This is a genomic window from Bradyrhizobium sp. UFLA05-108 (assembly GCF_059803455.1).
Genome location: NZ_JBANAZ010000010.1, coordinates 111,555 through 167,873, shown reverse-complemented (window position 1 = coordinate 167,873; position 56,319 = coordinate 111,555). Strand labels below are relative to the sequence as shown.

The 56,319-nt window shown below is 63.7% G+C and carries 50 protein-coding genes, 1 tRNA gene and 1 pseudogene (1 of these 52 cut by a window edge); 32 read left to right on the top strand and 20 right to left on the bottom strand.

What is annotated here, in order from left to right:
* Positions 1–40: 40 nt before the first annotated feature.
* Both SO140_RS10520 and SO140_RS10515 read right to left on the bottom strand, forming a co-directional pair.
* Entirely contained in the window at positions 41–283 is a 243-nt protein-coding gene (locus SO140_RS10520) for a GCG_CRPN prefix-to-repeats domain-containing protein (protein ID WP_449378001.1), read from the bottom strand.
* Positions 284–598: 315 nt separating this feature from the next.
* Positions 599–1,297, bottom strand: coding sequence for an ArsR/SmtB family transcription factor (locus tag SO140_RS10515; protein WP_449378002.1), 699 nt, complete (start codon positions 1,295–1,297; stop codon positions 599–601).
* Between the two features lie 259 nt (positions 1,298–1,556).
* Here SO140_RS10515 and SO140_RS10510 point away from each other — a divergent pair, with 259 nt between their 5' ends.
* The 3 genes from SO140_RS10510 to SO140_RS10500 all read left to right on the top strand — a co-directional run bounded on the left by SO140_RS10510 (position 1,557) and on the right by SO140_RS10500 (position 3,136).
* Positions 1,557–1,865: an NIPSNAP family protein gene (locus SO140_RS10510; RefSeq protein WP_449378003.1), complete on the top strand. Its 309-nt coding sequence runs from the start codon at positions 1,557–1,559 to the stop codon at positions 1,863–1,865.
* A 28-nt stretch (positions 1,866–1,893) separates the two neighbouring features.
* Entirely contained in the window at positions 1,894–2,244 is a 351-nt protein-coding gene (locus SO140_RS10505; protein ID WP_449378004.1) for an antibiotic biosynthesis monooxygenase family protein, read from the top strand.
* Between the two features lie 82 nt (positions 2,245–2,326).
* The gene (locus SO140_RS10500) at positions 2,327–3,136 is read left to right on the top strand and encodes an isocitrate lyase/PEP mutase family protein (RefSeq protein WP_449378005.1); all 810 of its coding nucleotides are present in this window, start codon (positions 2,327–2,329) and stop codon (positions 3,134–3,136) included.
* Between the two features lie 56 nt (positions 3,137–3,192).
* On the opposite strand, the gene SO140_RS10495 is transcribed toward SO140_RS10500, so the two are convergent.
* On the bottom strand, positions 3,193–3,591 hold the full coding sequence (locus SO140_RS10495; protein WP_449378006.1) for a hypothetical protein: 399 nt from the start codon (positions 3,589–3,591) through the stop codon (positions 3,193–3,195).
* A gap of 185 nt (positions 3,592–3,776) precedes the next feature.
* Between SO140_RS10495 and SO140_RS10490 the strand changes: the two genes are divergently transcribed.
* Complete coding sequence (locus SO140_RS10490; protein ID WP_449378007.1) at positions 3,777–4,418, top strand: trimeric intracellular cation channel family protein; 642 nt, start codon at positions 3,777–3,779, stop codon at positions 4,416–4,418.
* A 196-nt stretch (positions 4,419–4,614) separates the two neighbouring features.
* Here the strand turns inward: SO140_RS10490 and SO140_RS10485 are convergent, their stop codons facing one another.
* Positions 4,615–5,832: a cytochrome c gene (locus SO140_RS10485; RefSeq protein ID WP_449378008.1), complete on the bottom strand. Its 1,218-nt coding sequence runs from the start codon at positions 5,830–5,832 to the stop codon at positions 4,615–4,617.
* 266 nt (positions 5,833–6,098) lie between these two features.
* On the opposite strand from SO140_RS10485, the gene SO140_RS10480 reads away from it, so the two are divergent.
* The 9 genes and pseudogenes from SO140_RS10480 to SO140_RS10440 all read left to right on the top strand — a co-directional run bounded on the left by SO140_RS10480 (position 6,099) and on the right by SO140_RS10440 (position 19,320).
* The gene (locus tag SO140_RS10480; RefSeq protein WP_449378009.1) at positions 6,099–9,590 is read left to right on the top strand and encodes an indolepyruvate ferredoxin oxidoreductase family protein; all 3,492 of its coding nucleotides are present in this window, start codon (positions 6,099–6,101) and stop codon (positions 9,588–9,590) included.
* 514 nt (positions 9,591–10,104) lie between these two features.
* On the top strand, positions 10,105–11,262 hold the full coding sequence (locus SO140_RS10475) for a thiolase family protein (RefSeq protein WP_449378010.1): 1,158 nt from the start codon (positions 10,105–10,107) through the stop codon (positions 11,260–11,262).
* Entirely contained in the window at positions 11,262–11,651 is a 390-nt protein-coding gene (locus tag SO140_RS10470) for a Zn-ribbon domain-containing OB-fold protein (protein WP_449378011.1), read from the top strand. Before SO140_RS10475 ends, SO140_RS10470 begins: the two co-directional genes overlap by 1 nt.
* 148 nt (positions 11,652–11,799) lie before the next feature.
* Positions 11,800–12,660, top strand: a complete 861-nt coding sequence (locus tag SO140_RS10465; RefSeq protein WP_449378012.1) for a MaoC family dehydratase — start codon at positions 11,800–11,802, stop codon at positions 12,658–12,660.
* Positions 12,661–12,787: 127 nt separating this feature from the next.
* Positions 12,788–13,666, top strand: coding sequence for an SDR family oxidoreductase (locus tag SO140_RS10460; protein WP_449378013.1), 879 nt, complete (start codon positions 12,788–12,790; stop codon positions 13,664–13,666).
* A gap of 128 nt (positions 13,667–13,794) precedes the next feature.
* Positions 13,795–14,748: a dihydrodipicolinate synthase family protein gene (locus SO140_RS10455; protein ID WP_449378014.1), complete on the top strand. Its 954-nt coding sequence runs from the start codon at positions 13,795–13,797 to the stop codon at positions 14,746–14,748.
* A 4-nt stretch (positions 14,749–14,752) separates the two neighbouring features.
* Positions 14,753–15,550 carry an NUDIX hydrolase gene (locus SO140_RS10450; protein ID WP_449378015.1) on the top strand — a complete coding sequence of 266 codons (798 nt, stop codon included), beginning with the start codon at positions 14,753–14,755 and terminating at the stop codon, positions 15,548–15,550.
* A gap of 75 nt (positions 15,551–15,625) precedes the next feature.
* A pseudogene (locus SO140_RS10445) lies at positions 15,626–16,542 on the top strand (DMT family transporter).
* A gap of 90 nt (positions 16,543–16,632) precedes the next feature.
* Entirely contained in the window at positions 16,633–19,320 is a 2,688-nt protein-coding gene (locus tag SO140_RS10440) for a PAS domain S-box protein (RefSeq protein ID WP_449378017.1), read from the top strand.
* A 7-nt stretch (positions 19,321–19,327) separates the two neighbouring features.
* On the opposite strand, the gene SO140_RS10435 is transcribed toward SO140_RS10440, so the two are convergent.
* Positions 19,328–19,678, bottom strand: a complete 351-nt coding sequence (locus tag SO140_RS10435) for a GrlR family regulatory protein (protein WP_449378018.1) — start codon at positions 19,676–19,678, stop codon at positions 19,328–19,330.
* A gap of 248 nt (positions 19,679–19,926) precedes the next feature.
* On the opposite strand from SO140_RS10435, the gene SO140_RS10430 reads away from it, so the two are divergent.
* Complete coding sequence (locus SO140_RS10430) at positions 19,927–20,442, top strand: hypothetical protein (RefSeq protein WP_449378019.1); 516 nt, start codon at positions 19,927–19,929, stop codon at positions 20,440–20,442.
* Between the two features lie 69 nt (positions 20,443–20,511).
* Here the strand turns inward: SO140_RS10430 and SO140_RS10425 are convergent, their stop codons facing one another.
* Positions 20,512–20,895: a VOC family protein gene (locus tag SO140_RS10425; protein WP_449378020.1), complete on the bottom strand. Its 384-nt coding sequence runs from the start codon at positions 20,893–20,895 to the stop codon at positions 20,512–20,514.
* A 183-nt stretch (positions 20,896–21,078) separates the two neighbouring features.
* Here SO140_RS10425 and SO140_RS10420 point away from each other — a divergent pair, with 183 nt between their 5' ends.
* The 3 genes from SO140_RS10420 to SO140_RS10410 all read left to right on the top strand — a co-directional run bounded on the left by SO140_RS10420 (position 21,079) and on the right by SO140_RS10410 (position 22,490).
* Positions 21,079–21,624 (top strand): hypothetical protein, encoded by a 546-nt coding sequence (locus tag SO140_RS10420; protein ID WP_474799768.1) that lies wholly within the window; start codon positions 21,079–21,081, stop codon positions 21,622–21,624.
* Between the two features lie 163 nt (positions 21,625–21,787).
* The gene (locus tag SO140_RS10415) at positions 21,788–22,279 is read left to right on the top strand and encodes a hypothetical protein (RefSeq protein WP_449378022.1); all 492 of its coding nucleotides are present in this window, start codon (positions 21,788–21,790) and stop codon (positions 22,277–22,279) included.
* A gap of 134 nt (positions 22,280–22,413) precedes the next feature.
* A tRNA-Arg gene (locus tag SO140_RS10410) sits at positions 22,414–22,490 on the top strand.
* Between the two features lie 88 nt (positions 22,491–22,578).
* On the opposite strand, the gene SO140_RS10405 is transcribed toward SO140_RS10410, so the two are convergent.
* On the bottom strand, positions 22,579–23,451 hold the full coding sequence (locus SO140_RS10405) for a PhzF family phenazine biosynthesis protein (protein ID WP_449378023.1): 873 nt from the start codon (positions 23,449–23,451) through the stop codon (positions 22,579–22,581).
* 118 nt (positions 23,452–23,569) lie between these two features.
* Here SO140_RS10405 and SO140_RS10400 point away from each other — a divergent pair, with 118 nt between their 5' ends.
* Positions 23,570–24,460, top strand: coding sequence for a LysR substrate-binding domain-containing protein (locus SO140_RS10400; protein ID WP_449378024.1), 891 nt, complete (start codon positions 23,570–23,572; stop codon positions 24,458–24,460).
* Positions 24,461–24,555: 95 nt separating this feature from the next.
* Here the strand turns inward: SO140_RS10400 and SO140_RS10395 are convergent, their stop codons facing one another.
* The 6 genes from SO140_RS10395 to SO140_RS10370 form a co-directional block, all read right to left on the bottom strand.
* Positions 24,556–25,923: an FGGY-family carbohydrate kinase gene (locus SO140_RS10395; protein WP_449378025.1), complete on the bottom strand. Its 1,368-nt coding sequence runs from the start codon at positions 25,921–25,923 to the stop codon at positions 24,556–24,558.
* A gap of 117 nt (positions 25,924–26,040) precedes the next feature.
* The gene (locus SO140_RS10390) at positions 26,041–27,156 is read right to left on the bottom strand and encodes an autoinducer 2 ABC transporter substrate-binding protein (protein WP_449378026.1); all 1,116 of its coding nucleotides are present in this window, start codon (positions 27,154–27,156) and stop codon (positions 26,041–26,043) included.
* 50 nt (positions 27,157–27,206) lie between these two features.
* The gene (locus SO140_RS10385; RefSeq protein ID WP_449378027.1) at positions 27,207–28,199 is read right to left on the bottom strand and encodes an ABC transporter permease; all 993 of its coding nucleotides are present in this window, start codon (positions 28,197–28,199) and stop codon (positions 27,207–27,209) included.
* Complete coding sequence (locus tag SO140_RS10380) at positions 28,196–29,182, bottom strand: ABC transporter permease (RefSeq protein WP_449378028.1); 987 nt, start codon at positions 29,180–29,182, stop codon at positions 28,196–28,198. Before SO140_RS10380 ends, SO140_RS10385 begins: the two co-directional genes overlap by 4 nt.
* Positions 29,179–30,720, bottom strand: a complete 1,542-nt coding sequence (locus SO140_RS10375; protein ID WP_498542601.1) for a sugar ABC transporter ATP-binding protein — start codon at positions 30,718–30,720, stop codon at positions 29,179–29,181. The genes SO140_RS10380 and SO140_RS10375 overlap by 4 nt, the downstream gene beginning before the upstream one ends.
* Positions 30,721–30,722: 2 nt before the next feature.
* On the bottom strand, positions 30,723–31,535 hold the full coding sequence (locus tag SO140_RS10370) for a DeoR/GlpR family DNA-binding transcription regulator (RefSeq protein ID WP_449378030.1): 813 nt from the start codon (positions 31,533–31,535) through the stop codon (positions 30,723–30,725).
* Positions 31,536–31,719: 184 nt separating this feature from the next.
* Here SO140_RS10370 and SO140_RS10365 point away from each other — a divergent pair, with 184 nt between their 5' ends.
* Together SO140_RS10365 and rhaI are read left to right on the top strand one after the other, a co-directional pair.
* A complete protein-coding gene (locus tag SO140_RS10365) occupies positions 31,720–33,816 on the top strand; it encodes a bifunctional rhamnulose-1-phosphate aldolase/short-chain dehydrogenase (protein ID WP_449378031.1) in 2,097 nt (698 codons plus the stop codon).
* Entirely contained in the window at positions 33,813–35,111 is a 1,299-nt protein-coding gene (rhaI, locus tag SO140_RS10360; protein ID WP_449378032.1) for an L-rhamnose catabolism isomerase, read from the top strand. The genes SO140_RS10365 and rhaI overlap by 4 nt, the downstream gene beginning before the upstream one ends.
* A 122-nt stretch (positions 35,112–35,233) precedes the next feature.
* Here the strand turns inward: rhaI and SO140_RS10355 are convergent, their stop codons facing one another.
* Positions 35,234–36,007 (bottom strand): 3-ketoacyl-ACP reductase, encoded by a 774-nt coding sequence (locus tag SO140_RS10355; protein ID WP_449378033.1) that lies wholly within the window; start codon positions 36,005–36,007, stop codon positions 35,234–35,236.
* A gap of 179 nt (positions 36,008–36,186) precedes the next feature.
* On the opposite strand from SO140_RS10355, the gene SO140_RS10350 reads away from it, so the two are divergent.
* From SO140_RS10350 to SO140_RS10305, 10 genes are all read left to right on the top strand, one after another.
* Positions 36,187–37,233, top strand: a complete 1,047-nt coding sequence (locus SO140_RS10350) for a LacI family DNA-binding transcriptional regulator (RefSeq protein WP_449378034.1) — start codon at positions 36,187–36,189, stop codon at positions 37,231–37,233.
* A gap of 5 nt (positions 37,234–37,238) precedes the next feature.
* On the top strand, positions 37,239–38,234 hold the full coding sequence (locus SO140_RS10345) for a Gfo/Idh/MocA family protein (protein ID WP_449378129.1): 996 nt from the start codon (positions 37,239–37,241) through the stop codon (positions 38,232–38,234).
* Positions 38,235–38,242: 8 nt separating this feature from the next.
* Positions 38,243–39,832 (top strand): acyl CoA:acetate/3-ketoacid CoA transferase, encoded by a 1,590-nt coding sequence (locus SO140_RS10340; protein WP_449378035.1) that lies wholly within the window; start codon positions 38,243–38,245, stop codon positions 39,830–39,832.
* Positions 39,829–40,602, top strand: coding sequence for an enoyl-CoA hydratase/isomerase family protein (locus SO140_RS10335; RefSeq protein WP_449378036.1), 774 nt, complete (start codon positions 39,829–39,831; stop codon positions 40,600–40,602). The genes SO140_RS10340 and SO140_RS10335 overlap by 4 nt, the downstream gene beginning before the upstream one ends.
* 152 nt (positions 40,603–40,754) lie before the next feature.
* Positions 40,755–42,020, top strand: coding sequence for an ABC transporter substrate-binding protein (locus SO140_RS10330; protein ID WP_449378037.1), 1,266 nt, complete (start codon positions 40,755–40,757; stop codon positions 42,018–42,020).
* A 141-nt stretch (positions 42,021–42,161) separates the two neighbouring features.
* A complete protein-coding gene (locus SO140_RS10325) occupies positions 42,162–43,109 on the top strand; it encodes a carbohydrate ABC transporter permease (RefSeq protein WP_449378130.1) in 948 nt (315 codons plus the stop codon).
* Positions 43,106–44,053 (top strand): carbohydrate ABC transporter permease, encoded by a 948-nt coding sequence (locus tag SO140_RS10320; protein ID WP_449378038.1) that lies wholly within the window; start codon positions 43,106–43,108, stop codon positions 44,051–44,053. Before SO140_RS10325 ends, SO140_RS10320 begins: the two co-directional genes overlap by 4 nt.
* A 4-nt stretch (positions 44,054–44,057) precedes the next feature.
* Positions 44,058–45,170 carry an ABC transporter ATP-binding protein gene (locus SO140_RS10315; RefSeq protein ID WP_449378039.1) on the top strand — a complete coding sequence of 371 codons (1,113 nt, stop codon included), beginning with the start codon at positions 44,058–44,060 and terminating at the stop codon, positions 45,168–45,170.
* Between the two features lie 20 nt (positions 45,171–45,190).
* Positions 45,191–46,738 carry an FAD-dependent oxidoreductase gene (locus SO140_RS10310; protein WP_449378040.1) on the top strand — a complete coding sequence of 516 codons (1,548 nt, stop codon included), beginning with the start codon at positions 45,191–45,193 and terminating at the stop codon, positions 46,736–46,738.
* Positions 46,735–48,402, top strand: coding sequence for a GMC family oxidoreductase (locus tag SO140_RS10305; protein ID WP_449378041.1), 1,668 nt, complete (start codon positions 46,735–46,737; stop codon positions 48,400–48,402). The genes SO140_RS10310 and SO140_RS10305 overlap by 4 nt, the downstream gene beginning before the upstream one ends.
* A gap of 65 nt (positions 48,403–48,467) precedes the next feature.
* Here SO140_RS10305 and SO140_RS10300 read toward each other — a convergent pair whose 3' ends face one another.
* From SO140_RS10300 to SO140_RS10275, 6 genes are all read right to left on the bottom strand, one after another.
* The gene (locus tag SO140_RS10300) at positions 48,468–49,697 is read right to left on the bottom strand and encodes a Zn-dependent hydrolase (RefSeq protein ID WP_449378042.1); all 1,230 of its coding nucleotides are present in this window, start codon (positions 49,695–49,697) and stop codon (positions 48,468–48,470) included.
* On the bottom strand, positions 49,690–50,475 hold the full coding sequence (locus tag SO140_RS10295) for an ABC transporter ATP-binding protein (RefSeq protein ID WP_449378043.1): 786 nt from the start codon (positions 50,473–50,475) through the stop codon (positions 49,690–49,692). The genes SO140_RS10300 and SO140_RS10295 overlap by 8 nt, the downstream gene beginning before the upstream one ends.
* Positions 50,472–51,245 (bottom strand): ABC transporter permease, encoded by a 774-nt coding sequence (locus SO140_RS10290; RefSeq protein WP_027525944.1) that lies wholly within the window; start codon positions 51,243–51,245, stop codon positions 50,472–50,474. Before SO140_RS10290 ends, SO140_RS10295 begins: the two co-directional genes overlap by 4 nt.
* 80 nt (positions 51,246–51,325) lie before the next feature.
* Entirely contained in the window at positions 51,326–52,270 is a 945-nt protein-coding gene (locus SO140_RS10285; protein ID WP_449378044.1) for an ABC transporter substrate-binding protein, read from the bottom strand.
* An 80-nt stretch (positions 52,271–52,350) separates the two neighbouring features.
* Positions 52,351–53,082, bottom strand: coding sequence for a histidine utilization transcriptional repressor HutC (gene hutC / locus SO140_RS10280; RefSeq protein ID WP_449378045.1), 732 nt, complete (start codon positions 53,080–53,082; stop codon positions 52,351–52,353).
* Positions 53,079–54,437, bottom strand: coding sequence for a formimidoylglutamate deiminase (locus SO140_RS10275; RefSeq protein ID WP_449378046.1), 1,359 nt, complete (start codon positions 54,435–54,437; stop codon positions 53,079–53,081). The genes hutC and SO140_RS10275 overlap by 4 nt, the downstream gene beginning before the upstream one ends.
* Positions 54,438–54,521: 84 nt before the next feature.
* Here SO140_RS10275 and hutI point away from each other — a divergent pair, with 84 nt between their 5' ends.
* Entirely contained in the window at positions 54,522–55,736 is a 1,215-nt protein-coding gene (hutI, locus tag SO140_RS10270; RefSeq protein WP_449378047.1) for an imidazolonepropionase, read from the top strand.
* A protein-coding gene (gene hutH, locus SO140_RS10265; RefSeq protein WP_449378048.1) for a histidine ammonia-lyase crosses the window boundary here: on the top strand, positions 55,733–56,319 show its 5' portion. The gene runs 988 nt beyond the window's last position; only the first 587 of its 1,575 coding nucleotides appear in the window; it begins with the start codon at positions 55,733–55,735; the stop codon falls past the right edge of the window. The genes hutI and hutH overlap by 4 nt, the downstream gene beginning before the upstream one ends.

Below are 56,319 nucleotides of genomic sequence, written 5' to 3'. Positions count from 1 at the left end.
GCGGTGGAACGCGCGGCCATGCTGTTACGCCAAAATCAGATCAGACCGGGCGGCAGCGGCCGGCCCACCAGCGGAAGCCCCACGGACAGACGCGCGGACGGGCGACGACGACCGGAGCGACGACGACAGGTGCGGGTGCTACCATGACCGTACGGCCCATCGGGCGGCAGCCGCCATAGGGGCCGCGATACCAGCCGGGCCCGCAACCGCCAGCGGCGCTGGCTGCTTCGCTGAAACCGACGACAACGCCGGCGAGCATAATGGCGGCAAGAAGATACTTCATTTGAGCTCCCTTTTTCGGTCCTTGGGTCACGCGCTTGCGGCGCACAATGAATCAAAAGGTACGATTCGGCATGTTAAATTTTGGCGACATGCCGAAGCGGCGCGATCCAAATTGGCAATCATGACCTGAATGCGGCATGAACGACGCCGTTCATGCTGCTTGAAGCGACAGGGTAGGGCCAAAGCGTGATGAGTGGGGTGAATCGTCATCGCGCATTGGCTTATTGTTTGAGCATAATCTCCGCGCAAGCGCGTACCGCGCTGGTCGCGCGGGGACGGTCACACGCCATTGTGTGAGTTCACGCGATTTGCGTGATTACTCGTGCCCGTTGCCGAACAGCGCGGCAAACTGCTTCTCGCCGGTGCGGGTGAAATTCACCACGCGGCTGCCGGGCGTGGCATCGCGAGCCGCCCATTTCAATTCGGTGAAGCGCTTCATCATGGCCGCGCCGAGCGTGCCGGCGAGATGATGCCGCCGCTCGCTCCAGTCGAGGCACGCCTTGCAGACCGGCCGGCGCGGATGGGTGAGCATGTCGGGCGAGATCTGCAAATGCTTTGCGAGGAAGCGCTCGCCCTCGACCGTGAGCTCGATGTCCTGCTTCTTCTGCTTCACCAGGCGCCGCTCGCGTAAGGAGTCGAGCATCTGCACGCCGAGGTCGCCGGCGAGATGGTCGTAGCAGATGCGCGCCCGCCGCAGCGCCGGATCCTTCGGCCCGGTGCGCACGCGCATGTGGCCGGCGCGGGCGGCAAGTCCCGCAAGTCCCTCGAGCACGCCAGCGACGTCGGGGTCGGTGAGGCGGTAGTAGCGGTGCCGGCCCTGCTTCTCCGGCTCGATCAGGCCGCCGGCCTCGAGCTTTGAAAGATGTGAGCTCGCGGTCTGCGGCGTGATCCCGGCCTCCTGCGCGAGCTCGCTTGCGGTGAGCGCGCGGCCGTTCATCAGCGCGGTGAGCATGTTGGCGCGGGCGGGGTCGCCGACGAGCGAAGCGACCATGGCAATGTCAGGTCCTGCTTTCATGCTTCGATGATAACCGAAGCATTGGTGTGCGGCAAGGGCGTAGGCTGTGGCCAGCTCGTTATTGCGAGCGAAGAGTGACGGACAAATCGGAAAGCCGATCCTCACCCTGAGGAGCGCGCCCTTGCGCGCGTCTCGAAGGGCGAGGCCACCGGCCGGGCCTTCATCCTTCGAGACGCGCGTTCCGCGCTCCTCAGGATGAGGGCCGGCACGGTTGATTGCGTCGCGATGCTCGCAATGACGGAAAAAAGGAGAACCCACCGTGTCCATCACCGTCTTCATCCGCTACCAGCTCGATCCCTTCAAGCGCGCGCAGTTCGAGGATTATTCGAAACGCTGGCTCACCATCATCCCGAAATGCGGTGGCGATCTCATTGGCTATTTCATGCCGCACGAGGGAACCAACAACATCGCCTTTGCGCTGATCTCCTTCGAAAGCTTAGGCGCCTACGAGGCCTATCGCGCGCGGCTGCGCCAGGACGCCGAGGGGTTGGCGAACTTCCACTTCGCCGAGGAGAACAGGTTTATTCTCGCGGAGGAGCGGACGTTCCTGCGCAAGGTGGTATTGTAGGCGCAAACCAAGACGAAGGAGGCGCCCCATGATCGCCGTGATCTTCGAGGTCTGGCCGAAGCCGGAGCACCGGCAGCATTATTTCGATCTCGCGGCCGATCTGAAGCCGATCCTCCAGACCATCGATGGCTTCATTTCGGTCGAGCGCTTCGAGAGCCTGACCGAGAAGGGCAAGGTGCTGTCGGTTTCGTTCTGGCGCGATGAGGCGGCCGTGGAGGCCTGGCGCAAGACGATGGAGCATCGTCGCGCGCAAGCCAAGGGCCGCGGAAGCTTCTTTGCCGATTATCGCCTGCGGATTGCCAGCGTCGTCCGCGACTACGGCATGCAGAATCGCGACGAGGCGCCGAAGGACAGCCGCGCCGTGCACGATGCGCACTAGCGCTGCACTGGGGCTGCCGGGCGCACACTAGCGCTGCCCCGGATGGGTGCCTATGTCTGCGCGGCCAACAAGGGAGAGAAACATGCACGTTACGACCGCGGACAAGCGCGCGACATTCAGGAGGATGCACGAGAGCGGCTGCTTCATCCTGCCCAACCCGTTCGACGTCGGCAGCGCCAAGGCCCTGCAACATCTCGGCTTCAAGGCGATCGCCTCATCGAGCGCCGGCTTTGCCTGGACGATCGGGCGCGCCGACAACCGCGTCACCGTCGACGATGTCTGTCAGCATCTGGCAGCATTGTGCTCGGCCATCGACATCCCCGTGAATGCGGATTTCGAGGGCGGCTTCGCGGTCGAGCCGGACAAGGTCGCGGAAAATGTTGAACGCGGCGTGCGGACCGGTGTTGCCGGGCTGTCGATCGAGGATTCCACCGGCGACAAGGACAAGCCGCTCTATGATCGCGCGCTCGCAGTCGAGCGCATCAAGGCGGCGCGCAAGGCGGTCGGTGACAGCGGCGCGCTGCTGGTCGGTCGCTGCGAGGCTTATCTGTGGGGCGTGAGCGACCTCAAGCTCGTCATCGACCGGCTCACGGCCTACGCCGATGCCGGTGCTGATTGCCTCTATGCGCCCGGACTGAAGACGCGCGAGGATATTTCGGCCGTGGTGAAGGCGGTCCATCCTAGGCCGTTCAATCTCCTGATCGGCGCCTCCGGCCTGTCCCTGCAAGAGGCCGCCGATCTCGGCGTGCGCCGGATCAGCGTCGGCGGCTCGCTCGCTCGCGTCGCCTGGGGCGGCTTCATGCGCGCGGCGAAAGAGATGGCGGAGAAGGGCACGTTTGCCGAGCTCGGGAGCGGCTATCCCGGCGGCGAGCTGAACAAGATGTTCGGCTGATACATGACAAAAACGGCGGGACGTTAGCGTCCCGCCGTTTTTGTATTTCTGCAGCGTTACTGCGCCTTGCCGGCGTCAGACGGTGCGGTCGGAGCCGGGGCTGGCGGAGCCGGTTGGCTCGGTGCCGCACCCGTGGTCACGCCGGGCGCAGTGTTGCTCTTCGGCGTCACGTCGCGCATGCCCGGAGGCGCGGCCGGATTTGCAGGTGTCGTCTGTGCGGTCTTCGCCGGCGGTTCGGTCGAGGCCTGGTTCACGCTGGTATTGTTCAAGCCGTAGAACACTGCGCCGAGCACCACCGCGATTGCGACCGCAAACAGCGCGATCTTGCCGCTGGAGGCGGGGCCTTCGCCAAGCTCGGGGTCCGCCTGGAGGTCGGCGTCTCGTCGCGCGGCGCGAAGATACTCATCCTCACCGATGGGACGATAGGGGTCATTCGGAAAACGGTCATCGGCCATCGCTTGATCTCCTCGAATGGACTGACCAGACAACCCGGGGATGCGAATTTCGGTTCCGGGGGATCTCATGCTTTCGTCGCATGTTGCCGCGCGCGCTGGAATCGGGAACCTGTTCATTCCGGATGAAACTTGTTCATCCTGGAACCTTCGACGTAAGTTCCGCTCTCGAAACGGGATGACATCCGATGTGGAGCCTGCCACCCAGCGACAGCGTGCTGCATATCCTTTCCCTCGTCGCGGTCGCGGCGCAGGGGATGACGGCTGCGCTTGCCGCGGGTCGGCGCAGCATGGACTGGCTCGGCGTCTGCTTCCTCGGCTGCATCACGGCGCTTGGCGGCGGTACGCTGCGCGATCTCTTCCTCGGCCACTATCCGCTCGGCTGGGTGCAAAACCCCGTCTATCTCGCGCTCAGCGGCGGCGCGGCCTTCATTACGATTCTGTTCGCGCACTTCGTGCATCGGCTCAAGCTGGCCTTCATCGTGCTCGACGCGATCGGCCTTGTGGTCTTCACCATGACGGGCTGCGACGTCGCCTGGCAGATGGATGCCTCGCTGCCCATCGTGATCGTCTCCGGCATGGTGACGGGCTGTGCCGGCGGCGTCTTGCGCGATGTCCTCTGCAACGACGTGCCGCTCTTGTTTCGTTCCGAGCTTTACGCCAGCGTCTCGGTGGTGACGGGCCTGTTCTACGCCACCGCGTTCGGGCTGAAGATCAACGACGAGCTCTGGACCATTCTCACCTTCGTGCTCGGCATCAGCTTCCGCCTGCTCGCGGTCCGCTACAAATGGGAGATGCCGAAGTTCGTGTTCACGGGGGACGAGAAGTAGTGCTTCTTCGCCTCTCCCTGCGCGCGGCTGCTTAATCGCATTTGCGCATCCACAAACTCCGTCATGCCCAGGCTTGTCCCGGGTATCCACGTTCTTGCCGCGCGAACGGGCATGGATGGCCGGGACAAGCCCGGCCATGACGAGGCGGAAACTTCAGCCCGCACAGAGCCTACCGCAAGCGGGGAGAGGGGACTAACTACGGCCCCTGGCTCCGCGCCTTCCCGACCTGCGCCGCCGTGACCAGCGGCGCGGCATTGCCCCAGGAGTTGCGGATGTAGTTCGTCACCGCTGCGATCTGTTCGTCCGACAATTGTTTGGCGTAGCCCGGCATCTCGCCGGTGTTGGGGGCCCGCGGCGTCGTCACGGTGTGGGCGCCGTCGAGAATGACGCGGAGCGTGGAGGACGGATTGTCCGATTGCAGCAGCGCATTGCCGGGCAGCGGCGGGTAGATGCGCGGCGCACCGGAGCCGTCGGCTTCATGGCAGGCAATGCAGAGCTTCGCATAGACCGCCTGGCCCGTCTTCATCTCGGCGTCCGATGGCGGCGTCACCGCTGGCTCGTTCGGTCCCGGGGGCAGCCCCTTCAGGTAGACAGCCATGGCGTGCACGTCGGCATCGCTCATCTTCGAGGTCGAGTTGACGATGACCTCGGCCATCAGCCCGTCGGCGTGGCTCTTGGCATTGCGTCCGCTCTGGAGATATTCGGCGATCTCGTCGACGCTCCACGACTTCAGCCCGCTTCGCACGGCGCTATCGAGCCGCGGTGCAAACCAGCCATCCACCTCGTTGCCCGAAAACGCCAGCTTGCGCTTGTCGGCGCCAAAATAGTTCTTGGGCGTGTGGCAGGCGCCGCAATGGCCGAGCCCTGTGACGAGATAGCCGCCGCGATTCCATGCCGCGCTCTTGAACTGGTCGGGTTCGAACAGGCCGGGCTTGAAGAATAGCCAGTTCCAGGCGCGCATCAGCGATCGATAGCCAAACGGCCAGCGCAGCTCCGGCGACTTGACGCGATTGCTGACGGGCGCCTGCGTCGAAAGATACGCGCGGATTGCCAGCGTGTCGTCCTTGGTCATCTTGGTGAAGTAGGGGTAGGGGAACGCCGGATAGTAATGCGAGCCGTCCGGAGCGATGCCGAAGCGCAGCGCGCGGGTGAAGTTGGCGTCCGTCCAGCCTCCGATCCCGGTGTCGCGATCCGGTGTCAGGTTCGGCGCATAAATCCCGCCAAAGGGCGTGTCGATGCGCTTACCGCCCGCGAACGGTTTTGCGGGGTCGGCGGTGTGGCAGCTCGCACAGTCGCCGGCTTCCACCAGCGCCTTGCCGTGGGCGATCGCCTCCGGTGACGGCTCGCTGGCGGTCGCTACGACCGCACTGCACAACGTGAGCCCTGCTACCAGCGACGCCAGAATCGTCCGCATTCCCGGCCTCCCCCTGCGACCAATCGCCATGGGACGCATTATAGACGCGTTACGTCGTTTCGCGACGCCCCGGGTATGCTGACACAAATTGAAAAGGGCGGGCGGACTTGCCGCCACGAAATTGCGATTTTCGAGGGTAGCCCGCTTTGGTCCAGATTTGTGATGCGGAGGCTTAAAATTCCGACATAGAGTGGCGCGGACACCCGAGGCGCCCTAGCTAAAAACAACGGGCACGCCAACGACTTAAGAGGGCGAAGAGGACAAAAATGGGCATCAACCAGGGTCCGATCAGTCTCGATCAGAAATACACCCAATCCACGGGACACGTCTTCACCACGGGAATTCAGGCACTCGTCCGTCTGCCCATGGCCCAGATCCGGCGCGACCGCGCCGCGGGTCTGAACACTGCAGGCTTCATCTCCGGCTATCGTGGCTCGCCGCTCGGCGGCTACGACCAGCAGCTCTTCGCCGCCCGCAAGCACCTCGAACAGTACAACATCAAGTTCCAGCCCGGCGTGAACGAGGACCTCGCCGCCACCGCTATCTGGGGCTCGCAGCAGCTCAATCTCTCGCCCGGCGCCAAGTACGACGGCGTCGTCGGCATCTGGTACGGCAAGGGTCCCGGCGTCGACCGCTGCGGCGACGTCTTCCGCCATGGCAATGCTGCGGGCTCGGCCAAGAACGGCGGCGTGCTGTGCCTTGCCGGCGATGACCATGGGGCAAAGTCCTCGACCGTCCCGCATCAGTCCGACCATGCCTTCATCTCGGCGCTGATGCCCTATCTCTATCCGTCCAGCATTCATGAGATGATCGAGATGGGCCTGCTCGGCATCGCGATGTCGCGCTATTCGGGCTGCTGGGTCGGCATGAAGGTGATCACGGAGACGGTGGAGACCACCGCCGAGATCGATCTCACCGACGAGATGAAGCCCTTCATCATCCCCACCGATTTCGAGCTGCCGCCCGGCGGCCTCAATCTGCGCTGGCCCGACGACCGCTTCGAGCAGGACCGCCGCCTCCAGGACTACAAGGGCTATGCGGCGATCGCCTTTGCCCGCGCCAACAAGGTCAACCGCGTCACGATGGACTCCCCGAACGCCCGTTACGGCATCATGGCGTCGGGCAAGAGCTATGAGGACGTGCGGCAAGCGCTGCGCGAACTCGGCGTCACCGAGGAGGTCGCCGCCAAGATCGGCCTTCGCCTCTACAAGATCGGCATGCCCTGGCCGCTGGAGCCGGAGGGCGTACGGCAGTTCGCGGTCGGCCTCGAGGAGATCTTCATCGTCGAGGAACGCCGCGAGATCGTCGAGAACCAGGTCAAGCAGGAGCTGTTCAACTGGCGCGACGACGTCCGCCCGCGCATCGTCGGCAAGATGGACGACCACGACAAGCGATTCCTCACCTTCGCCGCCGAGCTGAGCGTCGCATCGCTTGCAAGCTCGATCACCGAGCGGCTCCTTCGACTTAATCTCAACCCTGAGATCGCCGAGATGCTCCGCGCCAAGGCCGACTGGTTCAACGGCCGCCAGGCGACCCAGATGCAGGCCACCGCGCCGGTCTCCCGGACCCCTTACTTCTGCTCCGGCTGCCCCCACAACACATCGACGAAAGTCCCCGAAGGCAGCCGCGCCATGGCCGGCATCGGCTGTCACTTCATGGCGCTGTGGATGGACCGCTCGACCGAAACGTTCACCCATATGGGCGGCGAGGGCGTGCCGTGGGTCGGCATCGCGCCCTTCACCAACGAAAACCACATTTTTGCGAACCTCGGCGACGGCACTTATTTCCACTCCGGCATTCTTGCGATCCGCCAGGCGATCGCCTCCAAGGCCAACATCACATACAAGATTCTCTACAACGATGCGGTGGCGATGACCGGCGGTCAGCGCCATGACGGCGATCTCTCGCCGCAGAAGATCATGGCCCAGCTTCACGCCGAGGGTATCAGCGAGATCTACCTGGTCTCGGAAAATCCCGACGCGTATCCGGCCAACTCCATCGCGCCCGGCGTGAAGAAGTATCATCGCGACGAGCTCGAGAACGTCATGAAGATATGCCGGGAGTACAAGGGCACGTCGGCGATCGTCTTCGTGCAGACCTGCGCCGCCGAGAAGCGCCGCCGCCGCAAGCGCGGCCTGATGGAGGATCCGCCGCGCCGCGTGATGATCAACCCGGCGGTCTGCGAGGGCTGCGGCGACTGCTCGGTGCAGTCGAACTGCATCTCGGTCGAGCCGCTGGAGACCGAGTTCGGCCGCAAGCGCACCATCAACCAGTCCTCGTGCAACAAGGACTATTCCTGCCTCAAGGGCTTCTGTCCGTCCTTCGTCACCATCGACGGCGGCGCGCCGCGCCATCGCGCACCGGCGGAGCTGGCCGATATCGGTGAGCTGCCGGAGCCCACCTCGCGTCCGGCGCTGGACAAGCCCTACAACGTCGCCGTCGGCGGCGTCGGCGGCACTGGCGTGCTCACAATCGGCGCGCTGCTCGGCATGGCCGCCCATATCGAGGGCAAGGCCTCGATGATCCTCGACATGTCCGGCCTCGCACAAAAGGGCGGTGCGGTGCTGAGCCATGTCCGCCTGTCGGATCATCCGGCGGAAGTGACATGCTCGCGTATCGTCACGGGCACGGCGGATCTCGTGCTCGCCGCGGACGAGGTCGTCGCGGTCGCCAAGGATACGATATCGCTCTGCGATAGCAGCCGCACCCGTGGCATCATCAACAGCCACGTCATTCCCACCGCCGATTTCATCCTGAACCGTGACTTCAATTTCCAGACCCGAAAGCTGAATGCGGTGCTGGAGACAGCGCTGCACAAGGACTCCACCTTCTTCGACTTCACCAAGCCCGCGGAGCAGCTCCTGGGCGACGCCATCGCCACCAACATGATGATGATGGGCTACGCCTATCAGAAGGGCCTCTTGCCCGTCGGCGCCGAGGCGATCGAGCAGGCGATCGAGGTCAACGGCGTCGCGATCAAGATGAACAAGGAAGCCTTCCGCCTCGGCCGTCTCGCGGTCGCCGATCCCAAGCGGCTCGCCGACATGCTGAAGGGCCAGGACGAGGTCGTCGCGCCAAAGAGCCTTGAGGCGATGACGCTGGATGAGATCATCGAACATCGCGCCAAGCATCTCACCGCCTACCAGAACGGCCGCCTCGCAAAGCGCTATCGCAAGCTGGTCGACCAGGTTCGCAATGCCGCTGTAAAGGGCGGCTATGGCGAGGCGCTCCCGCGCGCAGTCGCCGTCAACTATGCAAAGCTGCTCGCCTACAAGGACGAGTACGAGGTCGCGCGGCTCTTCACCGACGGCCAGTTCGAACAGCAGCTCCGCGACCAGTTCGAAGGCGACTTCAAGTTCAGCTTCAACCTCGCGCCGCCGATCCTCAGCAATGGCGTCGATGCGCAGGGCCGCCCGAAGAAGCGCGCCTTCGGCCCGTGGATGCTGGGCGCTTTCCGCTGGCTGGCGAAACTCCGCTTCCTGCGCGGCACCCCGCTGGACATTTTTGGCTACTCGGCCGACCGCAAGCTCGAGCGCGACCTGATCAATGGCTACGAGAAGGACGTCGCCACCGTGCTTGGCCTGTTGTCGTCGGTCACCCACGACACCGCAGTGGAATTGTTGTCGCTGCCCGATCGCATCCGCGGCTACGGCCCCGTGAAGGAAAAGGCGGTGGAAGCCGCGAAAGCCCGCTACGCCCAGCTCGCTGCGGACTTGGCGAACCCGCCACCCGCACCGCGCCAGATCGCGGCGGAGTAGGGTGTGTTCGTGCCCCGAATGCATCTGCCGTAGGGTGGGCAAAGGCGCAAAGCGCCGTGCCCACCATCTCGCCGCGACCTCGGCAGAAGAGGTGGGCACGCTGCGCTTTGCCTACCTACAGCACCACAATCTATTGTATTGCGCGGCCGGCCAGATACCCATTGCTACTTTGCATGGGGTTGATTTCGATAAAAATGAAATCGCGACGAGCCGTCGGGCAAATCACCTTTACGATTTCGTCCGATCGAAGCTCTCGTGCCCCGGACGCAGCGCAGCGCTACTTCAGCGGTGCGCCGCAGAGCCGGGGCTCATGTTGCAATGATCTTCGCAGCGGCGTGGGTCCCGGCTCTGCACAGCAACGCTTGCGCGTTGCAGCGCGTCCAGGACACGAGACTATCGGTGCACTTGCGCCCACCCGCTGCGCTCTCGCCTGACGGAATATTTCCGCGCTTGCCAAGCCCGCCGCAGCGCGTCAGAAAAACGGAGCAAGAAGAAACGCCAGCGGAGACTCGACTTGACCATCAAGGGCAAGGCCTACATTGCCGGGATCTATGAGCACCCGACCCGGCATGCGCCGGACAAATCCACCGCGCAGCTCCACGCCGAGGTCGCCAAGGGAGCGATCGAGGATGCCGGGCTCAGCAAGGACGACGTCGACGGCTATTTCTGCGCCGGCGATGCCCCGGGCGGCGCCTGGCCGATGGTCGATTATCTCGGCCTGAACACGAAAAAGCTCCGCCACGTCGACTCCACTGAAACCGGTGGCTGTTCCTACATCATCCACCTCGGCCACGCGGCCGAAGCGATCGCCGCGGGAAAATGCTCGGTCGCGCTGATCACGCTCGCCGGCAAGCCGCGCACCGGCCCAATGCCGCCGCGCGCGGCCGGTGCCGAACTCGATTTCGAGTCCGCTTATGGCGCGACCACCCACAATGCCTATGGCATGTGTGCCATGCGTCACATGCACGACTATGGCACCACCAGCGAGCAGCTCGCCTGGATCAAGGTCGCAGCCTCCCATCACGCGCAATACAATCCGCATGCGATGCTCAAGGACGTCGTCACCGTCGGGGACGTCTTGAACTCGCCGATGATCTCCGATCCGCTGCACCGCATGGATTGCTGCGTCGTCTCCGACGGCGGCGGCGCGCTGATCGTGACGACGCCAGAGATTGCCAAGAGTCTGAAGAAGCCGCTTGTGCGCCTGATCGGTCATGGCGAAGCGATGAAGGGCCCGCGCGGCGGCAAGGATCTCGACCTTACTTACTCCGCCGGCGTGTGGTCCGGCCCGCGCGCCTTCGAAGAAGCGGGCATCACGCCGAAGGACATCAAATACGCCTCGATCTACGACAGCTTCACTATCACGGTGCTGATGCAGCTCGAGGATCTCGGCTTCTGCAAGAAGGGCGAGGGCGGCAAATTCGTCTCTGACGGCAATCTGATCTCGGGCGTCGGCAAACTGCCCTTCAACACCGACGGCGGTGGCCTCTGCAGCAACCATCCCGTCAACCGCGGCGGCATGACCAAGATCATCGAGGCCGTCAGGCAGCTGCGCGGCGAGGCGCATCCGAAGGTGCAGGTTCCGAATTGCGATCTCGCCGTCGCCCACGGCACCGGCGGATTGTTGGGCGTCCGCCATGCCGCCTCGACGGCCATTCTGGAGCGCGTGTGATGAGCGAGACGAGAAAATATCCGGCTCCGGTGACCAACGCCGAGAGTGCGCCGTTCTGGGACGCGGCTCGCCAAGGCAAGTTCATGATCAAGCGCTGCACCGCCTGCGGCGAAGCGCACTACTTCCCGCGCGCGATCTGTCCGTTCTGCTTCTCAGACAAGACGGTGTGGGAGGAGTCTTCGGGCGAGGGCACCATCTACACCTACAGCCTGATGCGGAAATCGCCGACCGGCCCCTATGCGATCGGCTACGTCACGCTGAAGGAGGGCCCCTCACTCCAGACCAATTTCGTCGATTGCGATCTGACGACGCTGAAGATCGGCCAGAAGGTGAAGGTGGCGTGGAAGCCCACCGACGGCGCACCGCTGCCGTTCTTCACGCCGGTGTAGCACGGTCCTCATCCTGAGGAGCTTGCGAAGCAAGCGTCGCGAAGGATGGCCACAGTGGAAAACGCTTCCGGGCATCCTCATGGTTCGAGACGGCGCAAGAGCGCCTCCTCACCATGAGGATGGGAAGCAGCGGGAGGAAACTGAAAAAATGTCCGTCAGATACGACGAACTCAAAGCCCTCAAAAACCTCGGCCAGAAATACGCCTACAGCGATCGCGAGGTGATGCTCTACGCCTATGGCATTGGGCTCGGTGCTGATCCGATGGACGAGAACGAGCTCGCCTTCGTCAACGAGGGCGCGCTGACGCCGCGGCCGCTCAAGGTGGTGCCGACGTTTGCTTCCGTTGCGGCGTGGGGCTCTGGGCCGGGCGAGATGAATCTCAACCGCGTCATGGTGGTCGACGGCGAGCGCGACATCACGTTCCACCAGCCCTTGCCGGCCGCAGCCCACATCACCGCCGACTCCTCGGTGCTCGAAGTCTACGACAAGGGCAAGGACAAGGGCGTGGTGATCAGCCACCAGACTGTGCTGAAGAACGAGAAGGGCGAGAAGCTCGCAACCCTCGTCGCTTCGCGCTTCGCCCGCGGCGACGGCGGCTTCGGTGGGCCGAACCTGACCCAGCCCGATCCGCACAAGATCCCATCGCGCGCGCCGGATAGAACCGTCGACATCTCGACGCGCCCCGACCAGGCGCTGGTCTATCGCCTCTGCGGCGACCGCAACCCGCTGCACTCCGATCCCGAGTTCGCGAAGAAGGCCGGCTTCCCGCGCCCGATCCTGCACGGCATGTGCACCTACGGCATCACCTGCCGCGGTGTGCTCCAGACCTATGCCGACTACGATCCAAGCGCCTTTCGCCAGCACATCGCGCGGTTCTCATCGCCCGTCTATCCCGGCGAGACCGTGACCATGGACATGTGGAAGGACGGCAACGTGATCTCGTTCGAGGCGAAGGTGAAGTCGCGCGGCGTCACCGTGATCAAGAACGGCAAGACGGTACTTGGCTAACGCGGCGCAGCACGCGGTGATGCGACGCCCATTGCCGCCGCAAGGGAGTAGGTCCCGGCTCTGCGACGCAGCGTTTAACGCTGCATCGCGTTCGGGACACGAGAAAGAAAAATAGGGAGAAGCCACCATGGGACTACTCGACGGCAAGGTTGCGCTGATCACCGGCGCGGGCGGCGGGCTCGGTGAAGCCTACGCAAAGCTGTTTGCGCGGGAAGGGGCGGCGGTCGTCGTCAACGACCTCGGTGGTCCCCGAGACGGCTCCGGTGCCGACAAGTCGATGGCGCAGCAGGTGGTCGACGCGATCAAGGCAGAAGGCGGCCGCGCGGTCGCCAACGGCGCTGATATCTCAACGATGGAAGGCGGCCAGTCGGTGTTCGACGACGCCATCAAGCACTTTGGTCGTGCCGATATCCTCGTCAACAACGCCGGCATCTTGCGCGACCAGACGTTTGCCAAGGCGGAGGAGGCTGACTGGGACAAGGTGATCAAGGTGCATCTGAAGGGCACCTTCTGTTGCACATTGCCGGTGTTTCGCTGGATGCGGGAAAATGGCGGCGGCGTCATCGTCAACACCTCCTCGACCTCGGGCCTGATCGGCAATTTCGGCCAGACCAACTACGGCGCGGCCAAGGGCGGCATCTGGGGCCTGTCCAACGTGCTGGCGATCGAGGGCCGCAAATACAACATCCGGATCTGGACGCTGGCGCCGGGCGCGCTGACCCGCATGACCGCAGACCTGCCCCGCTATAAGGAGAACCCCGGTGCGGCGCTCGGGCCGGACGGCATCGCGCCGGCCGTGCTATACATGGTCAGCGATTTGTCGGGCGATCAGACCGGCAAGGTGCTGGGCGTGTCCGGGCCTCGCGGCGTGCGCGAAATGCGGATGATGGAGATGGAAGGCTGGAAACCGCCGCACACGGGCTGGAAGGCCCAGGACATCGTCGATAACGCCAGGGAGATCTTCTTCTCCGAGGACGAGATCAAGAAGTCGGCGCGGCGGTTTTAGGCTGACGTTGTCGTTCCGGGGCACGCGAAGCGTGAACCCCAATGCGCAATTGCGCATTGTGGAACCCCGAGATTCCGGGTTCGATGCTGCGCATCGCCCCGGAATGACGAACAAAGGACAGAGCACTGATGAAACTCACCGCCGAAGCCAAGGGCACTTTCGCGATCGCGCCGACGCCATTCCACGATGACGGTCGCATCGACGAGCGCTCGATCGATCGCCTGACCGATTTCTACGAACAGGCCGGCTGTGATGGCGTGACCGTGCTCGGCATCCTCGGTGAGGCGCCGAAGCTCGATGCCGCCGAGGCCGAGCAGGTGGCGGTTCGCTTCGTCAAGCGCGCCAAGAAGATGCAAGTGATCGTCGGCGTCTCCGCGCCGGGTTTTGCCACCATGCGCTCGCTCGCAAAGGCCTCGATGGAGGCGGGCGCCGCCGGCGTGATGATTGCGCCGCCGCCATCCTTGCGCACCGACGATCAGATCGTTGGCTATTTCAAGCAGGCGGCCGAAGCGATCGGCCCCGACGTGCCTTGGGTGCTTCAGGATTATCCGCTGACCCTGTCTGTCGTGTTCACCCCCGCGGTGATCCGCAAGATCGTCATGGACAATCCGAACTGCGTCATGCTCAAGCACGAGGACTGGCCGGGCCTGGAAAAAATCTCAACATTACGCAATTTCCAGAAGGACGGCTCGCTGCGGCCGCTCTCGATCCTCTGCGGCAATGGCGGCCTGTTCCTGGACTTCGAGATGGAACGTGGCGCCGACGGCGCGATGACCGGTTATGCCTTCCCCGAACTCCTGATCGACGTCGTGCGCCTTTCGAGGGAAAGCAAGCGCGATGCCGCGCATGACCTGTTCGATGCCCATCTGCCGCTGATCCGCTACGAGCAGCAGCCGGGCGCCGGCCTTGCGGTGCGCAAATACGTGCTCCAGAAGCGCGGTATCATCGCCTCAAGCGCGCAGCGCAAGCCTGGCGCGACCATCACGCCGGCGGCGAAAGCGGAGGTCGACTATCTGCTGTCGCGCGTGGCCCGTATCGACAAGCGCGCCAATCTCCAGCCGCAATCGAGCGCCGCAGGTTAGTTGCATGCCAGAAACCGCCGCATCACGCCCTGCTTCGACGATCCTATTGCTGCGCGACGGCGCTGTTAAGGAAGTCGAAGTCTTCATGATGGTGCGTCACCATCAGATCGAGTTCAACTCGGGCGCGCTGGTGTTTCCCGGCGGCAGCGTCGATGCCGGCGACAAGGAGATCATCGCGCGGCCTGCGCTTTATGCGGGCGGCGATGGGCTCTCGGATGCCGATCTCGGATTCCGGATCGCGGCGATCCGCGAGACGTTTGAAGAGAGCGGCATCTTGCTGGCGCGCGAGAAGGGCTCCTCCGCGCCGGTCGGTGCCAAGCGTGCCGGCGCGATCGCGGACGCTCATCGCGTCGCACTCAACGAGCACAAGATCAGCTTCCTCAGCATCCTCTCCGACAACGGCCTCCAGCTCGCGCTCGATGCCCTGGTGCCCTATGCGCATTGGATCACGCCGGAGGGCATGCCAAAGCGCTTCGACACCTGGTTCTTCCTCGCCGCCGCGCCGCCCGACCAGCTCGGCGCCCATGATGGAAGGGAGTCGACGGATTCGATCTGGGTCTCCCCGCGCGAAGCCGTGGCGGGCGGCGAAAGCGGCCGCTTCAAGCTGCCATTCCCAACCACACGCAATCTGATCCGGCTTGCCAAGCAGCCGACGGTGTCGTCCGCTCTCGACCATGCCCGCAGCATGTCCATCGTTACGGTGATGCCGGTGATGACGAAGACTGAAACGGGTCGCCAGCTCCGCATCCCCCGCGAAGCCGGCTACGACGGAGAGGTGTTCGAGGTCGGCGCGCTCGGCTGACATAGTTCGATACGCAGCGAAGTATTTGGAGTTGGGTGCGCGGTAGGTTCCGTCCGATATCAGGACGGAATCGTCATGGACGCCACTCACCAAAACACGACAATCACCGTCGAGCTCGCATTGCTGCTCCTGCTTGCGACGCTCTGGGGCGGCTCCTACACCTTCATCAAGCTCGGCGTCGCCACCATTGCGCCGATTACGCTGATCGCGGCGCGCACTGCGATCGCGGGCACGCTGCTGCTGATGGTCATGCGCCTGCGCGGCATCGCGATGCCGACTGATCTTGCGACCTGGCGCCGCTTTGCCTTCCAGGCCTGCCTCAACAGCGTGGTTCCCTGGACCCTGATCGCCTGGGGCGAGCGCTATGTCGATGCGGCGCTCGCCACCATCCTCAACTCGGCAGCGCCGATCTTCACCTTCCTGTTTACGGCCCTGGTCACAAGGCACGAAGCCACCACGGCGCGAAAACTGTTCGGCGTCGTTGCCGGGATGGCCGGCATCTGCCTGATCGTCGGCGTCGATGCATTCCATGATATCGGCCGCGGCCTCGTCGCCGAAACCGCAATCGTGGCGGCAACGCTGTGCTACGCCTGCGCAGCCATCTTCAGTCGCGGCTTCAGGGGCTCGATCCGATGGCGCCGGCCGCAGGCTCGCTGCTCGCGGGCGCCGCCGTCCTGATCCCGGCCTCGCTCGCCATCGAACAGCCCTGGACGCTGTCGCCCTCGCCAGGTTCCGTCCTCGCACTGCTGGCGCTCGCCGTGTTTTCGACGGCTGCGGCCTTTGTGATCTATTTCCGTCTGATCCAGACCCTCGGTTCGGTCGGCACCACCGCACAGGCCTATCTGCGCGTGCCGATCGGCGTCGCCATCAGCGTAGCGTTCCTCGGCGAGAGCCTGAGCCAGACGGCGTGGATCGGGCTCACCTCAGTCGTCATCGGCGTCGCCGCCATGGCCATCCCGGGAAGCGCTGTGCGGATGGCTAAGATATGGTAAAAAACCGGTCCCGCCGGCCGGTCGAGGCATGTTCCCCCGGGGGTGGAATACGTCGTATATTGGGACCGAATGGAGTCCGGTCCTGACCAAATGCCTGCCGAACTGACGCCGAATTCGCACCCGAAGCGAGCGTTTTCGCTCTCGATCGGTCAATTGACGTTCGGCAGCTTCATCCTGGTGCTGGCCGTGATCATCGTCACCTCGACCGCGAGTGTGATCGCGATCCGCCATATCGACTCGACCTTCGCCGAGCTCCAGCGCCTGCAGAGCGTCGGCGATCTCGCCGAGGATATCGACCGCCGCATGAACGAATTGCGGCTCGCTGCACGCGATTTCGTCACCGACCCCGGCGCCGGCATCCAGTTCAAGCAGCTCGGGGAAGCCGCCTCGACGCTGAGCGACATCCTGAAGAAGACCCGTATCGAGCTCGCTCCCGAGCAGCAGGACATGATCGATGGGGTCACCGAGCGCCTTGCGACCTATCGGAGCGGGCTGGACCGGATCTCGGCCTTGATCGATCGCCGTGCGCAGTTGCTCGCCGGCCTGCCGCCGCTGCGCGAGGCGTTCGACACAGCCGTTGCCGAAACCGGCGATCGGGAGCTCGCGTCCCGGTTGTCGGAGGCTCAGAGCCGGATCGCACTCGGCTTGCTTGCCCGCAATCCGTCGGCGGCCGAGCAGGCGGCGCAAGGCATGCGGACCTTGACCATTCCCGATGCCAGGCTGAGATCGGCGGTCAATAACTATTCCGAAGCCATCACCGCCGTCGCGGTCCGCGAACGCCAGATCGCCGATATTGACAGCGAAGTGCTGGGGACCGAGGGCAGGCTGATCGGGCGCGTCACCGAGTTGCTGCGCGAGGTCAGCGCCCGGCGCGGGCACGTGCTGTCGCGGGATTTCGCCCGGACGCTGGCGGAGGCGAGGTGGCAGAGCATCGTGCTCGGCACCATCGGCGTGCTGATCGGCATCATTGCTGCCGGGTTCGTGGTGCGCCGGACGGTGCGTCCGCTGGCCCAGATCGCGCGATCGATCCGCGCTCTTGCGGCGGGCGAGAAGAACACATCCATCCCGTCCGCCGAACTCGACAACGAGATCGGCGACATCGCGCGCGCCGCGGAGGTGTTCCGACGCGCCCTGGAAGAAGCCGACACCGCTCGCGAGGCAGCGGTCCGCGCGCTCACCGAGCAGCGCCTCGCGGAAGAAAGCTACCGCAAGCTATTCGAGGGATCGGTCGACGGCATTTACGTCACCACGCCGGCCGGCGATCTCCTCAACGCCAATCCGGCGTTGGCGCGGATGATGGGCTATGATAGCCCGCAGCACCTCATCGACAGCATCAGCGATATCGCTCACACGATCTACGTCCATGCCGAGGCGCGGGAGGAGTATCAGCGCCTGATGGAACGCGACGGGATGGTGCGCGAGTTCGAGTACCAGGTGCGCCAGCGCAGCGGCAACATCCTGTGGCTGTCCGACAGCGCGAGCGGCGTCCGGGACGAGGAGGGAAGGATCGTCCGCTACGAGGGGACGCTGCGCGACATCACCGACCAGAAGCGCGCGGAAGACGCTATCGCCGAAGGCCGGCGGCTGTTGCAGCAGGTCATCGACACCGTGCCGGCCGTCATCAACGTCAAGGACCGCGATCTTCGCTACGTGCTGATGAACCGTTACATGGCCGGCATCTTCGGCATCGAGCCCGGTGACGCGCTTGGACGCACCACCGCGGACCTGATGTCGCGCTACGGCGCGGCCAAGACCGACGAGAACGACAAGCGGGTGTTGAAGTTTCGCAAGGGTCTTGGCTTCTACGAGGAGGAGTACGAGGATTCCTCCGGCAACATGCGGCAATGGTTGGTCAACAAGCTGCCGCTGCTCGATGCCGATGGCGAGATCGAGCGGATCGTCACCGTGGCGCTCGACATCGGCGAGCGCAAACGCGGCGAGCAGGAGATGCGTAAGGCGAAGGAAGCCGCCGAGACGGCACTGCGCAATCTGCGCGAGACCCAGGCTTCGCTGATCGAAGCAGAGAAGCTCGCGGCGCTCGGGCGGCTGGTCGCGGGCGTCGCGCATGAAGTCAACAATCCCGTCGGCATCAGCCTGACGGTGGCGTCCGCGCTGGAGCGAAAGACGGCGGTGTTTTCGTCCGAGGTCGAGCGCGGCGGGTTGCGCCGCTCGACACTCAACGACTACCTCAACACCAGCCGCGATGCATCCTCGCAGCTCGTCGCCAATCTCAACCGCGCGGCCGAGCTGATCCAGTCGTTCAAGCAGGTGGCCGCCGACCGCAACTATTCGGATCAGCGCACCTTTGACCTTGCCGACCTCACCGAGCAGGTGGTGCTGAGCCTGCGACCGGGCCTGCGCAAGCACAACCTGACGCTCAATGTCGAGTGCCAGCCCAACCTGATCATGAACAGCTATCCGGGCCCGTACGGCCAGGTGCTGACCAACCTGTTCCTCAATTCCGTCGCGCACGCCTTCCCCGACGGGCGACCGGGTCTCATCGACATCCGGGTACGCGAATCCGGCAAGGACAATGTCGAGATCATCTTCTCCGACAATGGCTGCGGCATGTCGCTGGACGTCCGGCGCCGCGCTTTCGATCCGTTCTTCACCACACGACGCGACCAGGGCGGCACCGGCCTCGGCCTGCACATCGTCTACAGCATCGTCACCAACCGGTTGGGCGGACGTCTCGATCTCGACTCCGAGCAGGGCGGCGGCACGCGCATCCAGATGATCCTGCCGCGCGTTGCGCCGCTGGAGCTGGCCGCGGAATAGCGCATCCCTAATCGATGTCTGCGAGCTTGTGCAGCGTGGCGCCAAAGATCAGGCTCGCCTTGCCAACCAGCGCAGTTCCCGTCATCTCCGCGCGCGTATCGGTGAAGGTGCCGCTGACGCCGATGCCGACCGGCGCCGGACCGCCGAACAGGGGATTGTCGTCGCCGCGCGGCGAGGTGTGCCGCTGCACCAGCACCTCGCCCTTGAAGGTGTTGTCCTTCACCGTGTAACTGCCGCTGTAATAGAGATAGGCATCGCCGCCGAGAATCTGGCCGTCGCGAAACAGGATTACGCCGCTGCCCTTGCCGACGCGTCCATCGAGCAGCGTCACGTGAATCGAATAAAGACCGTTCTTCATGAAGTCCCGCGGCCGGCTGCCTTCGCCCCTCGGCCTGCCGGTCCGATGTTTATGCCAAAGCGCCATCCTTCGTGCAACGCGGCAGTTCGCCTGCGGCCCTATCGCCAAGCCGTAGTTGTCCCGGCTTGCGCGTGACAGGGGTATGACGGCCTCATGGAGCAGCGAGGCCCTGTGAAGCGAATCAAGTTGGCCCGCGAAATGCATAAACCCTAGTTGCACCGGCCGCGGGGTGCTGGAGCAAGACGAACGTGACCAACTGGATCAATTCCGGCGGCGATGAGCCGCGTCTATACGATGCGTGTGTAGACAATGTCAGTTGTGAAGCAAGTCGTGAAACAAGTCGTGGGCAGATCGGTAGCTCGACGCGCTGGAGACGCGCGGCGAAACTCGGTTGTGCCATACTCCTGGAGGTGCTTGCGGTCCCCTTCGGGCACGCGCGCGACCGCGGTCAATTCGTTAATACCAATGCCGAATTGAAGGCGTGGTTTGACGGCCTGCGCAGCGGCAAGGGGCCGTGTTGCTCCGACGCCGACGGGTCGGCAATCTCGGATTCCGACTGGGAAAGCAAGGACGGGCACTACCGTGTTCGCGTGCCGCGCTATGGCTTCATGATCAACGGCCAGGAGCAGGAGCTGGTGTGGGTCGATGTCCCGGAAGAGGCCGTGATTTCGGAGCCGAACCGGGTCGGGCGCACCATGGTATGGCCGATCTACGGCTACATGGGCGTCACGATCCGCTGCTTCATGCCGGGCAGCATGACATGACGATGTCAGCTCCGGCGTAGCTCGGTGGAGCTGCGCCGGATGGATCGGGCGATGCTGCGCGTCGCAGGATCAGGTGTATTTCTTGTCGCGCTCGAGCAGCTCGACTGAAATACCCTCGGGGCCGCGAATGAAGCAGATGCGAACACCGGGCCGGATCGTCGTCGGTTCGCGCGTGAACTCAACGCCCTTCGCCTTCATCTCGGCGGCAACGGCGTCGATGTCCTTCACCGCGACGCCGAAATGGTCGAGGCCCTGATGGGGATGGGGCGGGGGCGGGTTCATGGGCTTGCCGGGCTCGAGCGGTGCAATGAAGATGTTGGCGCCGCCGAGCTTGACATCGATGCGCGCCGGGCCGCGCACGATTTCGCCACCCAGCACGTCCCGCAGCCAGGCCGCCGTCGCCTCCGGATCGGGGCTGCGCAGATGGACATGGTCCCAGGTGACTACAGGCATTTCATTCCTCCCGTCGGGCTTTGCGGCTTGCGGTCATGTTAGCGATCCCCCGGGCCGATCGCCACTCGCGCATCCCTGTTACCCGAGATTCGGGTGCCTACGGGAACCCAAATCTGCCTTGCGGGTTATGCATGTGGACGGCACGCGCGAGACGCGCGTCGTCGCATATCGGGTGACGCATCCATGCTCGCAGGGCTCTATCGCGTCGATCTCAACGGTTTCGTCAAACTCGGTGCGTTGCTGAGGCCGGCTTTTTCGATGAGGCGAAGAAGCCCATTGTGGTTTGCGGCAGCGGTCCTGGTCGGCGGCGGCGCGTGGGGGCTGATGGCTGCCTCCGAAGGCAATGAGAGCGATGGGATCGAGTTGGCAACCGTCGAGCCTGAGCCTGCGCAGTCTGTGCCAGCGGCGGCTGTAGCGACCCCGGCATCAGTGCCGGCCGAACTCGATCGCCTGCGGATTTCGTCGCAAACCTGGCGCCGTGGCGGGCTCGGATCGCGGGCGCTGGTCACCTTCACGCTGCGAAATGACAATGACTATGCGGTGAAGGACGTCGAGATTGTCTGCACCTTCGCCCGCCGTGACGGAAGCCATCTCACCGATCGCAGGCGCGTGCTTGCCGAAACAGTGAACATGAAAAGCCGCAAGACGTTTGCGCATGTGCAAATCGGCTTCGTTAACGTAAACGCCAGTCAGGCCAAGTGCTCGCTGGCCGCTGCGCGACGTGTGTAAACGGCCATCTGTCGCGATAGGGGAAACCTTGCTGTCGTGCCGTTCGACCGCGAAAAAAAGTTCGCGTTGTCGTTGAACCGAAGCGGCGGCACAGGAACAAATTAAAGGATCGCCGGTTGAGGCGAAGGGCCCGTGTGCTGTTGTGCGGGTGGAGCGCTGCCAGATGCCCATCCTCCGATATTTTATGTTCGTCGGCGGCGCACTGCTTGTGCTGCTGCTGGCCGTGAATCTTACGTTGCCCGAAGGGCCGGTGGGCCCGAGCATCGTGACATCGAGCAACGAGGCGCCGCTGATCCGGATTCGCTCGGATCGCAAGCTGCCGGAACGTGTGGTGCTGGATACCAGCCAGCCGACGATTGCGTCGACAGCGCCGGTGAACATGGCAAGCGTTGCTCCGCAACCTCCTGCGCAGTCGGCAACCGGCGACGCGTCAGCCAAAGCACGTGTCCGCGAGACCTTCGCCCAGTTCATTCCGACGGAACCCAGGGGTGAGGTCAAGAAGCCGGTCCAGCCGAAGCGCAAGGTCGCCAGGCGGTCTCCACAGCCCTACTACTATGGGCAGCCGACATATTATGGTTATGGGCAGCCGATGTTCGGCAGGCCGATGCGCGTCGCGCAGCAGCCCCATTTCGGGCTCTTCAACTCGACCTGGTGAGCGTCCTCTAACCTGCCCGGATCGGGCAGGTGGGGGCTTTTGCTCGGTTAACCTCTCTGCTAATCCCAATGCAGCCGAACTGTCGGGCTCCCCAGCCTGACGGAACTCGGAACTCGCCCGGTTCCGGGCAGGATGCGCTCGTAGCTCAGCTGGATAGAGCATCGGATTTCGATTCCGAGGGTCGGGAGTTCGAATCTCTCCGAGCGCGCCAGTAGGCTGGCCGAAAAGCCGTCGAGTTCCCGGCATCGCCTCCTACCGAGCGATGGAACGGCGGCTTTTGCGGTTTCTGGCAGAAGCTTTCAAAGAACGAGCACGCCTCGCATGACGACGATCCCCGTCCCGGAGAGTTCCGGTTCGGGTGTCAACCTGATCCGCAGAATACTGCGACGGCCCATTTTTGTGCCTTGCTCGATCGTCAGATCGTTGGCCTGCAACGTCCCCGTGGCCGCGAGGTAGGCCGCAAGGGGGCCAGCAGCCGTTCCCGTCGCGGCGTCCTCCCACAGTCCCACCGTCGGATTGAAGAAGCGGGCATAGGCTGTGCCAGGCGCGTCAGGATCGAGAGCGTAGAGATAGCAGCCTTCCGCCGAGGTTTCTGACAGAACAGCGAGCAACGCACCGGCATCGGGGCGTGCCCTGTCCACAATGCCGGCATTGCGAACGTGCACCATCAGATGAGCGGCGCCGGTGTCGGCAGGTCGCGGTGGCGGCTCAGGAAGGACATCTCCGCGATCGAGGCGCAGGGCGGCAGCCAGCGGTACGATGTCTTCCAGTGGATCAGACAAGCGCAACGGCGCCTGACGCATTCGGCCGTGGACACGGCCATCGATCGATTCAAGGACGATCGGCAGGACATCCGAACCGATCTCCTGTCGGAATGTCCGCGCGGGGGTGAGCGGGCCCAGATCGCCATGTTCTCCGAGCCAGAGCCACGCACCGAGCGCATTGTGCCCAGCGCCGAATACTTCTGCGCCGCTCGCGGTGAAGGACCGTAGCTTCCAGTCTGCGCACATGCTGCGCATGATGAACGTCGTTTCGGCCTGATTGAACTCGCCCGCGATCCGTCGCATCGCATCGTCCGATAAATCGTCGGCCCCTTGCACCACGGCAAGCGGATTGCCCGACAACGGCCTGTCGGCGAAGACATCGATTAGTCCCACGACGAGGTCAGCCATGGATTCCTTCTTTTCTTGATGAGAATTTTTATTTGCGTGTTCCTTTTTGGGATCATAATCCCAATGTGCTAAAGGAGAAAAATCGAAATCCTCAGCTTAGAGATGAGTCAGATTCATCATGGCCGCTTCGCGCCTGCCGCCATTGTCGTCGCTGCGCGCCTTCGAGGCGGCGGCGCGGCGGAAAAGCTTCAAGGCCGCAGCGGAAGAATTGCTGGTGACGCCCACGGCCATCAGCCATCAGATCAGGCAACTCGAAACCTATCTGGGCTTTCGCGTTCTGGACCGTACTCTCAGGGCCGTGGCGCTGACCCGGCCGGGCCAAGCTCTCTACGAGGCTACCGCGACCGGTTTCGGCGAGATCGAGAGAACCATCTCGCGGCTGCGGGCGGACACTGAACGAACGATCGTCACCCTTTCATCCACAACGGCATTCCTGAGCCACTGGCTCATTCCGCGACTGGATTCACTGCGGCAGGCAGTTCCGGAGATCAATCTCAGGCTGCATACGTCCAATGCCGTCGAGGAACTGCGGCCGGGAGGTATCGAAGCAGCCATACGTTATGGGAGCGGGCCATTTCCCGGTGCCATCAGCGTGCCCCTTTGCGTCGACGTGTTCACGCCCGTGTGTAGCCCACATCTCGGCATATCGCGCCTGGACGATCTGCGAGGCTCGACACTGATCCATATCGACGGGCGAACCCGACCGGCACTAACGCCGGACTGGTCCCGCTGGTGCGCACAGGCGCGTGTCACGGAGGTGGATACCGATGCAGGTCCCCGTTTCTCCGATAGCATGCTGGCGGTTCAGGCCGCGATTGCCGGCCACGGCGTCGTCATAGTCAGCCGGCTCCTGATCGCCGATGCTCTTGCAGCGGGCCTGCTGGAGGCGCCGTTCGCGCAGACCTTGTCTGGCGACACCTACCATTTTTCATGCGCAATGGGATTGGAGCAGCGCCCCGACATCGCAGCGCTTCGGACATGGTTCCAAGCTGGTCTCGCGACAGGATAGCATCCCACTCAAACGCGCAGCCACTACCGGTTCTGTGATCGCATAGCACGATCAAGGAATCGCGGAGCCATAACCTCACATCGCCGCCGATGCGGTCAGCGACCGATCAGGCTGATCTGCGCCGTCCAAACGTCACGATATGCGTCAAGGCCGGAAATCGGAGTTGCGGGGACGGGCATTGGCGCCGCGATGGGGTAGGAAGGCGGCCAATGCGCAAGCATTGCGGCACCGCGGGCCGTGCCCGCGGCGTCTTCCGCGGCAAAGACGCGCTGGGTCGGTCGCAACGCGCCGAGAGTCTGACAGAAAGGAAGATTGCCGGCGAAGGCCCCCTCGACGATGAGATCGCCGCTGTTCGCTCCCATGCGCGTCAGCATCAGATCGCTGACCAGGGCACAATAGAGCGTCGCAAGCGCGGTCCGATCGCGCGTTGCGACTTCGCCGCGGATCAGGCCTTTGGTCGCCGCATAAGGTCCGCCGTGGCCGGAGAAGCAGGGTAGGGCAATCGCCCCCGAGGCGATGACGCGCGCGATCGCGTCACGATCAGGATTGCCGCTGCCGCCCGCGACGACGGCGTATTCGCGTCCGCCCATAAAGCGCCCGCAGGCGATCGGTTGGCCCAGCGCGCCGACGTTGGCGAGCGTGTCGTCGCGAGGATCGAGCTGATCGAGAGCAAGGCCCACGCTCATCAGGATCACCCAGGTGCCGGTCGACAACACGGTGAACGGCGCCTGGCGCGAGACGAGGTAGGGCAGAAGTGAAGCGTTGGAATCGTGGATACCGCAAAACACTGGCGTTTCCGGCGCCAGCCCGCATGCGGCGGCGATTTCGGCTTTGATCGGACCGAGCGGATCAAAGGCGCGGCGCAGGGGTGGCAGCAAGTGGTCGACGCCGAGCGCTTTGACGAGGCTCGAGACTTGTCCCTGCCGCGGCGCCCAGAGATCCGTATGGGCACCGAGTGTCGTGACTTCAGAGACAGCGACGCCGCTCAGGCGCCAGGTCCAATATTGCGGATAGCCGACGAAATATCTCCCTTTGGCAAAGAGGTCCGGACAGCGCCACTTCTGATAGGCGAGCTGCCGACCGAGATTGAGGCCCGCTGGCAGCTTCGGCGACAGGCTCTCCGAAAAGGGTGGCCGCAAACTGGCATAGTCGGGCTCGATCACTTCTACGCCCGTGAATTCGTAGTCCATGACCGGAGCGGCGAGCTCGCTCTCGCCGATCAAAGCCCCGGCTGCGCCATGCGCGGTCGGAACGATGGCGCTGATCTGATGCGTGCGTGCGGCCTCATCAAGCGCATCGAGGAAGAAGCTCCACGCGCTCTCAACGTCTTCGTGCGGATAGGGCGGGCCTGGTCGAATGCGGTTGGGCGCCGACTTTTCCCAGAGAAGTCGGCCGTCGTCGAACAAGGCAAGCTTTACATTTGTCTTGCCGATGTCGAGCACTGCGACCGTCTGGCCCATCATTAAGCTACATCTCAACAGGCGACGTCATGAGTGTCACGGCTGGTTTGTCATGGCCACGACGCGAAAACCAAAAGGGCGTCGCCCGACCGCGTTCTGCGGCCGGGCGACGAGTCCAGATCAGAAATCGAAGTCCTTGACGTTCTGCTTCGTGAAGATGAAGGGCGAGCCAAGCAGGATCTCGCTGCCATTGACCACGTTCAGCTTGCCGAGCTTGCCTGCGTCCACCGAGGTCGCGCCGGGCTTCAGGGTGCCGTCGACGACCGCGCGCATCACGTAGGTCGCGGCATAGCCGAGATCGACCGGATTCCACAGCACGACCGACTTGACGCAGTCCGCGTTGACATACGGCTTCATCGCATTCGGGGTGGCAAGGCCGACCACCGCCACCTTGCCGCAGAGCTTGGCCTTGGTCACGGCTTCCGCCGAAGCGGGTGTCGCGACCGAGGTCATGCCGAACAGGCCAGCCAGCTTGTCGCCATGCTTGTTGATCAGCGTCGTCGCCTGGTTGAAGGACAGGTTATTGTCCTCCTGCGCCTCGACCGTTTCCAGCCATTTCAGCTTGGGATGACACTTCTGAGCATAGGCCCACATTTCGGCGATCCAGCGCGCCTGGTTCGGCGTCGTGAAGGTCGAGGTGACGATTGCGAAGCTCTTGTCGTCGCCGGCCTCCTTGGCCATCGAGTCCATCATCGCCTTGGCGATGCCGTTGAACTCGGCCTGATTGACGAACCATTCGCGCGCGTCCGGCGTCGAATTGGCGTCATAGCCGACGACATGGATGCCCTTCGACAGAGCCTTCTTCAGGACCGGCGCGATGGCCACCGGATCGTTGGCGGCGAAGAGAATGCCGTCGACGCCGCTGGTGATGTAATTGTCGATGAACTTGATCTGCTCGTCGATCTTGGCCTCGGTCGGGCCGTCGGTCTTCACCGTGACATTGCCGAGCGCCTTGGCTGCGTCCTGCATGCCTTTCGAGGTCGCGTTGAAATAACCGATGCCGATCAGCTTCGGCACGTCAACCAGCGTGATCGGCTTGCCGGCTTTGTCGGCCGCATTGGTTGGCCGGCCGCCGTCATAAGGCTTGGCCGCGGGCGCGGCGTTCGCCTCGCCGGCAGAACAGGCAAGCGGATTGACCGGCAGGTCGTCCGCGCCGTCCCATCTCTTGTCCGCCGCCGAGGCCGTTCCGGCCAGCAGCGTCGCGCTGAGGAATGCAAAGGCTAATCCGAGCTTCATCTTGTTGTCCTCCCATGTTTAAGCCGCTGTTTTCGCGGTCAGACACTCCATCAAACGCCGTCGCGGCGCCGCTGGAGCGAACTCGCCACAAGAGTTGAAAGGATGAGCACCGCGCCGATGACCACGATCGTCGCGTCGCCCTTGACACCGGTCAGAGCCAGTCCGTTTTTCAAGAGCTGGATCATTGCGAGGCCAACCACCGTGCCCCAGATCGTGCCGATGCCGCCGAATATGCTGGTGCCACCGAGCACCACCGCCGCGATCACGTCGAGCTCATAGCCGATCCCCATGTCCGAGCGGGTCGTGGTCACGCGCGAGACGAGAACACAGGCGGAAAGGCCGGCCATGAAGCCCGATAGCGTGTAGATGATCAGCTTGACGCGATCGACCGGCAAACCGGAAAAGCGCGCGGCGGTCTCGTTGTTGCCGATCGCATAGAGCGTCCGGCCGAAGGTGGTGCGGTCAAGAACGATCGCCGAGACCACGATCGCAATCAGCAAGAGCCAGAGCTGCGCCGGCACGCCGAACAGGTTTTCCTGTCCGATGAAGTAGAACCATTCCGGGTAGCCGCGCACCGAACGCGCCTGGCTGATCCCTTCGGCGAGCCCGCGATAGAGCGCGAGCGTCGCGATCGTCATGATCAGTGGCGGTACCTTCACCCTAGTGATGACGATCCCATTGAGGAAACCTGCCGCGGCGCCGACGAGTAGCGAGAAGCAGATCGCCAACGGCAAGGGAAAGCCGAAAATCTTCCAGGAATAGCCGAGCAGGATCGCGCACAGCCCGACGATCGAGCCGACCGAGAGATCGATGCCGCCGGTGATGATGATGAAGGTCATCGGCAGCGCGATCAGCCCGACCTCGGTGGTCAGCCTGCCTTGATTGAGCAGATTGTCGAGCGTGAGGAAACGACTGTTCAAGCCGCCGAGCACGATCAGCGCAATGAGCAGGATCACTGCGAGCATGGTCTCGTGGCGCAGCAGCCACCAGGGCACGACACGCTTGGCGGCCTGGGGAAGTGGGATTTCGCTCATGGCGCTCATGCTCCGGCCATGCGACGGCGCCGCAGAATGTCGGCGATCACGGTCACGAGGATGAGCACGCCCTGGACCGCGCGGATCCAGTAGGGCGAGACGTCGATGAAGACCAGCGCACTGGCGATCTCCGCGATCAGTACGGCCGCAAGCGTCGAGCCGATAACCGTGCCGACGCCGCCGAGAATGCTGACGCCTCCGACGACCGACGCGGTGATGATCGTCAGCTCGAGATTGGGCGGCACAGTCGACTGGATGACGCGCAGCTGCGTCGCGTAGAGCAGGGCGGCCGCTCCGGCGAAGAAGCCGTGCAACGCGAAGACCATCACGATCGTGCGCGGCTGCGAAATGCCGCAGAGCCGCGCCGCTTCGGCGTTGCCGCCGACCGCGTAGATGGCGCGGCCCGAGGCCGAATAGCGCATCCACAAGGCGGCCAGGATCGTCACCAAAATCATGAGAAAAACCGGAAACGGCAGCACGCCGAAGAGCTCGATATCGGCGAGATGGAAGCTGTCGGGCAGGTCGGTGATCCATTTGCCGCCGGTGACGCTGATCAGACCGCCTTTGAGGATCGACAGCATGCCGAGCGTAACCACGATCGCCGGAATGCGCAGATAGGCGATGATGGCGCCCTGCAAGGCCATCACGAGGACGCCGGCAACGAGCGCCGCGAGCCAGGCGACCACGATCGGCGCGCCGTTCACGGCCAGAGTGCCGCTGATCGTCGCCAGGACGCCGATCAGCGCGCCAACGGAAATATCTATGTTGCCGGAAACGATCACCATCGACATGCCGACTGCCGCGACTGCGATATAGGCGTTGCCGAGCAGCACGTCGGAAAGATTGCGCGCCGCCAGAAAGCGCGGATTGTAAAGGCCGACGGCGATGGCGAGTCCGATCACTGCGATCGCGAGCAAAGCCTCCTGCGAGGCAAGCACCTTCAGCCGCCGCCGCGGATCAGCCTCGGCGCCGGCCAAGGTCACGGTCGTCATGCCGCTTCCTCCGCGTTGTCATGACTGCCCATCATCGCTGCGCCGATCGACTCCTGGGTTGCTTCTTCGCGCGAGAATTCGGCAACGATACGGCCTTCGCGCATCACGAGGATGCGGTCGCTCATGCCGAGCACTTCTGGCAGCTCGCTCGAGATCATCAGGATGGCGAGCCCCTGGGCCGCAAGCTCGCCCATCAGCCGATGGATCTCGGCCTTGGCGCCCACATCGATGCCGCGCGTCGGCTCGTCGAGGATCAACAGCTTCGGCCCATTGGCGAGCCATTTGCCGAGCACGATCTTCTGCTGATTGCCGCCGGAGAGCTTGCCGGCGGTCTGCTCGAGCGAGCTCGTCTTGACCGCAAAGCGCTTGACGCCGTCGCCGGCGAGCTTTCGTTCGGCGCCGCGATCGATGAAGCCGCCGAATGCGATCTTGCCAAGCGCGGCGAGGCTGAAGTTCTCGCGCACCGTCATCGGCCGCACCAGGCCCTGCGTGCCGCGATCTTCGGGAACATAGGCGACGCCCAAAGACCGTGCCTGTGCCGGCGAGCGGATGTCGACCTTGTGTCCGGCGATCCGGATTTCGCCGTTATCGGCCGGCGTGACGCCGAAAATGGTTTGCGCCAGCTCGCTGCGACCCGAGCCGACGAGGCCGGCAACGCCGACGATCTCGCCGGCGCGCACCGTGAGCGAGACGTTCCTCGTCAGTGGCCGTCGTTCGAGGTTCTTCACCTCCAGCACCGGCTTGCCGATTGGAACCGTGATCTTCGGGAACAGGCTTTCGATCCTGCGGCCGACCATCAATTGCACGAGTTCGGCCGCGTCCGTGTCGGCAACGCGCTTGGTAGCGACATGGGCGCCATCGCGCAGCACCGTGACACGATCGGCGATCGCGAAAATCTCGTCGAGCCGATGGCTGATATAGATCACGGCGACACCGCGGGCTTTCAGCTTGCGCACAATGTCGAACAGCCGCGTCACGTCGTACTCGGTCAGAGCCGCGGTCGGCTCGTCCATGATCAGTATGCGCGCGTCCTGCGACAGCGCGCGCAGGATCTCGACGCGCTGACGATTGCTGACGCTGAGCGAGCCGACGATGCGGTCTGCCTGCAGGTCATGAATCTCGAGCGAGGCGAGCAGCGCATTTGTCTTCTCCCGCATCGCCCGCCAGTCGATCCGGCGGAGGCCTGCGCGCGGCGCATGCCCCATGAAGATGTTCTCGGCGACGGTGAGCTCCGGAAACAGCAGCAGCTCCTGATAGATCGTGGCGATGCCGGCGCGCCGGGCATCGTCCGGCCGTGCGAGATCGACCGGCTTGCCGTCCACGAGAACCTCGCCGCGATCGGGCGGGAACACGCCCGAAACGATCTTGATCAGCGTCGACTTGCCGGCGCCGTTCTCGCCGAGCAAGGCGTGGACTTCGCCTTTGGCAGCGTCGAACGAGACGCCGGACAGCGCCCGCACGCCTGGAAAGGATTTCTCGACCGCGCGCACCGACAGAAGCGGCGCCGCAGGAGGATGACTGTGCGCGTCCGTTGTCATGGTCACGCCGCCGCAATGGTTTGAGCGCCCGCATCGACGACAACGACGCGGACACCATGTGCGCGCAGCATGTCGAGTGCGTCGCTCGGCGCATCGGAATCGGTGATCAGCATATCGATGCGCGAGAGCGGGCAGACGACAAGGCTGCCGCGCGAGACGAACTTCGAGGAATCGGCCAGCACGATCAGCTTGTCGGCACGCTTCAGCAGTTTGGATTCGGCGCGGGCGAGCAGGGGATCGCCCTCGATCACGCCGAGCGGTCCGATCGAGATTGCGCTCATGAACATCCGCGTCGCCGAATAGTGCTGGATCGCATCCTCTTCAAAAGGCGAGACGATCATTCCCTGCTCACGATAGACCTCGCCACCCGGCAAGGCGACGCGGCATTTCGACGTGTGGATCAGCGCGTCGGCGAGCAGATAGGAATTGGTCAACACCTTCAGACGGCGCTCGCGCAAATACTCGCCCATCTGGTACGTCGTCGTGCCGCCATTGATGATGATCGTCTCGCCGTCGGTGCAGAGGGCGACTGCCGCTTTCGCAATGGCGCGCTTGGCGTCGATGTTGAGCGTCTGGCTGACGTCGAAGGAGCGGGTGGCAAGGGAGAGGACGTCGCCCGGTGCGTTGGCGGTTTCCGGCAGGGCTTCGAGTCCGCCGTGCACCCTTATCGCGACACCTTGCTCGGCAAGCCTGGCGAAATCGCGCCGTATCGAGGCTTCGGAGACGCCGGTCGCGCGACAAGCGTCGGCGATGCGCACCAGCGACCGCTCACGCAAGAGTGCCTTGATGACCTGCCAGCGTTCCCGCTCGTGCACGTCGCCCTCCCTTTTGCCCGTAAATAGGTCACGCTCTCGACGAGTGGTCAACTGCAAACCGTCAAATTCGCTCAATATCGCGCCGCATCAATCATATTGCGTCGCACTGCTGAGTGTCGGTGATTGACCTTGATTGAATCCGTGGCCTAAGCTGCCCAGAGATCAAGCACAGGGAGAATGCCTAATGAGCGAGGTCGCGGCCACGCCCCTGCCAAATCTCTGGGACGACGCGCTCGCCGCCGGGCTCGATGAGGCAGGTCAGTTGCTGTACCGCTCGAACCTGCTCGGGGCCGATCTGCGCATCACCAATTTCGGCGGCGGCAACACCTCAGCCAAGATCGAGATGAAGGATCCACTGACGCGCGAGACTACACGCGTGCTCTGGGTCAAAGGGTCTGGCGGCGACCTCGGCTCGATGAAGCGGGACGGCTTTTCAACGCTGTACCTCGACAAGCTCGAGAGCCTGAAAGGCCTCTATCGCGGCCTCGCCCATGAGGACGAGATGGTCGCCTTGTTCAATCACTGCACCTTCGATCTCAATCCGCGCGCGACTTCGATCGATACGCCCCTGCACGCCTTCGTGCCGCACCGTCATGTCGATCACGTCCACGCCGACGCGGTCATCGCCATTGCCGCCTCAGTCGACGCTGAGCGTCTGACCCGCGAGGTTTTCGGCGGCAAGCTCGGATTCCTGCCGTGGCAGCGGCCCGGGTTCGATCTCGGCCTGAAACTCGGCGAGATGGCCACGCGCCATCCCGACTATGTCGGGGTGGTTCTCGGCGGCCACGGGCTCTTCACCTGGGCCGAGACGTCGAAAGCCTGTTACGAGATGACCTTGCGCGTGATTCAGCAGGCCGCTGATTGGCTTGCGTTGCATGAACAGAAGCCGGCTTTCGGCGGTGCCAAGGTCGAAACAGCTTTGCCGGAGAAGCGCCGCGCGATTGCGGCCAGGCTGATGCCGCTGATCCGCGGTAAGATCTCCTCCGACGAGCGCAAGATCGGCCATTTCACCGATGCCCCGGAGGTGCTGGAGTTTGTCAACGCCAGCGCGCTGACGAAGTTGGCGCCGCTCGGCACCTCCTGTCCGGATCACTTTCTTCGTACCAAGATCCGGCCATTGCTGCTGCCCTACGATCCCGTGCGCGACAATCTCGACGAGGTGATCGCTGGCCTCGACGACGTCCTCGCCGCGTACCGGCGCGACTACGCGGCCTATTACGAGCGCTGCAAACATCCTGACACACCGGCCATGCGCGATCCCAACGCGGTCGTGTATCTCGCTCCGGGAATCGGCATGTTCACGTTTGCCAAGGACAAGGCGACGGCGCGCGTTGCGGCCGAATTCTATGTCAACGCAATCAACGTCATGCGTGGCGCCTCGGGCGTCAGTGCCTATGTCGGCCTTGCCGAGCAGGAGGCCTTCAACATCGAATATTGGCTGCTGGAGGAGGCCAAGCTCCAGCGCATGCCCAAGCCGAAATCGCTTGCCGGGCGGATCGCCTATGTGACCGGCGGTGCCGGCGGCATTGGCGGAGCGACCGCGCAGCGGTTGCTCGATGAAGGCGCTTGCCTCGTCATTGCCGATATCGACGAGAAGGCGCTGAACGAGCGCGTTGCGGCGATCACGAAACGCCATGGCCGCGACGCGGCGATCGGCGTGAAGCTCGACGTGACTGACGAGGCAGCAGTGGTCGCTTCGTTCGAACAGGCCGCGCGCGCATTTGGCGGTGTCGACATCGTCGTCTCGAACGCGGGGATTGCCTCGGCCTCGCCGGTGGAGGACACGAGTCTTGGACTGTGGCAGAAGAACATGGACATTCTCGCCACTGGCTATTTCCTTGTCTCGCGCGAGGCGTTCCGGCTGATGCAGCGTCAGAACATTGGTGGCGCCATCATCTTCGTCGCCTCGAAGAACGGCCTTGCCGCTTCGGCGGGCGCTTCGGCCTATTGCGCAGCCAAGGCGTCGGAGATCCATCTCGCCCGCTGCCTGGCGCTGGAAGGCGCGGCGCATGGCATTCGCGTCAACACGGTCAATCCGGATGCGGTGCTGCGCGGCTCGAAGATCTGGGAAGGCGAGTGGCGTCAGCAGCGTGCGGCGTCCAACAAGGTCACCGAAGATCAACTCGAGGAAGTCTATCGCCAGCGCTCGATGCTCAAACTGTCGGTTTTCCCCGAGGATATTGCGGAGGGTGTCTACTTCTTCGCGTCCGACCTTTCGGCCAAATCGACCGGCAACATTCTTAATGTCGATGCCGGCAACGCCCAGGCCTTCACGCGATGAGCACGCCGTTCTCGATCAGCGCGGATTTCGTCGCCAAGCAGAACGCGCGGCTCGAAGACGCAACCACTGAAGACTTCGATGCCCTGAAGCGCACACTGGCGCGGCACGGGATCGACGCGGACGCCTTGGTCCAGAAGGTCATGGCCTTCGGCGTCGCCATTCCGACCTGGGGCGTCGGCACGGGGGGGACGCGATTTGCCCGCTTTCCGGGGCCAGGTGAGCCGCGCAATGTCTTCGAGAAGATCGACGATTGCGCCGTAATCCAGCAACTGGCGCGGGCAACCCCTGCGATCTCGCCGCACATTCCGTGGGACAAGGTCGACGACTATGCAGCCTTGCGCGAAAAAGCCGCGACGCATGGCCTTGCCTTCGACGCGGTCAATTCCAACACGTTCCAGGATCAGGCGGGGCAGGAGCTTTCGTACAAGTTCGGTTCGTTGTCGCATACCGATGCGCGCGTGCGCGCTCAGGCGATCGCGCACAATATCGAGTGCATCGAGATCGGCCGCAAGCTTGGCTCGAATGCGCTGACCGTCTGGATCGCCGACGGCTCGAACTTTGCCGGCCAATCGAATCTGACCAAGGCGCTCGACCGCTATATCGACGCGATGCGCGAGATCGTCGCCGCACTCCCTGCTGATTGGCGGGTGTTCCTCGAGCACAAGCTCTACGAGCCGGCGTTCTACTCGACCGTGATCTCGGATTGGGGTTCGAGTTTTGCCGTTGCGCAGGAGCTCGGGCCCAAGGCGTATTGCCTCGTCGATCTCGGCCATCATGCGCCGAACGTGAATATCGAGCAGATCGTCGCCCGGCTCGTTCGCTTCGGCAAGCTCGCAGGCTTCCATTTCAACGATTCAAAATATGGTGACGACGATCTCGACAGCGGCTCGGTCGAGCCGTTCCGGCTGTTTCTCGTCTTCAACGAGCTGATCGACGCCGAGCGTCGCAAGGCGGAAGGCTTTGCGCCAGCTTATATGATCGACCAGTCGCATAACGTGACCGATCCGATCGAGAGCCTGATGCAATCGGCGATCGAGCTGCAGCGCGCCTATGCGCAGGCGCTCATCGTCGATCGCGCAGCACTCGAAGCGGCGCAAGAGTCCAATGACGCGCTCGGCGCACATCTCGAATTGAAGCGCGCCTTCACGACCGACGTCTCGCCACTGCTCGCCATTGCCCGCCTGCGCGCCGGCGGTGCGATCGCGCCGATCGCGGCCTATCGCGCATCCGGTTATCGCGCGCAAAAGGCGAGGGAGCGTCCCGCCATCGCCGGAACGTCGGCGGGGATTGTGTAGAGCATGATCCGGAAAAGTGTGAAGCGGTTTTCCGAAAGGATCATGCTCAAGCAATAACCTAAAGCGCGATGACGATGCGTCCCAATCTCATCGCGCTTTAGGCGATAGGCCTCCATCCGCCGTCAGAGCTTCCGCAGCGCCAGGCCGCCATCGACGTGGATGACATCTCCCGTCGAATAGCCGAGTTGGCCTATCGCCAAGGTGGCGACGGCTTTTCCGATATCCTCGGGTTCACCCCAGCGCTTGATAGGCGTGAGACCCTCGCCAATGAGCCGGTCGTACTTATCCTTGGCGACGGCAGTCATTTGCGTTCGGATGATCCCTGGCCGAAGCTCGTAGGACCCGATGCCGTGATCGGCAAGCCGGATCGCGAAAAGTCGGGCCATCATGGACAGTCCCGTCTTGGAGACGCAGTACTCTCCGCGGTCAATCGAGGCGAACTCGGCATTGATCGACGAGATCGTGATGATGCTGCGAAAGTGCTGCGATTGCGCGCCGATCATCCGCCGCGCGACCTCCTGAGTCAGGAAGAAGGGGCCGCGCAGGTTGATATTCATGATGCGGTCGTAGCTCTCCGGTGTCATCTTCAGGAGATCATCGCGCACGCTGACGGATACACCAGCATTGTTGACGAGGCAGTCGATGCCGCCAAAGGCATTCCAGGCGTCGTCCACGAATTGATGGTGCTGCTCGACCCGCGAAATATCCAGGCTGATGGCCTTTGCATCCCCGCCTGCTTCGCGGATGGCTGCCAGCGTCTCGTCGAGATCTTCCGAGCCAGGAAGATCATTCACGATGATCGAGAAGCCGGCTCTCGATAGAGCGAGCGCGATTGCGCGGCCGATGCCGCGTCCCGCTCCCGTCACCAAAGCGCTAGGTCGTCGCTGATCATCCATATCGGTTTCCTTCCATGCGCTCGCGCCGAAGCGAACGGGCACTATTTGGAACGTTCTATAATATGAAGCGTCTGACGTTTGAGGTCAAAATTCCGCAGTAGCCGCAATTTCGAGCCTTGCGCGTCAAGAAGAATAGGAGTATTTGGAACGTTCCAAATTCAGGGAGGCTCGCGAAGGGCATGGCGCGTGCGGGGCGCAAATCTCGTGCGGTGACGATCCTCGACATTGCCAAGTCGGCGGGGGTGTCGAAGTCGACGGTGTCGCTTGTGCTCAAGAGGAGTCCTCTCGTCAAAGAGGAGACGCGCCAGCGCGTGGCAGGCGTGATGGACGCTCTCGGCTATGTCTACAACCGTGGTGCTGCGAGCTTGCGCCGCGCGAGGGCCGACATCGTCGGAATGGTGATCAATGATCTGTCGAACCCGTTTTTTGCCGAGCTTGCCATTGGCATCGAGCGAGCCCTGCAAAACTCCGGGTTTGTTCCGTTCATCGCCAATACTGCCGAGAGCGTCGTCCGGCAGGCCGAGGTGGTGCGCTCAATGCGGGAGCATGGCGCCGCCGGCCTGATCCTTAGTCCGGCGCTCGATACCGATGTGGCGGAGATCTCGCGGCTCGAGGCGCGTTTGCCCATCGTGCTCGCGATCCGGCGGATCATCGGAGCCCGGGCCTCGCTGGTGGTTTCCGACAATCTGGCTGGTGCAACGCGGGCGACCGAACATCTCATCGAGCTCGGCCATCGCGATGTCGCTTTCGTTGGCGGTGTCGGCCGGATGGTCGTCTTCCAGGACCGTGTCGCCGGATTTGCCGGCGCCATGGAGCAGGCGCGACTTGCCGTCGAGCCCGCGCGGATCATTGAGAGCATGCCAACGAAGGATGGCGGCTTCGACGCAATGAAGCGCCTGTTGTCGTCGGAGAGGCGACCGACGGCGGTGGTTTGCTTCAACGACGTCGTGGCCATCGGCGCGATGTTGGCGATCGCACGACAGGGGTTGACCGTCGGGCGCGATGTTGCCGTCGTCGGTTTCGATGACACCGCCGAGGCCCGTCATGTCTCTCCCGCTCTGACCACCGTCTCGGTCGATGCCGGCAGTCTCGGAGAACGCGCAGCGCAGATGTTGCTGAGGCAGATCAACGAGGGCGAGCGTCGTCTCGAGAGCTATGTCGGCGAAGCGCGCTTGGTCGTTCGGGAGAGTTGTGGAGCGACATTCAAACGGAGGATCGCATCTTGAGTGGCCTGCGTTGGGGATTGATCGGTGCAAGTACGATCGCGCGCGAGTGGGTGATCGAGGCCATCCGCGGGGGGAATGGCGAGGTGGTAGCCGTGATGAGCAGCGATCCGGAGCGCGCGCAGCGCTTTGCCGGCGAGAATGGAATCGCGACCGCAACGACGGATCTCGAGGCGTTGCTCGGAAGCGGTATCGATGCGGTCTATATCTCGACAACGAACGAGCATCATTGCTCGCAAACGCTGGCCGCAGCTGCGGCCGGAAAACACGTTCTGTGTGAGAAGCCGCTCGCACTGAATTTGGCGGATGCCAAGCGGATGGTTGCGGCCTGCAAGGCGGCGGGCGTGCAAATGGGGACGAACCATCATTTGCGCAATGCGGCCACCCATCGCGCAATTCATGCCGCGATCAAGGCCGGCCACATCGGCAAGCCGCTGTTTGCCCGCGTGTTTCATTCGGTCTACCTGCCGCCGCATCTGCAGGGCTGGCGGATCGAGCGGCCGGGGTCGGGTGGCGGCGTGGTGCTCGACATCACCGTTCATGATGCCGACACCATGCGTTTCGTGCTCGACGAGGAGCCTGTTGCCGTGACCGCGATGACCTCGCGGGGTGGTATGGGCCAGGCAGGTCTCGAAGACGGCGTCATGGGGGTCGTCCGCTTTGAAAGCGGGCTGATTGCCCAGTTCCACGACGCCTTCACGACCAGATACGCGGTGACCGGCTTCGAGGTCCACGGCGAAGAGGGGTCGCTGATCGGGATCGACTGTATGACCCAGCAGCCGAAAGGCGAGGTCCTGCTGCGGACCAAAGACGGCGAGAGGCAGCTCACGGTCGCGCACGAGAATCTCTATCTGCGGGCGGTGCGCCTCTTCGGCGATGCGGTCGCGGGCCGTGGGGCACCCTCTGCAACGGGCGAGGATGGAATCAAGTCTCTGAGCCTCGCGCTGTCGACGCGTGAGGCTGCACGAACGGGGCACGAGACGCCCATCGATCTGGCGACCTGAGGCGGACTATGGCACGAACGAAGGTCTTGAGCGCTTCTGAGGCGGCCCATCTGATACCCGACGGTGCCGTCGTGACGGTCTCTTCGTCATCCGGGCTGGGCTGCCCGGATGCGGTGCTCGCCGCCATCGGCGCAAGATTTGAAGCCGACGGCCACCCGCGCAACCTGACGACGCTGCATCCGATCGCTGCTGGCGACATGTGGGGCGTCAAAGGCATCGATCACATCGCCAAGCCTGGATGCCTCAAGAAGGTCCTGGCCGGCTCTTATCCGTCCGGCCCTTCCTCGGCCGCTCCCCCCGCGATCTGGGAGATGATCTCGGGGAACAGCATTCCCGCCTACAATGTGCCGTCGGGAATCCTGTTCGACATGCACCGCGAAGCCGCTGCAAAGCGCCCGGGCGTGCTGACCAAGGTCGGCATGGACACCTTCGTCGACCCAGCGCGTGAAGGCTGCGCAATGAACGGCAAGGCTGCTTCCGAGCCGATCGTCAGTCGGGTGAACTTCGCCGGCGAGGACTGGCTGTTCTTCCCGAGCATCATTCCGCAGGTCGCGATCATTCGCGCCACCACTGCGGACGAACGCGGCAATCTTTCGTACGAGCACGAGGGCGGCATTCTCGGGCCGCTCGACCAGGCGCTGAGCGTGCGCAACAATGGCGGCCTCGTGATCGCACAGGTCAAGCGCCTTGCGGCTGCCGGCACCTTGCGTCCTCATGACGTGGTCGTGCCAGGCGTGCTCGTCGATGTGATCGTCGTGGCTCCGGACCAACTCCAGACCACGAACACGCCGTATGAGCCCGCGATTTCCGGTGAGATCTTTCGGCCAATCGCCTCGTTCGAGACGCCAAAATTCGACGTCGGCAAAGCCATCGCACGTCGCGTCGCGATGGAGCTTCGCGACGGCGACGCCGTCAACATCGGGTTCGGCATTTCGGCCAACGTCCCGCGTATTCTGATCGAGGAAGGCCGGCACGGTGCGGTCACCTGGGTGATCGAGCAGGGCGCCATCGGCGGTGTTCCGCTGCTCGATTTTCAGTTCGGCTGTGCGTCGAATGCCGAGGCGATCGTCCAGTCGCCACATCAATTCACCTATTTCCAGGGTGGCGGCTTCGACATGTCGCTGCTCTCGTTTCTGCAGATCGACCGCTCAGGCTCGGTCAACGTTTCCAAGCTCGGCCTCCGTCCCCATGTGACGGCCGGGGCTGGCGGCTTTGTCGACATCACGGCGCGGGCCAAGCGGATCGTGTTCTCCGGCTACTTCACCGCGGGCGCAGGCCTCGAGATCGCCGATGGCTCGTTGCGGATTGCCAGGGAAGGGAAAGTCAAAAAGCTCGTCAACGAGGTCGAGCAGGTGTCGTTTTCGGGCAGGCAGGCGGTCGCGCAGGGGCAGGAGATCGTCTACGTCACCGAACGTTGCGTCTTGAGGCTCGAGCCCGAAGGCGTCACAGTCGTCGAGATCGCGCCCGGTGTTGACTTGCAGCGTGACGTGCTTGCACAATCGGAATTCCCACTGCGAGTGGCGGGCAATCTCAAGTTGATGCCGGCCGTGCTGTTCCGTCCCGAACCGATTGGCCTCGAATTGCGGAGGGCAGCTTGAGCCCGTTTGTCGAATTGACCTTCCAGGGATCGATCGCCCGTCTCGGCCTCAAGCGCCCCGATAAGCTCAATGCGCTTGATCGCGACATGATCGAGGCGCTCGGCGAGGCGGCGCGGGCCATCGAGGCCTCGCGCGAGACCCGCGTGGCGATCCTGTTCGGCGAAGGCAAGGCATTTTGCGCCGGCGGCGATATTGCAGCCTGGGGCGGCTTGCCGGCGCTCGACATGTGGCGCGATTGGACGCGTGCGGGCCATCGCGCGTTCGAGGCGCTGGCGCGCCTGCGCGTGCCGCTCATTGCGGCGCTCACCGGCCACGCATTCGGCGGTGGACTGGAACTCGCCGCGGTGGCGGACATACGTATCGCCGAGCGCGGCATCAAGCTCGGGCTTCCGGAGACGGGACTGGGCATGGCGCCTGGCTGGTCGGGAACGCAGCGACTGGTTCGCCGCTTCGGCGCCTCCGTCGTGCGCCGCATGGCACTCACGGGACGTCTGTTCACCGCCGAAGAAGGTTGCGAGCTCGGTCTGGTCGACGAAGTGACCGACGATGGCCAAGCACTGACACGCGCCGAAAGCCTGGCGTCTGACGTTGCCGCGCGCGGCCCACTTGCCGTGCAGATCGTCAAGGCCATGATTAATGCGGCCGAAGGGGAGGACAGTGACGCCCCCATCGAAGGGCTTGCTGGCGCGCTCACCGCCACGACCGATGATCTCGCCGAGGGCGTTGCCGCCTTCAGGGGCAAGCGCGCCCCTCGTTTTGTTGGACACTAGGAAAGGAGCTTCGGAAGGCGGGCCGCTTCTTATGGGTTCGGCGGCAACCGCAGACGACAACGATAATGATATTCAAGAGCCGAACCGGCCTCTCGAAACGGTGCCGGACCGCTTCCGGCAGGAAACGACCAAAAAAGGGAAGGGACACGCGTATGAAGTTCCGCGCATTTCTGATCTCGACGGCTTTGGCTGCCGTCACCATCAGCTATGGGACGCTGGCGCACGCGGCGGACATCAAGGAAGTGCAGATGCTGCATTGGTGGACGTCAGGTGGCGAAGCGGCCGCGCTCGACGTCATTAAGCAGGCCGTCGCCAAGCAGGGATACGCCTGGAAGGACGTGCCGGTTGCTGGCGGCGGCGGTGGCGCGGCGATGACCACACTGAAGGCCAATGTCGCCGCGGGCAATCCGCCGACGGCATCGCAGATCCTTGGCTACTACGCGCTCGAGTACGCCGAGCAAGGTTCGCTTGCCGATATCTCCAAGCTTGCCGACAAGGAGGGCTGGGACAAGCTCATCCCGGCGGCGCTGCAGAAGTTCGCCAAGACCAACGGCAAATGGGGCGCCGTTCCTGTCAACATCCACTCCGTCAACTGGATCTGGCTGAACAAGGCCGTCATGGAGAAAATTGGCGGCACGGAGCCCAAGAACTTCGACGAATTCGTCGCACTGCTCGACAAGGCGAAAAAAGCCGGCGTCGTTCCGCTCGCGCTTGGCGGCCAGCCCTGGCAGGAAGCGACGATGTTCGATTCGATCGTCGCGTCGACCGGTGGCACCGAGTTCTACAAGAAGGCGTTCGTGGATCTCGACGAGAGCGCGCTCAAGTCGGACACGATGAAGAAGGCTTTCGACAACCTCGCCAAGCTGCGCGACTATGTCGACCCGAACTACACTGGTCGCGACTGGAATCTGGCCACCGCGATGGTGATCAAGGGCGATGCGCTCGTGCAGGTGATGGGGGACTGGGCCAAGGGGGAGTTCGCAGCAGCCCACAAGGAAGCCGGCAAGGATTTCCTGTGCTACCGCTTCCCGGGGACGGACGGATCGGTGTTCTATAACTCCGACATGTTCGCCTTCTTCAAGGTCCCGGCGGACCGCCAGGCGGCGCAGCTTGCACTCGCAGAGGTGACGATAAGCCCCGAAGTCCAGTCGGCGTTCAACGTCATCAAGGGCTCCGTGCCGGCGAGACTGGATGTTTCGGATGCGGCCTTCGACATCTGCGGAAAGAAGGGCATCGCGGACGTCAAGGCGGCCAACGCGAAGGGAACGTTCTTCGGCTCGCTCGCCCAGAACTACGCCCAGCCGCCAGCCATCGCCACGGCGTACTACGATGTCGTGACGAAGTTCATGCATGGCGGCATCAAGACGTCGGATATCGCCGTAACTGAGCTGGTGAAGGCAATCAACGCCGCCAAGTAGTGGCGCAGCGGCTCCTCTCCCGTTTGCTCTGCTCTGTAAACGGGAGAGGCTATTGAAATCGAAGTCATCGCTGCGCCTGCGTCGCCGTCAGGGCTCGTCGCGGCGGCGGGGTGTGGCTTTCGGAGGATCATCATGACCGCGATGACCGAACGCGAGGCGGCAACCGCAATGGCCCGGCGGAAGCTCGGCCCGTCTCTGCGCGGAAGGCTTCAGGACTGGCTGCCAAGGCTTGTGCTGGCGCCGTCGTTCCTGCTCGTGCTGGTCTTCGTCTACGGCTTCAATCTCTGGACCCTGTTTCTGTCGTTCACGAGTTCGAAGGCGTTTCCGACCACAAACCTGATCGGCTTTACCAACTACGTGCGGCTGTGGAACTGGACCTTCGAGACCGACCCGCCGTCGAACTGGTACACCGCCCTCGTCAACATGGGTCTGTTCGGCGGCCTCTACATCTTTTTCTGCCTGTTTCTCGGCCTGTTGCTGGCGATCCTGCTCGATCAGAAGATTCGCGGCGAAGGCATTTTGCGGCCGATCTATCTCTATCCGCTGGCGCTGTCATTCATCGTGACCGGCACGGCCTGGAAATTGTTTCTCGATCCGCGTATCGGCCTGGAAAACGCCTTGCACGATTGGGGATGGACCAGCTTCCATTTCGATTGGGTGGTCGATCCGAAGATGATGATCTATTGCGTCGCGATCGCCGGCATCTGGCAGAGCTCGGGTTTCGTCATGGCGATGTTTCTTGCGGGACTGCGCGGTGTTGATGGCGAAATCCTCAAGGCGGCACAGATCGACGGCGCCTCGACCTACCAGACCTACCGCCGCATCGTCATTCCGATCATACGCCCGGTCTTCTTCTCGGCCCTGATCGTTCTGGCCCATATGGCGATCAAATCCTATGACCTCGTGCTGTCGGTGACCGGCAAGAACCCCGGCGGGGCGGCGGAGCTGCCGTCAACATTCATGTACTCCTATACGTTCACTCGCAACCAGATGGCGGTTGGATCGGCCAGCGCGGTGATCATGCTGATGACGATCGCGGCGATCATGGTGCCCTACATCTACTCCGAAACCAGGGAGCAGAACCGATGAGCGCCGCGGATCTGATCACGTCAGCGCCGGCGCGCCGTGGTCCGGGTCATTCTCGGACGACACGGATCGTCATCTATGGCCTGTTGTTTCTGTTCGCGCTCGTTTATCTCGTGCCGCTCCTGGTCATGGTGATGACGTCGCTCAAGCCGTTGGATGAGGTCACCGGCGGCAACATGTTCGCTCTCCCGCGGCACCTGACGTTCGCGCCCTGGTCCATGGCATGGGGCGAGGCACGCATCGGGGTGTCGGAGACGCGCGGGATCAGTGGCTATTTCTTCAACTCGGTGAAGATGGTCGTTCCGGCAGTTCTGATCTCGACTCTGCTCGGCGCATTGAACGGCTACGTCCTGACCAAGTGGAGCTTTCCCGGCCACAAGCTCGTGTTCGGCATGATGCTGTTCGCCTGCTTCATCCCCTTCCAGTCGGTCATCATCCCGATGGCCGTGATCCTCGGTATGCTCGGCCGCATCGGGGTCGAACTGGCTGACCTGACCGGCTGGTCGTTCGGTCTCGGCAACGCGACGGTCAATCTGGTGATCGTGCACGTCATCTATGGCCTCGGATTCACCACCCTGTTCTTCCGCAACTATTACGCGGCGTTTCCGTCCGAACTCATCAAGGCCGCGATGATCGATGGTGCGAGCTTCTTCCAGATCTTCCGCCGGATCCTGCTGCCGAACTCCACGCCGATCATCATCGTCACCGTGATCTATCAATTCACCAATATCTGGAACGATTTCCTGTTCGGCTCAACCTTTGCGGCCGGCGATACCGCACCGATGACGGTTGCGCTCAACAATCTCGTCAACACCTCGACGGGTGTGGTCGAATACAACGTCAACATGGCGGCCGCGATCATCGCCGCCGCGCCGACGCTGCTCGTCTATGTCATTGCCGGTCGATATTTTGTCCGCGGCCTGATGGCTGGCGCCGTAAAGGGATGAAGAGATGGCCACGCTCGAGATCAGCTCGCTTCGCAAACGCTTCGGGACGATCGAGGTTCTGAAGGGGATCGACATCACGCTCGAGAAGGGCGGCTTTCTGGTGCTGGTCGGTCCGTCAGGCTGCGGTAAATCGACTCTGCTCAACACCATTGCAGGCCTTGAGGGGATCTCCTCGGGCGAAATCCGCATCGGCGGTGCCGTCGTCAATAACCTGCACCCGTCAAAGCGGGACATCGCAATGGTGTTCCAGTCCTATGCGCTCTACCCGAACATGTCGGTCGCCGAGAACATCGGGTTCGGCATGGAGATGCGCGGTGTTCCCCGAGCGGAGCGCGACAAGGCGGTGGCCGGGGTCGCCAAGACCTTGCAGATCGAACATCTCCTGTCGCGCCGGCCGAGCCAGCTTTCCGGCGGACAGAGACAGCGCGTCGCCATGGGACGGGCGCTCGTCAGACGCCCCAGTGTCTTTCTGTTCGACGAGCCGTTGTCGAACCTCGATGCCAAGCTGCGCGTCGACATGCGGGTCGAGATCAAGCGTCTGCATCAGACGACCGGTACGACGATCGTTTATGTCACGCACGACCAGATCGAGGCCATGACGCTGGCGACCAAGATCGCCGTATTGAAGAATGGCGAATTGCAGCAGGTGGGAAGCCCGAGTGAGATCTATAATCGTCCCGCCAACATGTTTGTCGCGGACTTCATGGGGTCGCCGGCGATGAACTTGCTGGAGGGTACCGTTACCCAGGCGGATGGCCAGCAGCGTATCGCGCTCGCGCGCAAGGATGGCTCATCGATCATGCTGCCGGTACCGGCGAGCGCGGATGCTACCGCGCTCAAGGACGGTGCCAAGGTGATCTTCGGCATTCGTCCCGAGGCCGTGAACGATGACGAAAGCATGGACCGCAACGCCAGATCGGTGGTCCGGTTCGATGCAGGTGTGGAGATCATCGAACCTGCCGGATCGGATACCTATGTCGTCATCCGGGTCGCGGGCAAGGAGGTGACCGCTCGCATGCGAGCCGATGCCGACGTCCGGCTCGGACAACAGCACACCTTCGCGTTCAACCTCGACAAGGCGGTGCTGTTCGATCCAGAGACGACACGCCGCATCTGATCGAGCGCTGCGAGAGCTGCATGAAGACCACGGAGACAGCCGATGTCCTCGTCATCGGATCGGGCATGGGCGGTGCGACCTTTGCCGCGGGTCTGGCGCCGACCGGCGCAAGGATCGTGATCCTCGAGCGCGGCCAGCGTTTGCGCGACTGTGAGGCTGCGCGGGACGCGAGGGCGATCTTCCAGCGCGGGGTGTTCCGGCCACAGGAGTCCTGGCTTGATGGGGCAGGGAAGGCCTTCAACCCCGGCAACTACTATTATGTCGGCGGCAATACCAAGCTCTACGGGGCGGTGCTGATCCGTTACCGCGCGGAGGACTTCGCGCCTATCGCGCACCGCGAGGGAACGACGCCGGGCTGGCCGTTCAGCTATTGCGAACTGGAGCCATGGTATAGCCGCGCGGAGCAGCTCTACAACGTGCGCGGCGCGCTCGGGGACGATTCCTCGGAGCCTTTTCACTCGGCTCCTTATCCATTTGGTCCGGTGCCGGATGAGCCCGCGATATCAGCGGTACGGCAGCGGCTCAAGAAGATCGGGCTCAATCCGTTTTCACTGCCGCTTGGTATCGACATCGAGACATGGCTCAAACGCGCCAAGACGCCCTGGGATGCATTCCCGGACGCCGGGCACGGCAAGATGGATGCCGAATCCTGCGGGCTTGCCTGTGCTCTCGCCTACGACAATGTCGAGCTGCGCGAAGGTACGCAGGTCGAGCGGCTTGTCGCCGAGCCGGACGGCAAACGCATCGCCGGCGTCGAAGTCATCCAGGCCGGTGAGCGCAGGATGATCTGTGCCGAGATCGTCGTGCTCGCGGCGGGCGCCGTCAATTCGGCCTCACTGCTTCTGCGCTCGTCCAAGGTCGGCATCGCGAACCGCTCCGATGCAGTCGGCCGCTATTTCATGAACCACAATGCTTCGGCCGTGCTGGCGATCGACCCGCGCGTCGTCAACGACTCGATCTACCAGAAGACGATCGGCATCAATGATTTCTATCTCGATGACGGGCACGGCGGGCCGCCGCTCGGCAACATCCAGTTGCTTGGACGTGTCACCGCGCCGATTCTGAAGGCCAGCATGCCGCTCGCACCGGAATTGGCGCTTGGGCTGATGAGCCGGCATGCGGTCGACTGGTACGCGATGAGCGAGGATCTGCCGAGCGCGGAGAGTCGCGTGACGGTCGATGGCGCGAAGATCCGGCTCGACTGGCAGCGTTCGAACTGGGCGACCCATCTGGCGCTGGTGGCGGCATTGAAGGAACGGCTGCGTGCTGCAGGTTACCCGATCGTGCTGTCAAAGGCGTTCGACCGGCGCACGCCCTCGCATCAGTGCGGGACGGTGCGCATCGGGCTCGATCCCGCGGCATCACCACTCGATCCGTTCTGCCGCGCCTTTGATCATCCCAATCTGTTCGTCGTCGATGCGTCGTTCCTGCCCACTTCGGCAGCGGTGAATCCGTCACTGACGATCGCTGCCCAGGCGTTGCGCGTCGCAGATCATGTTGCGAGGACCGATCTTCGAACTCATGATCTTCGTACCCATGATCTTCGTATCCATGGGGACATGAGATGACGGTTTACGATTACATCATCGTCGGCGCCGGCTCCGCCGGCTGCGTGCTCGCCAATCGACTGAGCGTCGATGCGTCGACCAGGGTGCTCCTGCTCGAGGCTGGCGGCAGCGACAACAACCCGCTGTTCAGCATGCCGGCGGGTTTTGCCAAGATGACCAAGGGCATCGCTTCCTGGGGATACTCGACAGTACCCCAGCGCCATCTTGGCGGGCGCGTGCTGCGCTATACCCAGGCGAAGGTGCTCGGCGGCGGCTCCAGCATCAATGCGCAAGTCTACACCCGTGGTAATGCCCGAGACTATGATGGCTGGGCAGCGGATGGTGCGACGGGATGGAGCTATTCGGATATCTTGCCGTATTTCAAGCGCGCCGAGGACAACCAGCGCTTCGTCGACGCCTACCATGCGCGCGGTGGTCCGCTCGGCGTCTCGGTGCCCATCAACCCGCTGCCGATCAGCGAAGCTTTTCTGCGAGCGGGGCAGGAATACGGGATGCCCTATAATCCCGATTTCAACGGCGCGCGGCAGGAGGGCGTCGGGCACTACCAGGTGACGGTGCGAGACGCGCGGCGGTGCTCGACCGCGACCGCCTATCTGAAGCCGATCCGTCGCCGACCAAATCTCACCGTCCTGACCGGCGCCTACAGCACGCGGATCGTGGTCGAGAATGGGCGGGCTGTCGGACTAGAAACGGTACGTCGAGGGCAACGGGAGATGGTTCGGGCCGAGCGAGAGGTTATCCTTGCGTGCGGCGCCATCGGATCGCCTCGGCTTCTCCTGCTGTCGGGGATCGGTCCGGCCGACCATCTGAATGCAGTCGGTGTCAGGCCGATCCACGATTTGCCGGGTGTGGGTGAGAATCTTCAGGACCACCTCGACCTCTATGCGATTGCCGAGTGCAAGGGCGACTTCACATACGACAGCTATGTAAAGCTGCACCGCACGATCTGGGCGGGACTGGAATATCTGCTGTTCAAGCGCGGACCGGTTGCGTCCACCCTGTTTGAGACCGGGGGCTTCTGGTACGCCGACCCGGCGACGAGAGCGCTGGAATGGCCGGACGTGCAATTCCATCTCGGGCTCGGCTCGGGAATCGAGGCGGGCGTGGAGAAGCTTGAGCATGCAGGCGTCACGCTCAATTCGGCGTTCTTGCGGCCGAGCTCGCGTGGCAAGGTGCGGCTAGCGAGCGGCGATCCTTCCGCAACGCCCTTGATTGATCCCAACTATTGGTCTGATGCGCGTGATCGCTCGGCAGCGATCGAGGGGCTGAAGATGGCCCGCGAGATTCTCCGGCAACCCGCGCTCGAGCCGTTCGTCATGGTCGAGCGGATGCCCGGTGTTGCCGCCACAAGCGAAGCCGCGCTCGCCGACTATGCGTATCGGACCTGCAAGACTGATCATCACCCTGTAGGCACCTGCCGGATGGGCACTGACCAGCTGGCGGTGGTCGATCCGTCGCTGAGCCTTCGTGGCCTCGATGGTCTGCGGATTTGCGACGCTTCAGTGATGCCGCGTATCACCTCATCGAACACGAACGCGCCGACCATCATGATAGCGGAGAAGGCGGCAGATCTGATTCTCGGGAAGACGGCGCTTTCTGCGCCGTACGCGGCGAAGACGGAAGGTGACGTCTTGAAAGGTCCGCTCGGTTGCCCTGCAAATTGAGCAACGAGATATGGCGAGGGCTTGCAAGCGACCGACATGGTCGCGCGACGACGGCCGCTTCGCGCTCATCCCGCGAGAATGCGCCGGCAGGCGTCTACGAACACCTGCGCGCCGGTGATGAGATCAGCGTCAGCCGTGTTCTCGGTCCAGTGATGGCTGATGCCGCCGATCGAGGGCACGAACAGCATTGCCGCGGGCATGATGGTGGCGAGAACCTGCGCGTCGTGGCCGGCGCCGCTGGGCATGCGGACGGAGCGTCCGTTCGCAAAGGCCTTGCCCGCAGCTTCGATGGCCTCCTGGAAGCGCGGATGCATTTTGGCGGGCACGCCGGTGCGTAGCCGCTCCAGCGTCGCGTGACAGGGGCCGCTCAAGTTGGTCTCATCGATCATCGTCCGCAGCAAGGCCTCCAGCCGGGCGATCACGGCCGGATCGTCGTCGCGGATCTGGAACAGCATCTCGGCGCCGCCGGGGATGATGCTCGGTGCCCCCGGATCGAGCGTGATGCGGCCCGTCGTCCACACCGTGCGCGGCCCGGCCACGGCCGGAAACCGCGCGTCGATCGCCACGCAGAATTTGGCCAGCGCCAGCCCTGCGTCCTTGCGCGAGGCCATGCGGGTCGTGCCCGCGTGGTTCTGCTCGCCGACGAAATTGATGCGATACTGCCAGATGCCCACGATCGAGGTGACCACGCCGATCGCAAGGCCGCTCGTCTCGAGCGCGTCGCCTTGCTCGATATGAGCCTCCAGATATCCGATGTGACGTCCTGGTTCGGCAGTGATGCGAGGGCGGCCGGCAAGACCCGCATCGGATAGCGCCTCACGCATGCTCTGCCCGGTGGTGCGGTCGCGCGCAGCGTCGATGTCGGCTTCGCTGACGCCGCCGACATAGGACCTCGAGCCGAGAAAATGCCCGAAATGCCCTTCCTCGTCGCACCACGCCGCGACCTCGACCGCGCCGGGCAGCGACGGATCGGAATTGATGACGCGGGCGGCCTCCAGCGCATAGACGACACCAAGCGGACCATCGAGCCAGCCGGCGTAGTTCTGGCTTTCGAGATGCGATCCGGCCAGCAGTTTCGGTCCCCTGCGCGTGCTCGTGCCGAGGACGTTGCCGATGCCGTCGATCGTACCGGTGAGCCCCGCTTCGGGGAGCTTTTCGACAAGCCATGCGAGCGAACGGCGATGCGACTCGGACAGGGTCGGCTTGTGCACGCCGGTCTTGTAGGCGCCGATGGCGCGGAGCCCGTTGAGGTCGGCAAGCACGCGCTCGCCGTTGGCGACAGAACGATCAGGCATGTTCGGCAACCTTCAACGCCTCGGTGCGGATTTCCTCGACGAGGCGCTCCTTGAGATGGACGAACTCCGGTGTGGTCTTGATCTTGTAGGAGCGCGGATGTGGCAGGTCGACGGCGATCTCGGCCTTGATACGGCCGGGCCGTGCGCTCATGACGATGACGCGGCTGCCGAGGAAGATCGCTTCCTCGATATCGTGGGTCACGAACAGCACGGTCTTCTGGTCGCGCTCCCAGATCCCGAGCAGCATCTCCTGCATCAGCGCGCGGGTCTGGTTGTCGAGTGCGCCGAAGGGTTCGTCGAGCAGCAGGATCTTTGGATCATTGGCGAGTGCGCGCGCGATCGCAGTGCGCTGCTGCATGCCGCCGGAGAGTTGCTTCGGCCAGTGATTTTCGAAGCCGGACAGCCCCACCTGGCGGATGAAGGCGTCCGCGATCTTGCCGCGTTCGCCTTGCGAAATGCCGCGCTCGCGCAGGCCAAAGGCGATGTTCTCCCGCACGGTGAGCCAGGGGAACAGCGTGTAGGATTGAAACACCATGCCGCGATCCGCGCCGGGACCGCTCACCTCGCGCCCGTCGAGCAGAACGCTGCCGCTGGTCGGCCGGTCGAGACCGGCGACGATGCGGAGGAGGGTGGATTTGCCGCAGCCGGACGGACCGAGAATGGTGACGAAGTCGTTGTCGCCAACGTCCAGGCTGGTCGGCTCGAGCGCCTTGGTCGGCGCATGGCCGGCCCGGGCAGGAAAGGTTCGTGAAACCTGATCGATCCTGAGCTTGGTCATGCGAGCTTCCATGGAAACAGCCACGCATTGAATGCCTTGAACAGGAAGTCCGAGACGAGGCCGATCAGGCCGATGACGATGATGCCGAAGATAATCTGCCCGGTGTTGAGAAGGGCCTGGCTGTCGGTGATCATATGGCCGATGCCTGACGATGAGCCGATCAGCTCGGCGACGATGACATAGGTCCATGCCCAGCCCAGCACCAGCCGCAGGATTTCGGCAATCTCCGGGGCCGAGGAGGGCAGCAGCACGCGGCGGATGATGCCGCGGTCGCTGGCGCCCAGCGTATAGGCGGCCTCGACCAGATCGCGCCGTGTGGCGCCGACGGTCACGGCCACCATCAGGATGACCTGGAACACCGAGCCGATGAAGATGACGAGCAGCTTCTGCAATTCGCCGATCCCGGCCCACAGGATCAGAAGCGGGATGAAGGCGGAGGCGGGCAGGTATCGCGCGAAGGACACGAACGGCTCAAGGAAAGCTTCGATCGGCTTGTAGGCGCCCATCAGCACGCCGAGTGGCACGGCAATGACGGCTGCAAGCGCAAAGCCGCCCACCACGCGCCAGACCGTCATGCCGATGTCGAACAGGAAGCCGTGCCGGGTCAGGAGCTCAAAGCCTTCCTGCACCATGGTCAGCGGGTTCGCGAGGAAGGTTTTTGATACATGGCCCCCGAAGGTCGCCCAGGACCACAGGGCAACGAACAGCACGAAGAACGCGAGGCCGTAAGCCGTACGTTGCTTTGCAGTCACGGGATCGAGGGGACGCATCACGGGCGAAGTTTCCGGACGGGCGATATCATGTACCGGTTAGCTCCGCGCGAAGCGAACCGGCTTGGCGCTGGCGGTGACTACTTGATGAAGCTCGCGTCGAAGAGATCCTCGACCTTCGGCGCCGCCTTGATGATGCCGATCTCGAGCAGCAAGTCCGCGGCGTCCTTGTTGAAGGCCAGGAACTCGCCGCCGAAGAACTTCCGGTTCGCGGCCTTGTCCTGCCAGCGTAGATACTTTGCCGAGTTGCCGAACTGCTCGCCGGTCTGCTTCACGTCGGCGCCCATGATCTCATAGGCCTTGGCCTGATCCTTCGCGATCATGTCGAGCGCCTCGAAATAGCTGTCGGCCAGCGCCTGGGCGGCCTTGGGATTCTCGCTCAGGAATTTCGGCGTGCAGCCGAACGTGTCCATCACCATCGGATAGTCGAGCGTGGTGGCGATGATCTTGCCCTTGTCGGGCGCGGCGCGCACCGTCGAAAGGTAGGGCTCATACGTCATCGCGGCATCGTTCTGGCCGGATACGAAGGCCTGCGCGGCCGCGGCCGGCTCCAGGTTCACGACCGTGACGTCCTTCACCGACAGGCCGTTCTTCTTGAGCATCCAGGCCAGCGCGAAATAGGGTGAGGTGCCCGGCGCGGACGCGGCGACCGTCTTGCCCTTCAGGTCCTTGATCGCCGCGAGATCGTTGCGCACCGCCATGCCGTCGGCGCCGTAGCTCTTGTCGAGCTGGAAGATCTGCTTGGTCGCGACGCCATTGGCGTTCCAGGAGATCCAGGTCTCGACCGTCGTCGCGGCGCACTGGACGTCGCCCGATGCTATGGCGAGGTGGCGATCCTTCTGCGGGATCTTCTTGATCGTCACATCGAGGCCGTTCTTCTTGAAGATGCCGGCCTCCTTGGCGAGCGTCAGCGGTGCAAAGCCGGTCCATCCGGAAATGCCGATGCCGACCTTGACGTCGTCGGCGAGCGCCGGCGTCGCGACCGCGAGAGCAATGATGGCTGCGAATGCTTTTGTATTACGCATGATTGTTGTCCTCCGATCGATGTACCGAACCAAGTTGATCTCATCACGTTGCACGAATTGTGCCGCTGCGACATTGCCGCTCAACCTCCCTTGAAACGGGCGACGAGACGGTGTGACTCGCCCGGATAGAGCAGTCGCACCGCGGTCAGCGTCCGCGCGCTGCGCCAGGTGTAACGATCGATCACCAGGCATGGCGCACCGACGGCGATGCCGAGCGCGTCTGCGGTGCGATCATCCGCAACGACAGCGCTGATCGTGTGCTCCGCTTCGGTCCATGGGACATGATGAAGCAGCCACGAGCCGGGCGGCTCGGCTGCAAAGTCGGCGTGTGCTGCTTCCGGCACGGCCTCGAGATCGATCAGCCTGTCCTCGAGCGCGAACGGCACGTTATCGGCGCTGTGGCGGCAGGTGATCGCGATCACCTTGCCGGTCTTCCGCACCCCGAGGCGGGCACGATCGGCAGCACTTGCAGCGCGGCGCGTGCATTGGACGAGCTGATAGCCATAGCCGCGGCCAAGCGCGGTGATCTCCGCGCGAATGTCGGCGATCTTGAGCACCGCGGACAGATGCTGCGGACGGCGGACGAACGTGCCGGCGCGCCGCCGCCGCTCGATCAGGTCGGCCTGCGCAAGCTCCGACAGCGCCTTGTTCACCGTCATGCGTGAGCAGCGATAGCGCGCCATCAATTGGTGCTCGAACGGGATGCGATGACCCGGCGGCCACTCGCCGGTCAAAATCCTGGTCTCGATGTCGCGCCTGATCTGCTTGTAAAGCGTCGGCTTGTCGTCGAGCTTGTCGGTGGCGAGGCTCATGCGATGAGCCTCCGCACCGTCGTGTTGAAGCGTTCCCGCGCCGAGCGGCGAAGCATGTGTTGCCCGCCCTCGACGGCCTTCCTGCCGCCGGACCAGACGGAATCGATCGCGCCTTTGCCCGCCGCAAAGATCCAGCCGTCGAGGATGGCGTCACCACGGCGTCCGGCAAGCGATGGATGTGTGGTGTCGAGAGTGACGATGTCGGCGCGCGCGCCAACTTTGAGCCCCACGACGGCTTGTGCGAGGGCCTGTCCCCCACCGGCCAACGCGCCGTCGAGCAGGGCGCGTCCGGTCGAGGCGCCGGCTCCGTTCGACAGCACGTTGCGCTCGCGATGCTTGAGCCGCTGGCCATATTCGAGTTGGCGCAATTCGTCGGCAACGCCGACCAGCACGTTGGAATCGGTGCCGATGCCGAACCGGCCTTGTGCCTCGAGGAATTCGCGCGCCGGAAAAATGCCGTCGCCGAGGCTTGCTTCGGTCACGGGGCAGAGGCCCGCAACCGCGCCGGTCCTGGCGAGCGAGGTGACTTCCGTTGGCGTCATATGGGTCGCGTGAATCAGGCACCAGCGCTGATCGACGGGCGCGTGTTCGAGCAGCCATTCCACCGGGCGCTTGCCGGACCAGCCGAGGCAATCCTCGACTTCTCTGGTTTGCTCGGCTGCGTGGATATGAACCGGACCACCGTCCGCAAGCGGCACGATCGCTGCCAGCTCGTCCGGTGTCACGGCGCGCAGGCTGTGCGGCGCAATGCCGATATTGGCGCCGGGCAACCTGACAATGGCCTCGCGCGATGCAGTGAGCAATTTTGCGAACTGATCGACCGAGCAGATGAAACGGCGCTGGCCGGCATGTGGCGCGGCGCCGCCAAACGTGCCGTGCGCGTAAAAGCTCGGCAGCAGGGTGAGGGCGATGCCGGCCGTCTCGGCGGCCTGCGCGATGCGCGTCGCCATCTCCGCCGGGTTGGCGTGGGGCGCGCCGTCATGATCGTGATGCAGATAATGAAACTCGCCGACGCGGGTAAACCCCTGCTCGAGCATCTCGACATAGAGCAGGGTGGCGACGCTCTCGACGTCGTCGGGCGTCATGGTGAGCGCGAAGCGATACATCGTCTCGCGCCAGGTCCAGAACGTGTCCGCGGTGTTGCCGCGCGTCTCGGCGAGCCCCGCCATGCCGCGCTGGAACGCGTGACTATGCAGGCTCGCTAGCCCGGGAATGGCGAGTCGATGGCGCTCGTCTCCGGCTGCAGGCGCGACACCCGCTGTGACCTCGGCGATGTTCCCGTCGGTGACGACGACCCGCACGTCGTCGGCCCAGCCCGAGGGTAGCAGCGCGGATGCGAAATGCAGTCGGGTCATGTTTCCTGCCGGCTGGACAGAACCGCGCCACGATTATATGTCTAGACATATAAGTCAAGCGTCCGGCAGCGAAGGGATACCTGCATGGCAAAGCGCTTCGATCGGATCTGGCACAATGCGCGCCTCGCCACGATGCGGGATGTTCTGCCCGATCTCGGCGAGATCGCGCACGGCGTGGTCGCGGCGCGCGAGGGGCGTATCGTCTTTGCAGGCAGCCGTTCCGATTTTCCGGCAGACGCCGATGCGAAGGAGTGGACTGATTGCGCGGGGCGGTGGATCACACCCGGCCTCGTCGACTGCCACACGCATCTGGTCTACGGCGGCAATCGCGCGCACGAATTCGAGCTGCGGCTCAAGGGTGCCAGCTACGAAGAGATCGCGCGCGCCGGCGGCGGCATCGTCTCGACGGTTGCGGCCACGCGGGCTGCGAGCGAGGCGGAACTCGTTGCGAGTGCACTCCCGCGGCTCGACGCGCTGATCGGCGAGGGCGTGACCACGCTGGAGATCAAATCCGGCTATGGTCTCGATACCGAAACTGAGATGCGGCAGCTCGGTGCCGCGCGGGCGCTTGCGCGCGTCCGGCCGGTTGCGATCCGCACCAGTTTCCTCGGCGCGCACGCGCTTCCCGTTGAGGCCGGTGGCGACAAGGATCGCTACATCGATCTGGTGTGTCGCGAGATGCTGCCTGCGGTGGCGCAGGCCAGGCTTGCCGACGCCGTCGATGCGTTCATGGAAGGCATCGCGTTCTCGGCAGACCAAACGGCGCGCGTGTTCGCGGCGGCAAGGGCGCTCGGCCTGCCGGTGAAGCTGCACGCCGATCAACTGTCCAATCTCGGCGGTGCGGCGCTCGCCGCGAAATTCTCCGCTCTTTCGGCCGATCATCTCGAACACACCGATGAAGCTGGTGTGGCGGCGATGGCTAACGGCGGCACGGTAGCCGTCCTTTTGCCCGGCGCCTTCTATTTCATCCGCGAAGAGAAGAAGCCGCCGCTTGAGTTGTTCCGCAAGCATGGCGTCAGGATCGCGCTCGCAACCGACTGCAATCCCGGCAGCTCGCCGCTCACCTCGCTTCTGCTCACGATGAACATGGGCGCAACGCTGTTCCGGATGACGGTCGTCGAATGCCTCGCCGGCGTGACGCGCGAGGGGGCGCGCGCGCTGGGCATGCTGTCGGAAGTCGGCACGTTAGAGGCCGGCAAATGGTGCGACCTTGCGATCTGGGATGTCGAGCGGCCGGCCGAGCTGGTCTACCGGATCGGCTTCAATCCGTTGCATCGCCGCGTCTGGAGAGGCCAGTGAACGGCGCTGCGACACCGATTGTTGTCACACCCGGCCGTGTCAGCCTCGGCGATCTCGCGCAGGTGCTGGCGGGCACGACAGTTGAGCTGGATGCGTCGTTCTGGCCTGCGGTCGACGCTGCATCGGCGATCGTGGCTGCGGCCGCGCAAGCGCCTGCACCGGCCTACGGCATCAATACCGGGTTCGGAAAGCTGGCCTCGAAGCGCATCTCGCCCGACCAGACCGCGACGCTTCAGCACAATCTGATCGTGTCGCATTGCTGCGGCGTGGGGCCGCCGACGCCGGAGCCGGTGGTACGGCTGATGATGGCGCTGAAGATCGTCTCGCTGGGGCGCGGCGCATCAGGGGTGCGGCGCGAGGTCATCGCGCAGCTCGAAACGATGCTGGCGCGTGGCGTCTTGCCGCTGGTGCCGCAGCAGGGCTCGGTCGGCGCCTCCGGCGATCTGGCGCCGCTCGCGCACATGGCCGCGGTGATGATCGGCGAGGGGCAGGCGCTGGTTGGCGGAACGACCATGCCGGGCCGCGAGGCCCTGGCCCGCGCCGGTCTCGCGCCATTGACGCTTGGTCCCAAGGAAGGCCTCGC

Excerpts from the sequence above, each read along its gene's own strand:
- SO140_RS10520 (WP_449378001.1), bottom strand. The coding sequence starts at position 283 with ATGAAGTATCTTCTTGCCGCCATTATGCTCGCCGGCGTTGTCGTCGGT.
- SO140_RS10515 (WP_449378002.1), bottom strand. The coding sequence starts at position 1,297 with ATGAAAGCAGGACCTGACATTGCCATGGTCGCTTCGCTCGTCGGCGAC.
- SO140_RS10505 (WP_449378004.1), top strand. The coding sequence starts at position 1,894 with ATGATCGCCGTGATCTTCGAGGTCTGGCCGAAGCCGGAGCACCGGCAG.
- SO140_RS10500 (WP_449378005.1), top strand. The coding sequence starts at position 2,327 with ATGCACGTTACGACCGCGGACAAGCGCGCGACATTCAGGAGGATGCAC.
- SO140_RS10495 (WP_449378006.1), bottom strand. The coding sequence starts at position 3,591 with ATGGCCGATGACCGTTTTCCGAATGACCCCTATCGTCCCATCGGTGAG.
- SO140_RS10490 (WP_449378007.1), top strand. The coding sequence starts at position 3,777 with ATGTGGAGCCTGCCACCCAGCGACAGCGTGCTGCATATCCTTTCCCTC.
- SO140_RS10485 (WP_449378008.1), bottom strand. The coding sequence starts at position 5,832 with ATGCGGACGATTCTGGCGTCGCTGGTAGCAGGGCTCACGTTGTGCAGT.
- SO140_RS10480 (WP_449378009.1), top strand. The coding sequence starts at position 6,099 with ATGGGCATCAACCAGGGTCCGATCAGTCTCGATCAGAAATACACCCAA.
- SO140_RS10470 (WP_449378011.1), top strand. The coding sequence starts at position 11,262 with ATGAGCGAGACGAGAAAATATCCGGCTCCGGTGACCAACGCCGAGAGT.
- SO140_RS10465 (WP_449378012.1), top strand. The coding sequence starts at position 11,800 with ATGTCCGTCAGATACGACGAACTCAAAGCCCTCAAAAACCTCGGCCAG.
- SO140_RS10460 (WP_449378013.1), top strand. The coding sequence starts at position 12,788 with ATGGGACTACTCGACGGCAAGGTTGCGCTGATCACCGGCGCGGGCGGC.
- SO140_RS10455 (WP_449378014.1), top strand. The coding sequence starts at position 13,795 with ATGAAACTCACCGCCGAAGCCAAGGGCACTTTCGCGATCGCGCCGACG.
- SO140_RS10450 (WP_449378015.1), top strand. The coding sequence starts at position 14,753 with ATGCCAGAAACCGCCGCATCACGCCCTGCTTCGACGATCCTATTGCTG.
- SO140_RS10440 (WP_449378017.1), top strand. The coding sequence starts at position 16,633 with ATGCCTGCCGAACTGACGCCGAATTCGCACCCGAAGCGAGCGTTTTCG.
- SO140_RS10435 (WP_449378018.1), bottom strand. The coding sequence starts at position 19,678 with ATGAAGAACGGTCTTTATTCGATTCACGTGACGCTGCTCGATGGACGC.
- SO140_RS10425 (WP_449378020.1), bottom strand. The coding sequence starts at position 20,895 with ATGCCTGTAGTCACCTGGGACCATGTCCATCTGCGCAGCCCCGATCCG.
- SO140_RS10420 (WP_474799768.1), top strand. The coding sequence starts at position 21,079 with ATGCTCGCAGGGCTCTATCGCGTCGATCTCAACGGTTTCGTCAAACTC.
- SO140_RS10415 (WP_449378022.1), top strand. The coding sequence starts at position 21,788 with ATGCCCATCCTCCGATATTTTATGTTCGTCGGCGGCGCACTGCTTGTG.
- SO140_RS10405 (WP_449378023.1), bottom strand. The coding sequence starts at position 23,451 with ATGGCTGACCTCGTCGTGGGACTAATCGATGTCTTCGCCGACAGGCCG.
- SO140_RS10400 (WP_449378024.1), top strand. The coding sequence starts at position 23,570 with ATGGCCGCTTCGCGCCTGCCGCCATTGTCGTCGCTGCGCGCCTTCGAG.
- SO140_RS10395 (WP_449378025.1), bottom strand. The coding sequence starts at position 25,923 with ATGATGGGCCAGACGGTCGCAGTGCTCGACATCGGCAAGACAAATGTA.
- SO140_RS10390 (WP_449378026.1), bottom strand. The coding sequence starts at position 27,156 with ATGAAGCTCGGATTAGCCTTTGCATTCCTCAGCGCGACGCTGCTGGCC.
- SO140_RS10385 (WP_449378027.1), bottom strand. The coding sequence starts at position 28,199 with ATGAGCGCCATGAGCGAAATCCCACTTCCCCAGGCCGCCAAGCGTGTC.
- SO140_RS10380 (WP_449378028.1), bottom strand. The coding sequence starts at position 29,182 with ATGACGACCGTGACCTTGGCCGGCGCCGAGGCTGATCCGCGGCGGCGG.
- SO140_RS10375 (WP_498542601.1), bottom strand. The coding sequence starts at position 30,720 with ATGACAACGGACGCGCACAGTCATCCTCCTGCGGCGCCGCTTCTGTCG.
- SO140_RS10365 (WP_449378031.1), top strand. The coding sequence starts at position 31,720 with ATGAGCGAGGTCGCGGCCACGCCCCTGCCAAATCTCTGGGACGACGCG.
- rhaI (WP_449378032.1), top strand. The coding sequence starts at position 33,813 with ATGAGCACGCCGTTCTCGATCAGCGCGGATTTCGTCGCCAAGCAGAAC.
- SO140_RS10355 (WP_449378033.1), bottom strand. The coding sequence starts at position 36,007 with ATGGATGATCAGCGACGACCTAGCGCTTTGGTGACGGGAGCGGGACGC.
- SO140_RS10350 (WP_449378034.1), top strand. The coding sequence starts at position 36,187 with ATGGCGCGTGCGGGGCGCAAATCTCGTGCGGTGACGATCCTCGACATT.
- SO140_RS10340 (WP_449378035.1), top strand. The coding sequence starts at position 38,243 with ATGGCACGAACGAAGGTCTTGAGCGCTTCTGAGGCGGCCCATCTGATA.
- SO140_RS10330 (WP_449378037.1), top strand. The coding sequence starts at position 40,755 with ATGAAGTTCCGCGCATTTCTGATCTCGACGGCTTTGGCTGCCGTCACC.
- SO140_RS10325 (WP_449378130.1), top strand. The coding sequence starts at position 42,162 with ATGACCGAACGCGAGGCGGCAACCGCAATGGCCCGGCGGAAGCTCGGC.
- SO140_RS10320 (WP_449378038.1), top strand. The coding sequence starts at position 43,106 with ATGAGCGCCGCGGATCTGATCACGTCAGCGCCGGCGCGCCGTGGTCCG.
- SO140_RS10315 (WP_449378039.1), top strand. The coding sequence starts at position 44,058 with ATGGCCACGCTCGAGATCAGCTCGCTTCGCAAACGCTTCGGGACGATC.
- SO140_RS10310 (WP_449378040.1), top strand. The coding sequence starts at position 45,191 with ATGAAGACCACGGAGACAGCCGATGTCCTCGTCATCGGATCGGGCATG.
- SO140_RS10305 (WP_449378041.1), top strand. The coding sequence starts at position 46,735 with ATGACGGTTTACGATTACATCATCGTCGGCGCCGGCTCCGCCGGCTGC.
- SO140_RS10300 (WP_449378042.1), bottom strand. The coding sequence starts at position 49,697 with ATGCCTGATCGTTCTGTCGCCAACGGCGAGCGCGTGCTTGCCGACCTC.
- SO140_RS10295 (WP_449378043.1), bottom strand. The coding sequence starts at position 50,475 with ATGACCAAGCTCAGGATCGATCAGGTTTCACGAACCTTTCCTGCCCGG.
- SO140_RS10290 (WP_027525944.1), bottom strand. The coding sequence starts at position 51,245 with ATGCGTCCCCTCGATCCCGTGACTGCAAAGCAACGTACGGCTTACGGC.
- SO140_RS10285 (WP_449378044.1), bottom strand. The coding sequence starts at position 52,270 with ATGCGTAATACAAAAGCATTCGCAGCCATCATTGCTCTCGCGGTCGCG.
- hutC (WP_449378045.1), bottom strand. The coding sequence starts at position 53,082 with ATGAGCCTCGCCACCGACAAGCTCGACGACAAGCCGACGCTTTACAAG.
- SO140_RS10275 (WP_449378046.1), bottom strand. The coding sequence starts at position 54,437 with ATGACCCGACTGCATTTCGCATCCGCGCTGCTACCCTCGGGCTGGGCC.
- hutI (WP_449378047.1), top strand. The coding sequence starts at position 54,522 with ATGGCAAAGCGCTTCGATCGGATCTGGCACAATGCGCGCCTCGCCACG.